Genomic DNA, 57,671 nt, shown 5'->3' with positions numbered 1-57,671 from the left:
GAAAGCCGCATAAATTGCGGCTTTTTTTTATGAAAGCAGAACTACTCATCACACGAAATGATCGTATTTAGTTAGAATTAGGCTTGATCCAAGATAGCCAGTGGCCCGGTAGAGGGTCATGAAAGTTTTGTGCCTTAATCTTCAGCTGATTGCTTTTGCTTGACAGTTCGGTTGCAATGTGGCTATTATAGACACATGATATCTATGATTGGTGGCGAAAAAGATGAAATTTTCCAAAGCGACGAACTATGCGCTTCATACGATGTTATATTTGATGGCTTTTGCGCCGGATAAGCCCGTAGGCGTGCTGCAGTTGGCTGATGCGCAGAGCGTATCCCCGACGTATTTGTCAAAAATACTGACGAAGCTTGTGAAGGCGGGACTCATTGAGTCTGCATCCGGTGCTAACGGGGGATATCGGTTGAAGGGTAAGAAAGAGGACATTTCCTTTCTGGACATCATTCATGCGGTGGAAGGCACTGTTTCGCTATTCGAATGCTGTGGCAGCGAAGATTCCCAGTGCCTGATACATCAGACGATGCTGGCGGCCGAGGTAGCCATGGAGCAGCATCTAAAGAAGACCAAGATGACGGATATAGCCGTTCAAGCAGCGAAAAGTTCAAATTTTGCAAAGTGACTATGATGAAGTAGGCTTTGCTTCTTTTTTGTAACTATTATGGATATCATGAGTCTTTAATATCTCAGTTAAGTTCAGTTGAAGGGATGGATGTTATGATTTACGATTGTGCAATTATAGGTGGCGGGCCAGCGGGGTTAAATGCAGCATTGGTGCTTGGCAGAGCGCGAAGGAGCGTAGTGCTGCTGGATAACGGTGTGCCGAGGAACGGTGTGACACATGCATCGCATGGTTTTATTACGCGAGACGGCATTGAGCCTGGGGAATTTCGCCGCATTGCCATCGAGGAGGTGCTGAAATACCCTGGCGTCGAGCATCGGCAAACGAAGGTGACCGATGTTCGCAAGGACGATCAAGGGTTCATCGTCAGCACCTCGTCGGGTGTGCAAGTGCAGGCTAGTAAGCTGATATTGGCTGCAGGACTGAGGGAGGAGCTTCCTGAGATTGAGGGCATTCGTGAGTTTTATGGGATAAGTTTGTTTCAGTGCCCGTTTTGCGACGGTTGGGAGCTGCGTGACCAAAAGTTAGTCATCGTATCGGATGAACCGACTGTCTTTCATAAGGCTAAACTGCTAATCAATTGGAGCCGCGATTTGATCGTCTGTACGAATGGCCGAGATATTCTTACGTCGGAGCAGCGGGAGCAGCTGGTTTCGCGATCGATCCGGATCGTGGATGTGCCTATTGCGTCTTTTACCGGGCAGAATGGCATGCTGGAACGCGTGAATTTCGCGGATGGCACACAGATCGAGTGCAGCGGCGGTTTTGTAGATGCCGTTCTGCTGCCCAATGCCAAATTCGAAGCAGCGCTTGGCTATGAAACGGCCATGAACGGCGGGATTGTTACCGATGAGATGGGCCGAACTACCGCTGCCGGCGTTTATGCGGCAGGGGATTCGGCCTATGTGATGCCATCGCAATTAATTTATGCCGCCGCCTCGGGCAGCAAGGCGGCGATGGCCGTTATGGCAGACCTGACGGAAGAAAATTGGCAGGCACATGAATGAGCGGGCAAAAAGCCCCGCTCGCCGCTCTGCCCGCCCATTAACAGAACGAATGTTCTGTTAATCCTCCTGCGTGGCGCGTGCACCTAACGACACAACCAAGTGATCCTCAGTCGTCGTCATCACAATCTGGCCATCATGGATAAAGAGGCTGGAAATCGGCTCCGCCATTTTCGCCAGCAGCTTGCCCGATGGATCCAAAATGATCAATCCCTCATATCGACCGTTCGCAGGCGTGCAGATCAGCCAATTATTTATGGCCTCAACACTTTGCAGTGCATCGGGCAAAATCTGCTTATCGTCACCGTCGGCCATTGCCTTGAACAAATGATTGGCCCCTTGCTCATCAAGGGATAAGTAGTAGAGATTGCCTTCGGCGCTAATATACCAACTGGTCGCTTTACGAGCCGACCGCTTGCTCTCGTTCGTTCCATCCAGATTGAAACTGTATATATAACTGTCATCCTGCTTGATGTAGTAAAGCTCGTTTCCGCGCACCGCAAATTGGCTAACGGCGTCTCGGACCACTTTGACGGTTTGATTCGTCGTTACATTCACCTTATAAATATAGTTCATCATGTTGTTGGCATAACCGGTTTCGGAAGCCAACACATAAACATCGTTCCCCCTTACTGCCGAGGATGTGCCTCTTGCAAAGCTTGTTGCGCCACCGTCTGGGGTATGCCATCCATACAAAAAATTCGGATTCCCGATCGATTTGGCTTCATGAGTACCTGCATGATCTTGAGGTATTAGCCATAAATTATTGCTGCTCGGCGGTACGGAATAATCCACGATAACAGTGCCAATGGCTGCATCCTCAAAATTCAAATAACCACGGTGCTCGATTGACCCGTGGCCGTTCGGAGCAATTTTGCCGTATTCATCATGCCCCATAATGCCGCCGCCTAGATGAAAGTTGAACCATAGTTCATCATCATTTCTGAGCTCAAAGCCCATCATCTTTTGTAAGCCATAAGCGGTTTCGATATCATACGTGTAGACGAGTTCACGGGCATGTAAATCGTTAACAGGTGCTCGATAAATTTCATTCTTGCTGCCATTTGTCAGCGTATAGTAGTAATAGCCTTTATACAGAGCGACGCTGTTCGCTCCAGCTTCTGCCGGCAACCCGATTTGCTCAAGCTGCGGATTATCGGAATCAATGGTCAGTCCCTCAGCAGCATCCCACGTATAGTTCCAACCGAATTGGTCATGGGCGTACGCCCAGGTTAAAGGGAAATAAGTTACATCCTTATAGGTCAATAACGGGTATTCCTGCTTCGCGTTATTAACAGGATGACCATTGACTGTAATGTCGAAAGAGGCAATGGAAGCTCTATTGCTTACCGCATTCTTTTTATCCGACTCGTATGTATGATACGCAGCGGTCACCTGATCTTTTTGAATCGCCAACCCGTTCTCCGCAGACCATGTGGACACTAAACCGAGCATTCGGCTATCAAAATAAGTCATCGGGAAATAAGTAATGTCTTTGTATACCAGCAGGGGATACTGCCGATATGGATTGTCTACGACATGTCCGTTAAGCTTAACTTGAAAATTGGGCAAGGTCACTTTCACACTTGACTCTGCAGCATGGCCTCCGGCGGGAAGCATCATCCAGCATGCGCCAATGACTAGGCTAAGCAGGCTAATCTTTTTCCGATTGCTCACTAAATCAGCTCCTAACGATTCCATTTGGAAAATAAATCCATATCCCTCGCATAAGTAGACGCAGTGGAAGTGCAAAAGTTGCTGAGATCCTTTCGTCCACATGCAGGAAATGAGTCCCTTTAAATCGAAGTGAGCATACATGGCGCTTGGAGAGCGCTTCCAAAGAAAAATACCGCACAGGTTGATAAACGTGGAGGGATGAACTTGTTTAGGAGTATCCAGGGGAATGCCAGAGGCTGTTTGCTGTACGAACCGCTGTTTATTTTGCCTTACAGCATGATTACGACGTATGTGTCGGTATATATGTATGAACTGGGTGTCAATGAATGGCAGATCGGTTTCATAACGTCGCTGGGGCTTATTTTGCAAATTTTCACATCGTTTATTAGTGGGTATTTGACGGACCGGTTGGGCAGACGCAAGGCGCTGCTTTATTACGATCTTCTAAGCTGGAGTATCCCGACACTCATTTGGGCGCTATCGCAAAATTTCTGGTACTTTCTGATTGCGGCCGTGTTCAATAGCTTTCTTCGTGTTCCCAACACGGCTTGGTATTGTCTATTAGTCGAGGACACGGAGCCGAAGGATCGCTCGATTATTTTTCGCATTCTGCAAATCATTGGCGTGATTGGCGGTTTATTTGCGCCGCTCGCCGGGCTGTTAGTGCATCATTTTACACTGGTCCCTGCCGTGCGTATTCTTTATATCGTTTTTTGCATAAGCGTCACCGTGATGTTCATTGCCCGTAACTATGCGACCCATGAAACGGAGATCGGGCTGCGGAAAATGAAAGAAAATACGACCGTGAGGCTAAGGGACAGCTTAAGCGAGTATATCGATGTGATGAAGACTGTCTTGTCCAACCGTACGTTAATGACGGTTTTCGGTGTATATATTTGTTTCAACTTTCAAATTACGTTGCAAAATACGTATCTATCACTTTACCTGGTGGAAGCTTTGAAAATCAGCGATGCCTTGATCGGGATCTTTCCGGCGATTTCTTCCGCAGCGATGCTCGCTTTGATTTTCCTGATCATTCCGCGCTTTCAAGAGAAAAAAGCCCGCCAGTATATGATTATGGGCTTTGCGCTGGCGATTGCTTCCAAATGCCTGCTGATTGCGGCGCTGCCAGGGCAGATCGTTCCGGTCATTCTCAGCACGATGTTGGCAGCCTCGGGGAGCATTATTGCGAGCCCATATCTGGAAGCCGTCGTGGCGAATGCCATCGATGATGAACACCGGGCGAAAATGTTTTCCATTTTGCAAGTGCTTGTGCTGCTGTTTATTTCGCCTTCAGGCGTCATAGGGGGATGGGCTTACGCCTTGGATCCACGCTTGCCTTTTATGTTGATTATCCTCGCCTTTGCCGCAAGTATTGCGCTGATCATTAGTTTGATCCGCAAAGAAAAGAATCCGGTCGTTGAAGCTTAAGCCTGCACATGCCTGACCACGATGCCGGCTTGCCGGTTGCGAAAGACGATGGACGCATCATAGTAGCCCCGGATGAAGCCGGTCTCATCCGTTGGGCATTTGTAGGCGCCCGAGCAGCCGCAGACGTAATACTGAGTAAATGGGAATCCCGGATAAATATGTTCCTGCTTAGCACAAAACAAATGCGCGTGATGCGTAAAAATAGCAAGCACTTTATTACGGACATGAGGTGGAATCGCTTCGAAAAAGCGGTCTGTCTCCTGCTGCGAGATCATTTGCGAGGAATCAATGCTGATACCGTTAACGCGTAACGGCCAATGGCAGTTGATAATATAGTAAGAGTTGGCATCCAGTCCTTTGAGTAAACTTAAACTCGCCTGACTAAATCTCCCAATTGCGTTATCCAGCCATACATATTTGACCCGCCCCTGTGTTCCGGGAAACGTCATGATGCCATAGACGTCGCCAAGATATCTGCGGAACAAACCTCTCGTATTTGTCTCCCAGTTGCCGATCGACGCTTTGTATCTGATTTTTCTCGGGCCCAGCACTTCAGTAACGGTTTCTTTGAACGCCAAATAATCCGCCTCGGCCGACGCCCCTGAAGAGCCATGCTTATTATCGCCTCCGAAAATAACAAACCTTTTATTGCCGGTTCGCACAGCTTCCATGAGTATGTGTTTAAACGTGGGCAGACTTGTCGGATACCCGATATGACTGTCGCCGATAACCGCGAAACGGACAATCCGCGCACCCGATAGACCTCTCATTGAACATCACCTGCTAGTAACTTATTTCGATATGATATATATATTCAATAGAGGCCAAGCTTCTATGGGTAAACTAGCAATCATCAATAAAAAAGGCATTATGGCAACAGCTATTGAGTAGAGACCCATTTTACGGTACGATGCATGAAGAACAACTTTGGAGATGATGATGTGGAGATCAGAAATATTGAGAAAGAACTCGCTTGGCAGCTGCGCCATGAAGTCATGTGGCCGGAGAAGGATGCCGATTATGTCAAACTGCCAGATGATGACAAAGGGCGGCATTATGGGCTTTTTGCGGAAAATCAGCTGATATCGGTCGTTTCTCTCTTTATAGATGGATCCGACGGCCAATTTCGCAAATTTGCGACACGTGTCTCCGAGCAAAATAAAGGTTATGGCAGCATACTGCTGAACCATCTGCTTGTTGAAGCGCAGCAAGCCGGCATCAAGCGCATCTTTTGTAATGCCAGGCGGGAAAAATCGCGTTTCTATGAAAAGTTCGGCCTTGCCGCCACTGAAGAAATGTTCACCAAAGACGGCAAAGAATATATCATCATGGAACGGGTGTTCGCGTAACCTGCAGCCTGTTCATAGAAAGGATTTTGGATATGACGAAAAAGCTATATTATGAGTCTGCCTATACAACAGAGTGGCAAACGAGAATTACAAAGTCGCTGGAGCGGGAAGACGGATACTATGTCATCCTGGAGGAGACGGCGTTTTACCCGACCGGAGGCGGACAACCCTTTGATACAGGAGAGATCAATGGAATTCCAGTGCTGGATGTGATGGCGGAAGAGGACGAAGTGCTGCACAAAGTCGAGCGATTGCCGCAGGAGCAGCAAGTGAGCTGCCGCATCGACTGGACGCGCAGGTTCGATCATATGCAGCAGCATAGCGGACAGCATCTGCTTTCAGCCGTCTGCCGCGATCTGTACGACGCGATGACGGTCAGTTTTCATATGGGCAGCGATCACGCGTCCATTGATGTTGAACGGCCGGAGCTGAGCCACGAACAGTTGACGGCGATCGAGCGCGAGGTAAACCGGCGCATCTACCAGAATTTAAGCGTGGTCAGCTATTTTGTGACGCCGGAGCAAATGGCCCAGCTGACGCTGGTCAAGCCACCGAAGGTGACGGAAGACATTCGGATTGTTGAGATCAAAGGCGTGGAGTATAACGCGTGCGGAGGTACGCATGTCTCGTCAACAGGCGAGATCGGCATTATTAAACTGCTCAAAGCGGAGAAACAGAAGGGCAATACGCGCATTTACTTTTTGTGCGGGTACCGTGCGCTGAACGAATTTAATGACAACCAGCGAATTCTCGGCGCGCTTTCGAATAAGTTTAAAACGGCCAAAGAGGACATCATGGAGCGGATTGAGAAATGGGAGCAGGAGCAGCGTCAATTGCAGCAAGAGATTGATGAGCTAAAAGCGAAGAATGATGCCTATGTCGCACAAGAGCTCTTAGCAAGTCGTGAGGGAACATGGGTGGCACATGTGTTTGCGGACAAGCCATTGAAAGATTTGCAAAACTTGGCCGCCAAACTGGCCACAGACAGCGATCTTCCTGTGCTGCTCGCCACATCCAGCGAGAACAAAGTCGTGCTTGCGAATAGCGGACGTGTAGAGCTCTCCTGCGGGGCGTTCTTTAAAGCGCATTTGAGCGAGTTCCAGGGTAAAGGCGGGGGCAGCGATAAAAGCGCTCAAGCCGGCTTCCCGTCCTGGGAAGATGCGCTGGCGTTTTTTGAATATACGAAGCGTCATTTAGCAGAGAAAGCCTGAGTTATCAGGCTTTTTTTTGTTTTTTCAGCAGACCAGGAGATAATTGTGATAAATGACGTTACTGGCAATGGGACAGAACAAACGTTCCACTCTACGGTTGCAACCGGCAACAACGCACTTTCCACCCTGATTAATCGTTAAGCGCCAACAGTATAAGCCAGGCGCAACATCAATGGAGCAAAGGCGATGCAGACAAAGCGGTCAAACATATAGAGGATTTCCTCAATCACATTAAGTGTCATCATCTGCCTTCATCCTGCCTGATCTTTCAGGCGGGGCGATAGTGTTTGTAGCGAGATTTACATATTTTGCTAAGCGCAGGGGCATACCAACTTGAGGATTTCGCAATCCGTTAATGAAGCGAAGAAGGAATAGGTGATTCTTTATGAACATGCAAACGCTACAAAAGCCCCGGATCCTGCTGCCGGATCTTCAAGATAAAGTTGCCCTAGTCACTGGAGCGGGATCAGGGATCGGCCGGGCAGCCGCAAGGATGTTGGCGCAGCAGGGGATGAAAGTGTGCCTGGTTGATTTAAAAAATGAGCGGACGGAGATGACTTATCAAGAAATTATGGATGCCGGAGGCCAGTCCATAATAGCGGATACGGATGTCTCTGATGCTCAGCGCGTTGCCCAGGCGTTCGAACAGGCGGTAAAAGCCTGGGGGCGATTGGACGTCGTTTTTGCCAATGCAGGCATTAACGGGGTACTCGCACCTATTGAAGATATGAAAGAGGAAGACTGGGATCAAACGCTTGCGGTGAATATGAAAGGCACGTTTCTATGTGTCAAAAACGCCATTCCGCATATGAAAGAACGCGGTGGCAGTATTATTGTGACAAGCTCGATCAATGGCAGCCGTAAATTTTCTAATTTTGGGATGTCTGCTTATAGCACGTCCAAGGCGGGCCAAGTGGCTTTCACGAAGATGGCTGCTTTGGAGCTTGCTCAGTACAAGATACGCGTCAATGCCATCTGCCCAGGAGCGATTCAGACGAATATAGGGGAAAATACCCTGCATACGCCAGAACTTGATAAAATCAAAATCCCGGTCAAGTATCCGCAGGGCAGCCAACCGCTGGAACATGCGCCAGGACAGCCGGAGCAAGTTGCCGATCTGGTAGCGTTCCTGGCTTCAGAGGCTTCCAGTCATATCACGGGGACGCAAGTGTTCATTGATGGCGCGGAATCGCTGTTGTAAGTGGATTACGACTGCTCGTTTTAGGGGCAGTCTTTTTTTATCGCATTACCCGAGACCCAGTATCTGCAAGCCAAGCTTAACGCTAGGGTGATCACGATGTTCCGTTAAATAGAGTGCATAGGCTTGGGTGACTGGGAATGAATGTTCGCATCGGAGTGCAAAGAGTCTCAGCTCGTCCAAATAAGGCTGCGCGATAGAACGCGGCAAAAATCCGAAGCCGGCGCCTTGCAGCAGTAGTGTCAGTTGAATTGACGAGTGGTCTAATTCAAGCGCAGGAATGAAGCCACCACCGACCCAATTCGAGAACCAGTCGGAGAAGGGATGTCCCCAATCCACATGACAATACGCTCGCGAATGGAAGTCCGACTTCGTGACAGGTTGCTCGGTTTGGCTGGCAGAGACGAGGATAATTTCGTCTTCGTAGAGTGCTATTTTTGTGATATTAGGACGCTCCATAGGTTCGTAGCGAATGGCAACATGGACGATTCCATCGAGTAAAAGATCGCGGATCATATAGCTGGAGTCGATATAGCTAAGAAATTTGATCGCTGCGTTGGGGTGATTGTCCCGGAGAGCGAGAATGTTAGGTAAGTAACGGTAATGCCAGACTGATCCTGGACCGCTCATGACGATATAATTTTCTAAGCTTTCGGATACGGTAAGTTTGCTTTCTTCATAGAGCAGCAGCATTCGTTCAGCGTAAGGTTGAAAATGAAGACCTGCTTGTGTGAGGCTGACGTTACGATTATCTCGCATAAATAGCGGCTTGCCCAGCGACTGCTCAAGGGCCTTAATTCTGGCGGTAACTGCAGATTGGGAGATATGTAAATATTCAGCCGCTCGTGTAAAGTTGCGGCAATGACTTACTGCGAGAAATGCTTCGAGCTGTGATAGTTCCATTTTGTTTTGTCCCTCGAATAATTTGATTTGTTCATTATTATAATTAAAATCATTCGTTATACAAATGAAAATTTATGAATTAGGATTGGGTTATGACGAAGCAAAGGAAGTGGGTATTCAGATGTTGGCTAAACCTATAACGTTGAAGCGAATCGATTCGGTTCATGATCATTTAGAAGAATTGGCAGAGCTTTTGGTTCGCGTCGTGGAAGATGGGGCATCGATTGGTTATTTACCGCCGTTAGAACAAGAGGAAGCTCGTATGTATTGGACAAATGTGCTTGCACCGGAAGTGATTTTACTCGTTGCCAGCTACCAGAGCAAGATAGTCGGAACGGTACAGCTGCATTTATGTACAAAACCAAACGGTACACATCGAGCCGAAATCGCCAAGCTTATGACGCACCCGCAATATCGGCAACAAGGGATCGGTCGCGCGTTGATGAGGAAGGCGGAGGAACTTGCTGGGCAAGAACTTCGATCGTTAATCGTGTTGGATACAAGGGAAGGTGACCCGTCGAACTATCTATATGCTACACTTGGGTATCAAGAAGCGGGTCGAATCCCCGATTATGCCAAATCCGCGAACGGTAACTTAGACGCAACTGTGATTTATTATAAGAGGGTGGGGATTTAAAGGTAACGTAACTTTTATTATGTAAACAAAATAAAAGGCAGAGACTCCCCCACCAGGGGGCTTTTCTAATTTAAGATTAAATGAATATTTTTCTAAAATAGCTTTCTATATGTTATGATAGATCTAAAACTGACTGGTCAGTCGACTTTACATTACTGCACTACCGGCTGTATATCAATGTAACGGAAAGGAGACAGCGCTATGTCACCTAAAGTTTCAGAAGCTTATAAGGCGGAGAAAAAAGCCGCCATCCTCGAAGCAGCGCTGCATTGTTTTACGGAAAAAGGCTTTCAAGCCACCACCGTCGATGATATCGTCCGGCATTTAGGGATGAGCAAGGGTGTCATTTACAGTTATTTTTCGAGCAAAGAAGAAATGTATATCCAAATGGCGGACGACAGAATGAATGCCATGGTGAGCAGCTTAAGCGAGCAGTTCAAAAGCATTCCGAACGCATCCGATCAAATCCATCATATGTTTGAGCGCTTTCGCCGGCAATCTTTGAAAGATCTGCGCAAATGGCTTGCCTTTCATCTTGAATTTATGCTTTATGCCGCCCGGCAGCCGGAACTAATTGAGCGCTGGAAACAATATGCGGACAAAGCGCTGGTATTTATTCAAGAGATTATCGAAGCCGGGATACGATCTGGCGAGTTTAGATCCGATCTCGATAAGGAAACCGTTGCTTGCCTGTTCTGGTCGGTCCGAGATGGATTAGCTTTGCAGTACATGCTTACTGGCGAAGAAACGGACTATGAGAGAACGATTCAGGATATGGAGCAAATGGTTTTTCGCTTCATTAAGGCTTGATAGTAGGAGGGATGGAGTTGGAGCAAGCGGTAAACACACTTTTTGGCATGCATATTTTGAATGAAGCTGCAGATCGATTTAGCTTGACGAAGGGGAGCTACAAGAAGCTTGGGGATTTTGAGAATTATGTGTACGAAGTAGAGCGCGAAGGCCAATCTTATGTGATGAGATTCACGCATAGCAGCCATCGCTCGGAACTCGACGTATTGGCGGAGCTGGATTGGATCTCTTATCTGGTGCAGGTTGGCGTTGATATTCCGCAAGTTTATACTTCTCGGCTTGGCAAAATGACGGAAGTCATCCATGCGGGCGATTCTTATTTCACAGCGTCACTCTTTCAAAAAGCTGAAGGTCACATGCCGGATTATGCGAATCCTGCGGAATGGAACGAGCATTTGTTCGCGTCGTGGGGCGAGATCACAGGCCGCATGCATAAAGCCACGCAATCTTACACGCCGTCCATTCATCACAAGAGAATGACCTGGGAGGACGACGAGCTTTTGGTGAATGCGAAATCGTATGTTTTGCCTGGCGATGAATATGTGCTGGAGCGTTTAAATGAAGTTATGACCCATTTGCACAGCTTGCCCCAAGGTCAGGACGTGTACGGACTAATTCATACCGATATTCATTCGCGGAACTTTTTCGTTGATAATGGTCGGATTTCTGTCTTTGATTTTGACGATTGTGCCTACAACTGGTTTATTCATGATATCGCCATCCCGCTATATTATGCGTTATCTTGGGGTGTTCCTGAACGCTATGCAGGCAACCGGGAAGCCTTTGCGGCTGATTTCGTTCAAGCATTCTGGTCCGGATACGAGAAAGTGATGCCGCTTTCAAGGCAATGGCTCCAGGAGCTCTCCACCTTTTTAAAACTGCGTGATATTACGCTTTATCTGGTTATCCATAAAAAAGAAGACCTTCAGCTGGCAACACCTCGCTTGATCCAATGGGTGAATGACATTAAAGAACGAATTAGGCAAAATATCGCGATCGTTGAGATCGATTTTGACTTATGCAGATTTGATAGCAGCGCAGGATAATGTGGCCCCGGACGAGAATAAGTTAGGTGTTAATTCCTTTAGGAGGTGTGCTTATGAAAGCGCTATTTATTGGAGGAACCGGAACGATTAGCTCGGCAATTACCAGACAGTTATCGGAACAAGGATGCGAGCTGTATCTCTTGAATCGTGGCAGCCGATCGGAGAGCCTTCCGGCGAATGTGAACATCATCCAGGCCGACATTAATGACGAAGACAAAGTTGGACAGCTGATTCAAGACATGACATTCGATGTCGTTGCGGATTTCATTGCTTTTCATCCTGCCCACTTGGAAAGAGATTATCGTTTATTTGCGGGGAAAACGAAACAATTCATGTTCATCAGCTCCGCTTCAGCGTACCAAAAGCCGTTGTCGGATTATCGAATTACCGAAGGTACACCGCTGGCGAATCCGTATTGGGAATATTCTCGCAATAAGATCGCTTGTGAGGATTATTTACTGAAACAGTATCGTGATAACGGATTTCCGATAACGATTGTGCGGCCAAGCCACACGTATGATGAGCGCTCCATTCCGCTTGGCGTGCATGGCAGCAATGGCAGTTGGCAGGTTGCGAAGCGAATGCTGGAAAATAAACCTGTCATCATTCATGGCGATGGCACTTCCTTATGGACGATGACCCATAACAGCGATTTTGCCAAAGGTTTTATCGGTTTGATGGGCAATGTTCATGCGATAGGCGAATCCGTCCAGATTACGTCCGACGAATCTCTGACCTGGAATCAAATTTATGAAGCGATTGCGGATGCATTAGGTGTCCAATTACGAGCGGTTCATGTCTCATCACAGTTTTTGGCGGCTTGCAGCAAGCAGGATCATCGTGGGGGATTGATCGGCGATAAAGCGAATACTGTCGTATTTGATAATTCGAAGCTGAAAAGGCTTGTCCCTGGTTTTACCGCTTCTGTCCGGTTCGATCAAGGGATTAAACAGACGATTGCCAACATTTTGGCCAATCCAGCGCTGCAAAAAGAGGATCCCGAGTTCGACGTGTGGTGCGATAAGGTGATTCATGCCTTGGATACAGCGTTAGCTTCTATCATCGAATAAAAAAAATTGTACAAGGAGAAGCAGCGGTATCGTTGCTTACTCCTTGTTTTCATTTTATTCCAGCAGCGAGAGGACCGTTGTCAACAGCACATTGACGCCTTTTTCGCAGTCTTCATAGGGGGTGAATTCTTCTTCACAGTGGCTCTTTCCTTGAACACTTGGAACGAAAATCATGGCGGATGGAAGGAAGCTGGCAACAAATTGCGCGTCATGTCCAGCACCGCTGACCATTCTTAGATTCGAATAATTCAAGCTTTGTGCGGCTTGTTCGATTCGATCGCAAATGGAAGCGTCGAACCATACGGTATCTCGGTCCCATAATTTACAGATTTGCACATCGCAACCACGGATTGAACGATCCAATCCTTGAATCAAGCGTTCCACATCCTGGATGATTTCTCCGTCCTTATGTCTGGCCTCAATTGTAAATATCGCCTTATTAGGAATGACCGTATGGATATTTGGCAAGACATTGAATCTTCCCATCGTATAGACCAGATCTTTGTGACCTAGGGCATCCAGCTTATGGCGAAGATCGATTACAAGATCGTTGGCTGTAAAAAAGGCATCTTTTCTAAAATCCATTGGTGTCGTACCAGCATGATTGGATTCCCCTGTGACCTCAATTTCATAACAGATCATGCCGACCACACAGTCCACAACCCCGATGGACTTGTTTTCTTTTTCCATAATAGGACCTTGTTCGATATGCAGCTCTAAATAGGCGGTCGCTTCCGCAATGCGGTTGTTCGCATCCCCATTGAACCCACTGGTTTTTAGCGCCTCTTCGAAGGTGATACCCGCAGAATCTCGTTTGCTAAGCATCGCTGCCTTATCGAACTTGCCGGATAGTACACCTGAAGCCATCATAGAGGGCTCGAATCGGGCGCCTTCTTCATTCGTAAAATTCACAATCGTGATGGGGATCTTAGGTGTGATTTGATGGTCAATGAGCGTTCTAACGACTTCAAGGCCGGCGATGACGCCAAGCACACCGTCGAATCTGCCGCCTTTTCGCACAGTGTCCAGGTGAGAGCCGATGACGATGGCTGGTTTCTTTTCCAAGCCTTCCAACGTGGCATACATGCAGCCCATATCATCAACTGTAACGACTAAGCCTAATTCCTCGCAGCACGCTTTGAAGTAGTTGCGGACCTGCACATCCATTTCCGTAAGTGATAATCGAGTAACACCGTTATTAGCCGTCCGTCCGAAATCTGCAAACGTTTCAATCGTTTCCTGCAGTCTTTTTCCATTGATTAATAGATTGTGCTGCTGCATCAACATCACCTCGATAAAGAATATGAGGCGGTGCGGCTGTCTATGATGGACTTAATATTAACAGTTTAAATAATACATTCTAGTAAACGCTCGCAGAATAAGAAAGGAACAGCGACTGAACAGTTGGAAATTATTCTATTCGTGGATGTTCTATATAATCGCGTTAATTTTAGCTCGATTCGTAGTAGAAAAGATAAGAGGGACTGAAAGATAACTGATGAACTACGGATACAAAGTCATCAATTGTCCGGCGACACAAACATAATTGCCTATACTGTGACTAATCTTTATGTTAATCGCTTGGAAGGAACTAGCAATTCTTGAATCGAATAAATATGAAGATAATCAGGTAGTAAAATTGTCACGTAAGGAGATAAAATTATGGTAGAAAACAAATTACTAAGAATGGACAATGTTGGCATTGTTGTAGAATCCCTTGATAACGCAATCTCTTTCTTCGAGGAGATTGGTTTGAAGCTCGAAGGGCGAGCTACTGTCGAAGGTGAATGGGCTGGTCGCGTAACCGGGCTGGGTTCACAGTGTGTAGAGATTGCTATGATGGTTACCCCAGATGGTCACAGCCGACTTGAACTTTCGCGATTTCTCACCCCACCTACTATATCAGATCACCGAACTGCTCCTGTAAATGCCCTCGGTTATCTACGCGTCATGTTCACCGTTGAAGACATTGACGAAATGGTTTCCAGACTCACGAAGTATGGTGCTCAGCTCGTTGGCGAAGTGGTTCAGTATGAGGACTCGTATCGGCTCTGCTACATTCGTGGAAATGAAGGACTTCTAATCGGTTTGGCGGAACAACTCGGTAATAAATAAGTAACGTTTAAAAGAAGACTTAACTGAAATATGCATATAGATTTCTAGAGTAAAAATAGAAACAGAAAAGCAGTGTGAGTAGTATCTCGAAGAAATCGGGTGCATCATATAAGAACTTTAACGGTTAGGTATGGATTGGTACAGCTTATATTGGCGAGGAAGAAGTTGAGGGTGTCGAATATTTCTATTTTCGTGTTATGACTACGGATAGATTCCTTTCCATGCTTGTTGAAGAGCAAATAATTGATGGCCGAGCGACATTTATAATGCATACATTTGATCAAATGTGTAAATGGGGAGCTTAATAGGCAGCACGGTTGTGCCTATTCGTTTTGTTAGCGAGGCCTTACAAGCATCTGTGAAATGGGAGGCAGAAACCCAATCTGTCATAATTTACGAAGATAATAAATAGCCTGTTAAAACCATCCCTTACGGGATGGTTTTTTCTTATCCATGTAAGAGAAGGTAGCGATGTCAAATAGACGTCTACCACTCAGATGTATACCAACTGCTCGGCGAACGCCGGCAAGAAATTATCGCTGGTATTTTTAGCTTCTGTAACGTATGCAATAATAAATCTATCGTTGAGGTTTTATGTTGGCTGACTGGAATTTTCGATGTGGCGTAAGTTATTTTCTCCTACAGCTTGGATTCTTCATGTAAGATAACCAATAACTACCTTTGTTATCCAGAATATTATGAATTAATGAGACGAACCATTTCGGAGTCTCAAGTCAATGCGATTATGAATAAATTATGATATAGTTTTTTCCTACGATAATAAATATCGAGACATTGACGTTATTCTAACGGACCGCTATAGTAAAATGCTCCTCTTGTAGATAAACGAAATATTTACGGGAAATAATATTTAAAGATTGGGTCGAGCACTTTTTTTTCAGAACTGTGAATTCTTATGAAAATAAAAAATACTTAAGTTGATCACATAACATCTAGCGGAAGTTAGCAGCTAACGCCCAATTACCCATCGTCAAATTAATGGAGCTGTTTTTTGTCGAACATTATCTCGCCGCCGTCTACGATTACACCTCTAGTCAGTGGATTCGAAAGCGGTAATACCTGAATACGCCTCCAGTAAACAACGCTAATTACAGATTAAAGTACACGGCGAGCAACGATAAATGTTTTATCCCAACTGCTGCCCGAAAATTTAGAAGTCGTTACACCGATACCTTTTCGGTACGTGTGAAGCAACGTGTCATTGCCGATATAGATGGAGACGTGGGATACATGCCCTTCATGCGTTGGGTCGGAGAATACCAGATCGCCCGGCATTAACTGCGACTTGTCCACTACAACGCCGTCATTTGCGGCTTGTGTACTTGAACTTCCGTGCAAATGATAGCCCAACTGTCCAAATACAAATTTTGTCCAACCAGAGCAGTCACCTTGGATATACTGACCATTAACAACTTGTGTGCCAGCGAATACATACGGAGCACCATGATACTGATCGCCCAATGCTATGATCTTATCAATTGCTGATTGATTAACTAATGGAACAACAGGAGATGGAACTGGTGTCGGTACTGGTGTTTGTACTGGTTTAACAGTTAGTTGAGCGTATGCACCAGTTACCAGGTCAGCGCGAGTTGCGTTCACCGAACCGTCAGTAGCTTGCGGCAGCATGTTTAGAGCAACTGCTTTTGTGATAGCGTCCTTGTACCAAGGAGTGCCAGTTACATCAACTTTCTTGCCAAGGCTTTTAACGAGCGCTGTAGCGAATTGACCAAGCGTCAGGTTGTCGCCTGGGTTGAAAGTTGTGTCGGAAGTTCCGTCAACCAGACCCGCTTTTTTAGCAGCCTCGATGTAAGGAATTGACCAACCGTTAGCTATGTCGTCAGCTTTAACGTCTGTGAACGAGGAAGTCGTTAAAGTCGTGTCAACTTTCACACCGTTAATCAGAACAAGAACTTTCGCGAATTGAGCGCGAGTCATGTTCTCCTTGATGCCGAAGGTGTTGTCGGAAGTACCTTCGAATACGCCTTTAGCAAGCAGGGCGTCGATCTTAGCTTTCAAGCCAGCGTCAACACTTGCCAGGTCGGTGAAATCTGCGGAAGTTTTTGTTGTTGTTGTTGTTGCTAACGAACCGAGTGGAGATAACCCGAGTGTCAACGTTGTAGCGGCTACTACTAGCAACTTTTTCATGATACATTCCTCCATAGTATGAATTTTATTCCAAACGTTAGTGGCTTCTTGCAGTAAATAGTAACGCTTAGTATTCAGTGTACCTGTAAATTATGAGAAGGAAATGAATGTGAGAGAAATCCTTAACCTTATGGTAGATTTATGCATAATAGAGTTGAGAATCCAACAAAAAAGGTCGACTAGTAAGATCTGGTGACCGTAGGGAGAAATACTTTTTTCGATCATGCCCAAAGAAAAGCGCCCAATCTTTTATGTCCGCATATTTGTGTCGTTACAACAGGTAGCGTATATTCTATATTCGTATATTGTTTTTATAAATTTATGAAAGACCGTATGCTAGCAAGAATTTCAAAATGTGCGTTTTTAAATACAAGAACACCTCTAATGATAATTAGAGGTGTTCTTCTTTATGATGGTAAAACAATCTGGAGTTCAATATCAATTCTCTTCGTCAGTACGTACGTTTTGTTTTCTCTATCAATACAAGAACTTCGCCACGATTATTTAATTGGTTATAGGGCCTTCAGATTCTTCTTCAAAACGTCACCTCGGGTGACAAGAATATTACTCTTTGAGTGCCGCGTGAATCGTGGATATTTGATTAATGGGAATTTTGTATGCCGATGGCTGATGGGATTTTCTGTTTATGGAAGAAAAGTTGTTATTCTATTTTACGAAAGCCTCATTATTATGTTATGTTATGTGATAATATGTAATTATCAATAAATTTTATATGTTGAGGTGTTCGATTGTGTTGCCGATCCAAAGAAGGCAAGTGCTACAGGATTATTTGGCTCGTCACGGAGGATGTACAATAAAAGAATTGAGCGTTCATTTTGGTGTTTCCGAAATGACAATTAGACGTGATCTGGAGTTTTTGGGTAAACAAGGCAGTATTGCACGTGCTCACGGAGGAGCTATACATGTAGATAAGCTTTATGGAGAACCTGCACTGCCGGACAAGCAGGCTAGAAACCCCGAAGTAAAAGAGAAGCTGGCTGCGTATGCCGTGCAGCGGTTTGTTTCAGACGGCGATGTCCTTATTCTGGAGGGAGGAACAACCGTAACGAGAATGGCCTCCTATTTCACGCAGTCCCAACTGACGCTGATGACGAACGGCATGGATGCCCTTCAGCAGCTGAGGTCATTGGCAGGCCGGCATACGGTACTATGCTGTGGGGGAATGCTGCGAGAGCCGTCAGGTACATTCGTCGGTCCGGAGGCAGAAGCTTATTTCGCTCGGTATCATGCCCGAACGGCCTTTCTCTCTTCACTGAGCTTTACACTGGAGGCTGGCTTTACGGATCCGAATCTAATGGATACCCAAGTTAAAAAAGCGATGATCCAGTCGGCCGAGCGAACGATTATGCTGCTGGATTCCTCCAAAATCGGAAGCCGCTCGTTCGCTACCGTTGCGCGGCTGGACGAAATATCGGCGCTGGTGACGGACAGTGGAGTGCCTGAGCACGTTCGGGAGGCGTGCGAGCTCATGAATTGCGAGCTGCATGTGGTGGAGTAACTTTAGATCTCTTCGTGATGAATTATAGCGAAGAGATTTTTTTATGGTCTAAAATGTTCGCATGTGTTATATTGTGTTATATATTGTGAAAATATGTGGGAGGCAATGATAACGATGACGACTATGTATAACAAAGAGCCATCCATTTTCGTTAATAGTAAGGATCGAGAGGCATACCGCGGATATGAGGATATCGGAACGTTATTGCAGAATCAATTGCAAAACAAGCGTAAATCCATTCTGGTCATCGAATGCTATCCTGGGGTCCGGCAGCAGGAGATCATCGATGGACTCAGTCCTTATCTTCATTCTCCAGCTATCATCGATGCAGAAACGGCCGTATTGGAGAACGCTGAGATTGAAAGCATGGTGCAGCGATATTTAACGGATGACCGTGTATTTGGATACATGTCCCCGTTTCAAATAGAAGAGATGTATCACAAGCAAAAACTGGCGAAGCTTCGAGAGCAAGTGGAGTCCATTCACGAAGGGACGGTCGTCATTATCGGTTTTGGTGCGTCGCTTGTGACTTCCGGAGATTTGCTTGTATACGCGGATCTGGCTCGCTGGGAAATACAGCTTCGCTTCCGCTCGAAGGAGCTTGGTAATTGGCAGGCGCACAATAAAGACGAAGATTTGCTGCGTAAATACAAGCGGAGCTATTTCCATGAATGGCGTATGGCGGATCGTCTGAAACGGACACTGTTTCCGCAAATCGACTATTATCTCGATACCAATAAGCGAAGTGATCCCAAACTGGTATCGTGGAATGCATTGCAGGATGGGATGAAGCAAATCGCGCGGCAGCCTTTTCGGTTGGTACCCTATTTTGATCCTGGTGTCTGGGGTGGGACTTGGCTTGAAGAGAAGCTGGCACTGCCTGGCAAAGAGCATCCGTACGCATGGGGGTTCGACGGTGTTCCGGAGGAGAATAGCTTATACTTAGACTTCGGCTCGGTTCGAGTGGAAGTACCGGCGATTAATCTTGTATTCCTTCAGCCTAAGGAACTTCTGGGAGAGCGGGTTTACGCTCGATTCGGCGCGGAGTTCCCGATCCGATTCGATTTCTTGGATACAATAGGTGGACAGAACTTAAGTCTTCAAGTTCACCCGACCGCGGATTATATTCATCATCGCTTCGGTATGCACTATACGCAGGATGAGAGTTACTATATCCTCGATGCAAAGCCTGGAGCCCAAGTCTATTTAGGCCTTAGAGAAGAGGTTCAGCCCGAAGCGATGCTGGAGGACTTGCAGAAGGCAGAGCAGGGAGACGGCTCGTTCCCGGCTGAACAGTACGTGAACATCTTCCCTGCTTCCAAGCATGATCACTTCTTAATCCCTGCAGGAACGGTTCATTGTTCGGGTAACGATTGCATGGTGCTTGAAATTAGTGCGACGCCGTACATTTTTACCTTCAAGCTGTGGGATTGGGATCGACTGGGGCTGGATGGCAAGCCGCGTCCGGTTCATCTTGAGCACGGTTCCAAAGTCATTCAATGGGACCGGACGACATCATGGGTCGAACAAGAATTGGTCGGCAGAGTCGAACAGATAGCTGAGGGAATCGGCTGGCGCGAGGAGCGGACCGGTCTGCATGAATATCAATTTATTGAAACACGGCGTCATTGGTTCTCCGAACCAGTGCTGCACACAGGCAACGATAGTGTACAAATGCTGAACTTAGTCGAAGGAGAAGAAGCTGTCGTGGAAAGCCCTACAGGCGAATTCGCGCCATTCATTGTGCACTATGCAGAGACATTTATCATTCCTGCGTCGATTGAGAGCTTCATCATCAAGCCGAGCGGACCGAGTATCGGCAAAACCATTGTGACCATTAAGGCATATGTCAAGGCGTGAGATAGACAAACGGAGGTAAAATTCATGAAGAAAGGAATCTACTTAACGTTCGATGTTGGAGGCACGTCGATCAAAGCCGGGGTTGTCGATGGATCGGGTGAGGTGCTCACACATACGCTGTCGCAATATGAATCCAAGGCCAATGGCACCGCAACTGAAATTATAGATCATTTCATTCACATGGCCGTCGACCTGCTTGACAAAGCCGATATTGACAAACAACAACGGATTGCAGGGATTGGTTACGCATTCCCCGGACCGTTCGATTATGAACAGGGGATTAGCTATATTCAAGGCTTGGACAAATTCGAGGGCTTGTACGGGCTACGATTCGGCGATTTATTGCGGAAAGGGATCGAGGAGAACGGCCAGATTGCGGCAAGAATGGATCGAGAGAGTATACTACGTTTCGAGAACGATGCGGCTCTCTTCGCATTGGGTGAAGCCTATTTCGGACAGGCTGCAACCTTCCGGAAAGCCGTCTGCTTCACGCTTGGAACGGGAGTAGGGTCTGGCTTTATGGAATCCGGTCACTTAATTAAGCAGCGTGAGGACATTCCAGCTAATGGCTGGGTGTATCATCTACCGTATCGCTCTGGGATTGCCGATGATTATATCTCCCGAAGGGGGCTGCTCGAACTGGCTCGTGATTTTGGGCTAAACCGTTCGGGACAAGATGTGAAAGAGCTAGCTGATGCGGCTCGTCGCGGGGAAGAGGCTGCACTGCAATTGTTTAATGCCTTCGGTAGACAGATGGGAGAAGCACTCGCGTCAGCGCTGAAGACGTTTGCCCCGGACATCATCGTGCTGGGAGGACAAATCTCTAAGAGTGGAGAACTGTTCGTGCCAAGCTTCAGTCGAGAACTCAGTCATAGAGGTGTTATAACCTCGGTTGCCATTAGTACGGACTCGTTACGAAGCACACTACTAGGTATATATCAAATGCTGCAAGCTCATAGGGGCTGATGCGAATGATCTCTGGTAAAAAATCACAATATATCGTAAAAGAGCTGTCAAAAATTGTTGGCCATAACATCAACTTCATGAACGATGAGGGCATAGTGATCGCCAGTACGGATCAGTCGAGAATCGGTGTTGTTCATGAAGGAGCCTTGATCGTTCTTAAGACGAAAAAGAAGCTCGAAGTCAAAGAGAATGAGTATGCAGGAACGAAGGCCGGCATTAATTTGCCCGTCTATTTCGAGAATCGCATCATCGGCGTTATCGGCATCACATCAACGGAACCAGAAGTGATGAAAATGGCGGAAATTATCCGCAAAATGACGGAAATTTTGATTAAAGAACAGCTAATCGATGAGCGGGAAGAAATCGTAAATCAGTCCAGGGAAGTGTTTATCCGAGATTGGCTGGAAGGCAGATGGAAGGAAGAAAAAGTGCTTTCTTCGCGGGGCTGGATGCTGGGGCTGAACGTAAATCTGCCTCGGGTGGCGGTAACGATCCACATTCAGCATGAGGATGATAAGCTGCACAAAAACCCGTCCTTCGACCTACAGAAAGAGCATAATCGATATTTCGGCTATTTACGCGAGGCGGTCAAGTTTAACGAACAAGATTTAATCGTTCCACTCGGTCTAATGAAATTTGTCATCCTCCTTACAAGTCAGGGGTCTAGTGCAGAAAAGAATATAGAATTCGTTTCGCATAAAATTCATTATATCCTCCGGCAGCTGCCGAAATCCGAACATTTCTCTATCATCGTAGGCGTCGGCGGCCACTACGATTTCATCCGCGGCGTATCGGCTTCCTATTTGGAAGCGGAAAAAGCTGCATCGTTGGCTAAGCCAACCGGAGACGTGAGCATCGTCTTTTACGACGACTTGCGGTTGGAAATCCTGCTAGAAAGTGTCCCGGAGGAAAATCGGCAACCCTTCGTTCGGAAAATTTTGAATCTGGAAAGCTTCTCCGACCCTGAAGAAATCACGGAAACGTTAAGCTTGTTCTTTGCCTGCAACCAATCCATTAATAAAACGGCAGAGCAGCTTTACATCCATAAAAATACGCTTCAATACCGATTGATCAAAATTAAGGAAACAACCGGCTACGACCCAAGAGTATTCGATGAGGCGGTGCTGCTCTACCTGGCACTATACTTCAAGCCGGAACATGCGGGAGTGCCGTTCGTTACAAAGAACAATAAATGATAACTATCTAAGGTTCAGGATTGGTATCCGTACCATGTTATACGCTTTCAAAACCTGTTACGCTTGATGCACAACAAATGATAAAGGTGGTTTTGACAGCTATGGCAATTCAGAAATCTAGCGATACATTATTAATGAAGCTTAATTTTATATACGGAACAGAGAAGGCCGCGACTCTATTTCTAGAAATTAATCGACTGCTGGTCACATATTCGGAAGCATCGAAGGCAGATCGTAAACGCTGGGTATCAGAAAAGGACATCATGCTGATCACCTACGGTGATTCGATTCTCAGCGAAGGCGAAAAGCCGCTTCAAACGCTTAGAAAGTTCTTATTAAACAATTGCAAGGACATGCTGTCATCGGTTCATATCCTGCCATTCTATCCTTATTCCTCCGACGATGGCTTTTCAGTCATTGATTATCGAGAGGTCAACCCGGAATTGGGGGATTGGGACGATGTCACCGAGCTGTCACGCGACTTTGAGTTGATGTTTGACGGCGTCATCAATCATATTTCACAGCATAGCGACTGGTTTCAACGGTATTTGTCGGGTGATGAAAAGTTTGCTGATTACTTTGTCGAAGCCGATCCGAACGTTGACTATAGCAGCGTTACCCGCCCGCGTGCTTTACCTCTGCTGACCAAGTTTCAGACGTCTAGGGGTGAGAAGAGCATATGGACAACGTTCAGTGATGATCAAATTGATTTGAACTTTGCCAATGAGAAGGTGCTTTTAGAAATTTTGGAAATCCTTCTCATGTATATTGCGCGCGGAGCTCGGTACATTCGTTTGGATGCGATTGGGTTTATGTGGAAAGAGCTTGGAACGACGTGTATGCATTTGGAAGAAACTCATGCGATTGTCCAAGTGATCCGAGAAGTGATGGAGGCTGCGGCGCCGGAAACGGTGATTATTACAGAGACCAATGTTCCTCATAAGGATAATATCAGCTATTTTGGGAATGGCTCCAACGAAGCTCATATGGTATATCAATTTCCGCTTCCGCCGCTCACATTGCATACACTGCAAACGGGAAATAGCCGCAAGCTTCTAGAATGGGCCGATTCGCTTGAACCGACGACACAAGAGAGTGCTTTCTTCAATTTCCTTTCGTCACACGACGGTATAGGTGTCCGCCCAGTCGAAGGCATTTTGACGAAGGATGAAGTGAATGCAATGGCGTTAAAGGTGCAGGAGCATGGTGGATTCATTTCCTACAAGGACAACGGTGACGGGACGAAAAGCCCTTATGAATTAAATATCAACTATTTGAATGCGTTATCACACCCTGAGGAAGCGGACCAACTGAAGGTCAAGCGATTTAACGCCGCACATGCCATTCTCCTATCGTTTATGGGAATGCCGGCCATTTACGTTCATAGCCTGCTCGGATCTCAAAACGATCTGGAGGGTGTAAAGAAAACCGGCCGATACCGTTCCATTAACAGAGAACAGTTGCAGTACGATCAGGTGCAGCTTGAACTGGGGACGAAGGGTTCGCTGCGGGAGCAAGTATTCCACTCCCTCCGTAAGCTTATCGAGGCAAGATCAGCTGAGCCTTGCTTCCATCCCAATGCATCACAACGTGTCCTGAAATGCGACGACCGGCTATTCACCTTGGTTCGTACGTCATCTCAGGGTGAGGAGGTACTGGTTGTCGTGAACATCACTAATGATCTGATACAAGTCCCTCTTCAGACGAGCTGGGCGTATGGAGATCGCGTGGTAGACTTGATCTCTGGCCAAACCTTGGAGATCGAGGACGTTCTTCAGCTCCACCTTGAGCCTTACCAAGTGATGTGGATCAAACGGCTAAAAGGGGAGAATGAAAAGTGAAAGTTGTCATTTCTCCGGATTCCTTTAAAGGGTCCATGTCTACGATGAGCGCAGCCGAACAAATCGAAGCAGGCATACTCGCCGTATTTCCTACAGCACAAACCGTCATGATCCCGATGGCAGACGGAGGTGAAGGTACAGCAGAAACGTACCGGATGATTGCTGGAGGCGAAATGATTTGGCATGAGGTGAAAGATCCTGGTAATCGGGACATCCTCGCCAGCTATTGCTGGATCGAAAAAGAGCGGACGGCGGTCATCGAGACAGCGGCTGCCTCAGGGCTCACCCTTCTGAAAGAAGCTGAGCGCAAGCCGGATGGGCTTTCGACATTCGGGACGGGACAGCTCATTCGCTTGGCCCTTGATCGCGGTGCAAAGAGAATCATCATCGGTTTAGGCGGTAGCGCAACCATCGATGCGGGGCTGGGATGCTTACAGGCATTAGGCTTGCAATGCTTCGATCGAGATGGAAAGGGACTGAACGGCGGGGTTATTGAGCTAGGGGCCATCGCTAGCATGGACGCCAGTCCTTTGGATCCACGGCTCAGCCAAATCGAGCTAATCATCGCTTCCGATGTGAAGAATCCTTTGCTTGGATCGGAAGGGGCCGTTCACATTTTCGGGCCGCAAAAAGGCTTGAAGCCAGACGAAACCGACAACTTCGAGCGACAAATGAGCCGTATTGCTGAACTTGTGGTTCAAGAGTCCGGGCAAGACATGCGGACAAGTCCCGGCGCTGGTGCTGCGGGCGGACTCGGATTTGCGCTGCAATCCTTCTTCCCGAATCTGAGCCTCATGAGCGGCTTTGAGCTGATTGCCCAGCTGAGCGGCTTGGAACAACAGATAGCAGCTGCTGATCTGGTCATTACAGGCGAAGGGAAGTTTGACGGCCAGTCCATGTATGGTAAAGCGCCCATCGGTATTTCAAGATTAGCCAAGCAGCATGATGTCCCGGTTGTAGTCTTTACTGGACGATTCGAGGGTACCGAGCAGTCGATCCGCCAGGAGGGTGTTCATGCAGTCGTCCCCATCGTCGATAAGATTATGGCGCTGGACGAATCCATGGATCAAGGAGAGGTGCTGCTTAAGCAGGCCGTCATCCGTTTCTTTGAAACGATGCGCCTCGCAGGGCATCTCACCGCGAGAGGGGTGAAACTTTGAACATCGCGCTCGCCCACTTCAGAGTTGGAGAAACAGATGGCGTTTCCTTGGAAATGGAAAAGTGGAGAGAGGCTCTGATCCGCATGGGCCATCAAGTCCTGTTTCTAGCTGGAAGTGAAGGACAAGCAAGCGCTCATGTCATCCCTGAGCTTCATTACAAGCACCCGATGAATGAGAAGTTTACTTTTAATGCATTCGATAAACAAATAGACTACGAATCCGAGCAGGAATTTGCGGACGACGTCATGTTTTTTGCTAAACGAATGGAAGACCAATTGATCGATTTTATCGAAATGGAACAAATCGAATTGCTCATCGCCTTCAATTTGTTGTCGTTAGGCTGGAGCTTACCGGCTGGGATCGCTCTCACAACGGCTTTGGAGAAAACCGGCATTCCTTGCGCAGCATTTCATAACAATTTTTTTTGGCAGCGCGATAATTATTCGCGGCCTACCTGTAGCATTGTTAACGACTGGTTAGAACGTTTTTTTCCGCCGGATTTGTCCAATGTAGTTCATATCGTTTCGAACAGTCTTTATCAGAAGGAATTAAAGGAACGCCGTCATCTGAATGCTGTCGTTATACCAAATGTGTTCGATTTTGACGGTGAGTCTTGGACAGGCGATTCCTATAACGCAACTTTACGTCAGGATATTGGTGTGAATGAGGATGACATTGTTATTTTGCAAGCAACCCGGGTTACAGAACGCAAAACGATCGAGCTCGGAATCGATGTCGTGGCTCAGCTACAGTTGAGGGTCGAAGCGCTTAAACGCCGTAAGGCAACTCTATATAACGGGAAGCAGTTATCCGAGAGAAGTCGAGTCGTCTATGTTTTGGCGGGCATGCCTGAATCCAGTTACGAATATACCGAGAAGTTACGGATCAAAGCCGAACATCTTGGAATCGATATGAGGTATATTAGCTCCAAAATTAGCCACTCCAGGACCTACTCCGATGGGGGTAAGAAATATTCGCTTTGGGACGCCTACGTCATTTCTGATTTCGTCACGTTTCCAAGTGTAGTCGAAGGCTGGGGGAATCAACTGCTTGAAGCGGTTTATGCCCGAAAACCACTATTGATTTATGAATACCCCGTATACAAAGAGGACATACGAAATTACGGATTCCATTTTGTCTCCCTTGGGAGCAGCCATCGATGGATGGAAGATGGACTGGCAAGTGTAGACTCGCCAATCGTTGAAGCTGCCGCTCAGCAGATGGCAGAGCTTCTTGCAGGTGCCAATCAGTACATGCGTACTGTACAGCATAATTTCCAAATTGGAAAAACTAGTTTTTCGTTTGACTCGCTTCATCAGCTATTAAAGCCATTAATTGAGGAGGTCGAAAAAAATGATTAAAAAGTTAGGGTTAGCTTCAATGGTGGGACTTATGGGGATCATGTCGGCTTGCGGAGGCGCAGCGACAGACAATGCACCTGCTGCAGGATCGACTACACCAGCTAAAGATGCCGCACAAAGCAACGGCAAGGTAACGGAAATCAGCATGCAGATTGCATGGGCAAGTGACTCAGGCCGAGGCAAAGCGATCCAAGAAATGATCGACCAGTTCCAGAAAGAAAATCCGAATGTAAAGGTCAACTTGCTCGGAGGCGTACAAACCGGACAAAAGCTTCTTACCCAAATCTTAAGCGGAAAATCGCCTGAAGTACTTCAAATTTCTTACGGCGACGCCAAGCCGCTAGCGGCCCAAGGAGCGTTCGTGGATTTGATGAAGGACTTTGGCGCTGAAAAAACGAACTATATGCCGCAAATTTGGACTTTGGCTGAAGATAATGGCAAGCTGATGGGGATGCCTTGGCTTGGTCACACGATCGAAGTCATTTACAACAAAACCTTATTTGAAAAAGCCGGAATTAAAGATACGCCTAAAACGTGGGATGAATTTTACGCGGTTGCCAAAAAATTGACGGTAGATACGAACGGGGACGGGAAGCCGGATCAATTCGGGATCGGATTAGCTGGTAAGCAAAGCGGCGACCTGGCATGGATGTATGATTTGTTTGCAGGTCAGGCCGGTGCCAAGCTAGTCACGCAAAACAATGGGCAGTCAGAAGTGGCTATCAATTCCCCAGAAGGGATTAAGGCGCTGGATTTTTATACGAAGCTGCTGAAAGAAACATCTCCTCCAGATTCATTGACGAAAGATGGGGGAGCTATTCAGACTGACTTTGCAAATCAAGTCGTAGCGATGGAATTATCCGGCCCATGGGGCGTGGGAACCGCTTGGAAAACGAACGGCAAATTTGAGGGTGGGGTATTCGAAGTTCCAACCGGGCCGGCTGGCAAAGCCACGGAGGTGACCACATACCTCCTGTCCGTTCCTACCGGAGTAACGGGCGACAAGCTGGCCGCTTCTGAAAAGCTGATCAAGTTCTTGTGCTCCAAGCAGGGACAAGAAATGGTAATGAATGGTGAAAAGGGAGACGACGGGAAATACTATCCATATCGTATGCCGATTCGTAAAGATATGGAGGACACTAAATTTTATAATGATCATCCTGAATTCAAAGTGTTTATGAAGGGTATAGAGTATCCAATGACCTTGTTCCCGATTCCGCAATGGGCTCAAATTAGTGACGAAGTTTACACGAGTGCATTAAATCAGGCCGTGTCTGGAAAAATTTCTTCAGCGGATGCTTTGAAAATGGTACAAGAGAAAGGCAATGCAATCATTAAAAATTCCAAGTAAACAAGAGGGGAGCACCTGTAGGCCCGGGTGCTCCTTATTTCGTAAGGGGGAGCTACCATGAAGGCTTTAAAAAGTAAGCTTGGGGACCTTAACGCCTATCTATTTTTATTACCCTCGCTCATCGTTTTAGGTCTCTTTTTAATTTATCCCATCATTTGGTCCATCATTGTCAGCTTTAAGGATATAAAGCCGATCACGCTTAAAACCGCCGGACTATTCCAAATCCCCGGTTCCTTCGTTGGCTTTGACAATTATTCAGCGGCACTTCATAATCCGTTGTTCTTCAAAGCGGTTTTTAATACCACCTATTTTGGTTTACTTTATATCCCGCTTTCCTTGGTTGGCTCCGTCTTTTTGGCTGTACTTGTGAACCAAAAGCTGAAAGGCGTAAATTTTGTTAGATCCATTTTTTTTATCCCCTACATTATTTCGATTGTCAGCGGTAGCTTGATCTTCATGTTCTTATTCAATGGGGACAAGGGACTGATCAATGCATTACTGCAAAAGTTCGGAATGAATGGGCCCAACTGGCTGGCCAATGCGGTCTGGGCGATGCCGGTTATCGTGCTCATGTCTTGCTGGCGAAATATCGGGTACTACATGCTAATTTATTTGTCAGGTTTGCAGAACATCCCGAAGGATCTATATGAAGTAGCTGATGTAGAAGGTGCTAACAAATTGCAAAAATTCCGGTATATCACCTGGCCCATGCTAGGTCGAATATCGTTAGTAATATTGATTTTGCTCTTGATTCATTCGCTCAATGTATTTCAGGAAATCTTTATCATGACAGGCGGCGGTCCTGGGGATTCGACGATTACGGTTCCATTCCTTATCTATAATCGAGCCTTCAGATATTATGAGTTTGGTCCTGCTGCAGCGATGTCTTACTTATTGTTCATCTTTGTCGTAGGGATCACGATTATTCAGCGGAAATTTGTTGATCGAAGATTAAGCTAGGGGGTCAGTAAAATGAAAAATAAGAGCTTACTGCCCACAATTGTTCTTTGGGCTATTGGCATTGTATTCCTGATTCCGATCTATTGGGTGCTGGTATCCAGTTTTAAAGGAGATGCGGAAATTACAAGATTTCCACCAACCTTCTTCCCTGAAACGTTGGTTTGGCAGAACTACCCTGATATATGGAACAAGCTCAAAATCGGTATAACGTTTACAAATTCGTTTTTAGTAGCGGTTCCTACCGTTGCCCTTACGGTGCTGTTCTCGAGCATGGCCGGGTATGCATTTTCCAAAAAGCGGTTTTTAGGAAGAAATGTGCTGTTCTCAGGTTTGATCGCGACGATGATCGTGCCACCGACTGTCCTTCTGCTGCCGCTGTATTTCATTATTACAAAGCTGGGTATGTTTGACTCGCTGCTCGGTCTCATTATTCCTTTCTCCGTTACGGTCTTTGCCATCTTTTTCACCAAACAGTACATCGACGATATTCCGGACGAAATGCTGGAGGCGGCCAAAATCGACGGTTCAGGCGATTTCCATACGTTTACCCGCATTATCATTCCATTGATCCGTCCTGCTATTACGACACTAGTCATTATCGATTTCGTTCAAAACTGGAATTCGTTCACCATGCCGCTCGTCCTGCTGCAGAGCGAATCGAACTACACGCTGCCGCTCAAGCTCGCCATGATGCTCCAAAATTCGGATAACGTTTCGTGGTCCAAAATTTTAGCTGCCAACGTCGTGTCCTTGGTGCCGGCGCTAACCGTATTCCTTTTGCTTCAAAAGCAATTTGTCAATGGCTTGATGGCTGGGGCCGTAAAAGGGTAAAGGAGGCTCAGACATGAAACGCAAATATAAAATCGCTTGTCTCGGCGATTCGATGACGGCTTTTTGGGGAACCGAGATGCCTGAGCTGAGAGATGCGTTAGCAAAGCACTTTCCAGAACAGCCTTTTGAATTGTTTAACTATGGGGTAAGCGGTACCCGGGCGGAGTATGGCATTTATCGGATCACCCACGATTTCCCGAATCCGTTCGGAGCAGGGTCGCAAAAATGCTTATCGGCTGTTAGCCCGGACCTGGTCGTAGTCGAATCGTTCGCCTATAACCATCGCTTGGATGGCAAGCATCGCATCGATAACTACAATGACGTGCTGCGCCGAATGTTTGATGTGCTGAGAGCTACAACGCCCGCCAAGCTGCTTTTTCTCATTACGATCCCGCCAGATCGAGAAAACTTCCTAGATCATGTCCCAACGTATCGTGAAGTAGCGAAAGACATGAGGCAGGAATGGGCTGCTTACAGCGAGATGTACCTGGAGGCCGCGGTTCAATTTGCAGAAATGGAACATCTGCCTTGTATAAACATCTACGAGCGCGTCAAAGAGAAAGTGAAATCGGGGGTTCCGATCTCTTGGTTCATAGACCAAAATGACCATATCCATCCTAGTCGTTACGCTTATGAGCTGATTGGGGAAGAGATTGCAGAAGCGATCCACCGGTTAGATTGTATACAATAAACTTTTTTCATTGGTGGGGGGAGATCACCTTATGACTAATAACCAAGTTCAACAAGAGCAGCAAAGAAGAGGACTATTTTTCAATAAGAAGACATATGCGGATACGTCACTTTTGACATTTGAGGAAGCTCGCAGCCTACTCCCTGAACCTATTTTTGAAAGCCGTCAAGATTATATCGATTGCTACTGGCGGACGTGGGAGATCGCTTACCGCAACACACATGTACCAACGCCGCAAAGCGGCTTTGTCAGCAATTTCACCGACGCGGCGTTCAGCAACAATATCTTTTTGTGGGATACAGCGTTTATTACGATGTTTTGTAACCTTGCACACCCGTATATCCCGGGCATCCGTTCGCTCGATAACTTCTACTGTAAGCAGATGGACGACGGAGAAATTTCTCGGCAATATTTCAGAGAAACCGGTGAAGATTTTCCAAAGTGGGTGAACGTCGAGCGAAAGCCGCTGCACTCCTTTTTTCATAATCACTACAAGCATAGAGGGCTCGCGGAAATCAACGATCTTGAATTTGAAGTGATGTATAAGCCGGATCTGGGCCGAACGGTGGAGAACCCTCCTTATTATAGGCTGGATACTTTAAATCACCCGATTGCAGCTTGGGCGGAGCTGGAGAGCTTCAAGCATACGGGGGACCTGAATCGGCTTGAACTTATATGGGAGCCTCTGGTACGATATTACGATGCGCTGCGTTATCATTTGTATAATCAGTATGGATTGTTTGTCACCGATTGGGCCAGCATGGATAACTCGCCTCGCAACAAATATTTAGGAAGCGGACTTGATATTAGCTGTGAGATGGTGCTGTTCGCTCGGAATCTAATCGAAATCGGCGGATACCTGGTCGCCAAGTACATGGAAGTAGGGGCAACCGAAGAAGCGAAACAACTTACCGCCACGATCGAACGCCTTGATCAAGATACAAAATTATTCGCCGATGCCATCAACATTCTGATGTGGGATCCCCAAACTGGATTTTATTATGACCTTAAGAATGACGGGCAGCGAGCTCCCGTGAAAACGATCGCCGCTTATTGGGCGCTGATCGCCGGAATTGCCGACGAAGAGCAGGCTGTCAAGTTGACCGAATGGCTGAACGATCCCAACACCTTCAACCGTGCACACCGTGTACCGGTATGCGCAGCCGATGAACCGGGCTATGATCCTCGGGGCGGATATTGGAGAGGTTCAGTTTGGGCGCCGACAAATACCATGGTCATTCGCGGTTTGGAGAAGTACGGGTACAACGAATTAGCCAAGGAAATTGCACTCAATCACCTAGATAATGTCGTGAAGGTGTTTCAAGATACGGGAACGATTTGGGAAAACTATCCTCCGGATTCCATTGATTCTGGTAATGCGGATAAGAAGGATTTTGTCGGCTGGTCCGGCATTGCTTCGACGCTCTACTTGCTGGAGCATGCCATCGGCCTTAAAGGCAATGCTATTCACAACGAATTGACATGGAGGCTCGAGCCTGGCAAGGGATCTGTTGGCTGCAGACGATACTGGTTTGCGGGGAAAACGGTGGATCTTGTTGCCACTGAGCAGGAGGATGGCTCTTATCTGATTGCGGTTTCAAGTGATGCTCCATTCAAGCTTAAAGTTCAATTCGGTGCTAAGGAGACGATGACGGAGATTAGCGACTCCGCTCAAATCCGAATTTCCTCTTAATTGCACAAAGGAGTCTCTCAACCTAAAAATATACAGTGAATAATTGGAAAAAGAGTTGTGAACGCGTTTTCCTTTGGTTGATACAAAAAAACATCGCAAATTAGGCGATGTTTTTTTGTTTGGCAGCAGTTTTACACGAGCGATCAGCGAATCTCGCCATTATAACAAAAATATCAGACGTACTTGAAGAAATGATTAGTGCTGGTGTAAAGTCAGAATCTATCGGAATGTTGGCATATTGGACTTCGAGAATGACATTGAACAGCGTATTGTAGAGAATAGACGACCCCGCAGGTGCGGATTATGATTTAGAAAATGAAGGTGAAGATCTCCCGAGATGGGTCCTGCTAGAACAAATAATATCAAAAGAACAAAATAAAATTGATTCTAAGCTACCTGGCAGGATGCTAGCGGGAATGTATGAGGTATTCCCATTTAAGAATCCTAATGAATAGAAATTCACACCCAAGGTTGACCAGAGGGAAAAAGCTTGAGAAATCAAGCTTTTATTTTTTTATGTAGGGAAATTTGTGTCATAGAAAAATGCACAAAATTTCCCTACATTTAGACAAACGAAGATTAGCTTCTGCAGCCACTTGAAAAAAAGTGGATTTTTTATTTTGCACGAGTATTCAAACAGAGGTTCGTAAACAAATTTCTTCGGCAATTGAATGAGCTTCAAATTCAAGCCGGTCATCCAGCGGAAGCAAGTCTTTCTTGCCATATTTCCTATCAAGCGCTGCGCCAATGATGCGATCGGCCAGTAAAGGGTTTTTAGGTAAAAGAGGGCCGTGAAGGTAAGACCCGATCAAATTTTTATAGCAGAGGCCTTCCCATCCATCCTCCCCGTTATTGCCATATCCTTTGATCACTTTTCCTAATGGTTCATAGCGATGGAACGTACGGCCGGAATGGTTTTCGAAACCTACAAGTTGTCCGGAGTCCGGTGTATAGATGACAACGTTACCTACCATACGATTTTTTTGCGCTTCCGAGTAAAAATCACAAACATCCAGTCCCATGATGGGCGTACCGTCTGAGGTCACGTAATAATTGCCAAGCAGCTGATAGCCTCCGCATATGGCGAGGCAGCCTACACCGTCGTCGATGCAGGCTTTAAATTCATGTTTAATTTTGAGCAGCTCTTTCGTCACTAAACCTTGCTCACGGTCACTTCCCCCGCCAATGAAAATGAGATCCACGCGGGAGAAGTCAAGGCAGTCCGGCGATTTAATATCGACAACTTCGAGCTGAATGCCTCTCCATTCACAGCGTTTTTGGAGAACGATCACGTTGCCCCTGTCACCATACAGGTTTAATCGATCGGGGAACAAATTATAAAGAACTAGCTTCATAGGCTTGGTTTACACTCCTGTTTAATTCATTTTTCACCTGTTCAAGAGCTGTGTAGGTGGGAAGCAGATAGGTAGGCATTGGGAACTTGCATGCAGTTTGTATAGCGGCTTGGATAGCAGGTTCAATGATAATCCTGCTCTCATCGATACCGGCATATTTTAGCCGCAGGGCGATATCGGCAGCTCTGCTTCCCGAACAAATAATTCGTGTCATATCTACCCTTTGCAAACATTCGAAATCAACATCCCAGATCCACGACACATCGAGGCCGTCTGCGATAAAATCATTAATCACGAACACAATCTGTTTCTGGTAATCCGTCAAAAGGATTTCCGTCAGGGCAGCATTTGTTCCTGAGGGATTTTTATTCAAATTTAGGATGTATGGGTACCCCTTATGATAAAACAATTGCATACGACCATTTTCTGTATGATAACTTTGTAATGATTCCCGGATGTAAGCTGGCTCCACACCCAATTCTTTCGCACATGCGATCGCGGCTAAGGCATTATACGCGTTATAAGCGCCTGTCATTTTGGTATGATAGGTTTCATTTTGGAGTGTGAACGTTAAAGGTGTGCTATGTATGCTTTCGATTTCATAATGCGGGGTAGGGCGTTTAAATCCGCAGGCACAATGATATATTCCAAGCTGATTAAAATGGATGTGGTCGTACTGAATCTCATCTCCGCATAAAGAGCAGTATTTGGATTCGCTTGTCCCATAATTTCCAAAGGGATAGGCCCCTTTATGGAGGCCATAAAAAGTTTTGCTTTTATCTAAGGCATTCAGGCGGAAAACGAAGGGATCATCGGCGTTTAAAATTAATTTCGTATCCATCGGATGAATGGATTTCTCAAGGTCTTTAATAAGCATATCAATCTCGCCATACCGGTCTAATTGGTCACGGAAGAAATTGGTGACGATAATCATTTTTGGACTCACTTGCTTCAGGATGACAGGCATGGTAGCCTCATCCACTTCAAGAACGGCATAGTCATATTTCAGTTTTCCAAAAAGCGGCGCCTGATTAATGAAACATGCCGTTATTCCGGTAATCATATTGGCCCCTTCAGCGTTATTTATAATTTTCAATCCAGCTGATCTCAATAAGTGAGTGAGTAAATTGGACGTTGTCGTTTTACCGTTTGTACCCGTGATGAATATGAATTGGGTGATTTGTTTAGCAAATTTTTGCAAAATGCGCGGATCCATTTTAAGAGCTACCACGCCAGGCAAAGTTGTACCCTGATGGCCGAGCATCCGGCTTAATTTACCCAATGTTTTACCGCTGAACATGGCCAACTGTTTTTTCAACAACTCATTTCCCCCTATTATCAAACTGATGCGTAATCAAATCTAAATTAATATTCCCGCTGGTTATTAGAAAATACTTGTCGGGCGTGTAAGCGAATGGGCTCTTATCCAATCCTGCTGGATGAAAGGGTGCCTGAGCCACTGAAAAAGTACTGACGGCGTTTTTCAAGAATACAAAAAAATCCTTTTTAGTCTGTGAGATGGCTTTAAACGCTCTATTTGTTGTTTTTCTTTAGCATCCAACTAAAAAATCAATACATTAGGGAAAAAGTAAGGAGCTAAAAAGCATATTTGAGTAATGCTCTTGTTCATACAAATGAGCCTCCGTGTGTACTGAACACAACTAAATAATTAGGAATCCACCCCAGCGCTACTGAAGCAGGATTTCTTTATGGAAAAAGATTTGGTAGATTTGTGTCATTTGATAGGTGTATTTATTGTTTCCAATTCTATTAATTCTTCATAGATTAAAGTAATCACTTGCAAAGGGGGGAACTATGTCATTGAAATTAATACTTTTGTCAGGAGGCTCAGGTAAGAGGTTATGGCCTTTATCCAATGGCAGTCGATCCAAACAGTTTTTGAAGCTTTTGAAAGACCCTGATGGCAGAATGGAATCCATGGTCCAAAGAGTATGGCGGCAGCTTCAATCTGTAGGTTTAACCAAACATGCCTTTATTGCCACCTGCGAAGAACAGGTCGATTTGATTATGAACCAATTAGGTGATGATGTTCCTATCATCGTTGAACCATCAAGAAGGGACACGTTTCCGGCTATTGCTTTAGCAACAACCTATTTGCATTCGGTAGAAAAAATTGATATCGAGGAAGTCGTTTGTGTACTGCCTGTCGATCCATATGTTGAGGAATCTTTTTTTTACGCTATAGAAAAGCTCGAAGAAATTATTACTAGTTCTCCTATTGATTTGGCACTATTAGGTGTTAATCCAACTCATCCATCTGAGAAGTACGGCTACATTCTTCCATCTTTAACTCCCAATCCTTCAGGGTTTCATTTTCAACTTGTTGATCATTTTATTGAAAAACCAGATGAAAAATTAGCTGAACAATTAATCGCCAGTCATGCGCTCTGGAACTGTGGAGTCTTCGCTTTTAAGGCTAAGTTTCTCCTTAACATCCTCACTGATAAAAAACTGCCTGTAAATTACGAAGAGCTGCAGAATTCATATCAAGAGCTTCCCCAAATTAGTTTTGATTATGAAGTAGTTGAAAAAACAAGAGAAATTGCAGTGAAAATATACAATCATGATTGGAAAGATCTCGGTACATGGAACACGTTTACAGAGGAAATGGCAACTAATCAGATCGGCGATGGAATTATCAGTGAGGATTCAAGAAACTCGTACCTTATTAATGAGTTAAATGTGCCTATAGTTATTCAAGGATTATCGGATATTGTTGTCGCTGCCAGTCCGGATGGCGTGCTGGTTACTGAAAAGTGTAACAGTGAAAAAATTAAGAGTCTGATAAGTGGGATGAACAATCGACCCATGTTTGAAGAACGGCGGTGGGGGACTTATCGTATACTAGATTTCAGTAGCTGTGGCGAAAAGCAAGTATTGACCAAGCGGCTCACAATTTACGCAGGAAAACATACGAGCTACAAAACTCAAAAACAACGGAGTAAAATATGGACTATAGTCATAGGTGAGGGATTATTTGCCTTTGATGGTCATATCTACAAAATTGAATGCGGAAGAGTTCTAACTATACCAGTGGGCACGATGCATGGAATTAAAGCCATTTCGGACTTGCAGATTATTGAAATCCAAACAGGAACGAACTTACATGAAGAGGAGAACGCCGAGATATTTATGAGTTGGAAAGAAATCGAAGAGCGTTGTAAGTATTCGGATAATTGGAATGAAATAGTGAAGTCAGGTGAACATGTCAAAGAGTGCGCTGATAACTAATTATCGGACAAAATTCACTTAGGCTCGCTGTAACATATTATTAATTATTCCGTTCCTGCAACATTTTGGATTGCGGTTTGAGGTGAGATCGGCCTCACTTAAGGTTCGGATGGCCGACCGGTTAAGCTTACGGAATAAATGCTAAATGCCTCCAGAACCCTCCGGAGGCTTTTTTATGTTTGCTTTAGTTTGTACGAAGTCGAACCCAATCCCCGTTTGACTACGGTACATAAAGGCATCGACATTTGTCGTAAGAACAGGACTTTCTAGACACAGCCATAAAGCAATTAGGCAGTACTTATTTGATCAGATGCACTTTAAGAACCGAGGCAGGGTCGGGCATGAAGGCGTGTATTTGACGAGTAAAAGCTCTCCGTGTTCAAACTTTCATCCTATAGAGCCGCTGAGGTCGGCCGATTGTACCGTATTGTAAATATTCTTCAACAATATGTTCTTCTAAGAGATAAGTCATATAATTCCGAACGGTGGATCGGCTTACGCCGGCCCTCTGGGCGATTTGATCTACATTTTGATAATCCTTGATTTCTTCTAGATACTGTTTGATACGCTCAAGCGTCCTAATGTCAATTCCTTTCTGGAAAGGATTGGGTGTGATCGTACTAGTGCTGGAGTCTGGTGCGCGAAGCTTTTTTAGATTGTCAAGAGATTCCTGATTCAAAGGGTCGGAAGAAGATAACCGGGATTTAAATTGGATGTATTTAATAAGCGTGTTTCGCAGATGCTCCAAATCAAATGGTTTAAATAAATAATCAAAAATGCCTAACCGAAATCCTTCTTCGACAATTTCACGTTCTTTTGCCGCGGTTATCAGGATAATATCGCATGGGAGGTTCTGACTGCGGATTGTTCGAACAAGTTCAATGCCTGATTGATCGGGCAAATACACATCAAGCATTATCAAATCCGGCTTCATTGTGATTGTCGTGGACAGAGCTTGTTCGTAATTGTGAGCGGTACCTACCAATTCATAACCTTCTTGAGAGCTAATGAACTTACCATGCATTCTTGCAATCATAAAATCATCATCAACAACTACTACACGAATAGGGGAATTACTCATGTACCGTTCCTCCTTTTTTAGGTAAACTTGCTACTAAAGTCGAGCCCAAAGATGAACTGTTTATCGAGAGTTTACCACCAACATTTGTAATTAATCGAGCCAGCAGGGCAAGACCAAATCCACGTCCGCTTCCTTTGGTTGACACCCCGTCCTTGAACACATCTTCTCCAAGTAAAGGATCAATCCCCGGACCGGTATCTTGCACAGAAATGGTTAGTAGGTCCCTTACATCCTCGAAACGGACGATGATTGTAGCCGGGCCTCCTTTAGAAGGGGCGCCCACCATGGCTTCCAGGGAGTTTTCGATGGCATTCCCCAGCAGCGTAATCACGATATCCCGATGAGGACAGGGGTCAGGCAGTACCGATTCGGAGTCAACAATTAGCTGAATACCAAGTTCTTTAGCCCTGTGCAGCTTGCCGATCAGCACGCCGATCACAGCTGAGTCATGAATTTTGGACAAGAAAAAGCTCAATAAATACTGTTGTTCCTCATTAATTTCTTCGATCAATTCGTTCACCATCTCATATTCTTTCATAGTAATCAGCCCTGAAATCAGATGAAGTTTATTCATAAACTCATGGCGCTGACTTCGCAAAGAATCGGCGTATTGGCCGATATCGGCAAGACGCTGATCGATTTGGTCGAGCTGGAGTTTATCCCGGAAAGTAGCTACGGCTCCTATGACTTTTCCTTTGGCACGAACAGGTACGCGATTAGTAATTACTAGCGTATTTCCTATAATCATAGGCTCATCCTGATGGAGGTTCCCTTCTTCAAGAACTTCCAACAATCGCGATGTCGGGAGAATCGAATTTATATCTCGGCCGTTGACATCCGTGTTTTCCATTTCCAATATTTTTTTTGCCTCGCGATTACAGGTTGTTATTTTTCCGTCGCTATTGATGGCGATAATACCTTCCCGTATGGAATTCAGGATCGCTGCCTGTTCTTGCGTGATGAAGGCAATTTCATTAGGTTCCATATTGAAAATTTGTTTTTTGATGTGTCCGGATAACAAATACGCTCCAAAAAGACCGAAGAGCAGGGCAATGATACCCGAGATCACGATTTTTAAAAGGATGCTGTATATGTCTTTCCAAATATCTTGAACAAGAAAACCAACAGATACCACTCCAATCTGATGATGATTGGTGTCAAATATTGGCGTTTTCCCGCGGATTGAAAGTCCGAGACTGCCTCCAGATGTGGATTGAACCTCCTGTCCGTGAAGTACTTGTTGATCTAGATCGACATCTTCCCCATCGAGCGGCAATCCAATTTTCATTGGATTCGGGTGGCTGAAGCGGATTAAATCCATATTAGTGACAACAATAAATTCTGCTTTCGTCTTGATCCTCAGGTCTTCAGCCAGCGGTTGTATGACAGAAGAGGGATTCGACTCCTGCAGCGCTTGAACCACTTGGGGCAGTCCGGCGATCGTTCTGGCTAAAAAAATAGCACGCTCGCCTGTTTCCTTATACTTCCTGTCGATCGTTATGTAAGACAATGCAGATAGTACCAAGATCAAAACAAACAAAATATTTAACAGCACCAGGAGATTGATTTTCGATCTTAAAGTCAACGACCGAGTAGGTTTCATCGAATGCAACTCCATTTCAATTCCGTTGGATTTATTGTAAAAACCTTTTTTATTGGAAATAATGAATTTTTCAGCACAATGTATACGCTTTCTTTATGTTCCACTATACTCAAAATTGTAAACGCTATCAATCAAAAAATGCAAGACAGGAGGCAACAAGAAATGAATACAGAGTCGGAACACGTTCGATATGAAGCTAAAGCCAATGTTAAGCCTATGATCGAATTAATAGGAGTTTCCAAAGAATTTTTGAAACCGTCCGGCGAAGTCCATACGGTGCTCCGCGACATCAACTTAACCGTAGGAAAAGGCGAATTTGTTTCCATTGTAGGCCCGACAGGCTGCGGGAAGTCGACAACGTTAAGTTTAATCGCAGGATTTGAATCGCCAACGAAAGGTACGATCCGGATTCAAAATGAACTGCTAGATAGGATCAATCGATTAGCCGCTTGCGTTTTCCAAACTGAAAATGCGTTCCCCTGGAAAACGGTGATTGAAAATGTATCCTTAGGCTTAAGGTTAAGAGGTACGGATAAGCGCAAAGCCTATGATGAAGCAAGAAAATGGATTGAGATTGTAGGGTTGAAAGGATTTGAGGGCCACTATCCTCATCAATTGTCCGGCGGAATGAGAAAACGCGTCGCTTTAGCTCAAACGCTCATCGTGCAGCCGCAAATATTGCTGATGGACGAATCGTTCTCCGCGCTCGATGTGCATACACGCCATTTGATGGAAAATGAGCTTCTCAAGATATGGGAAGAGACCTCAGCTTCGGTCTTCTTTATTACCCATGATCTGGAAGAGGCCATTGCGCTCAGCGACCGTGTCGTTGTTTTGAGTGCAGGTCCTGCGGCGACCGTGAAGGGCGATTATCGTATCGATCTGCCGCGGCCGCGCAATGTGGCAGAAATTCGGTTTGATCCGGCGTTTATGAGACTTCATGAGCAAATTTGGAATGATTTAAGGGATGAGGTGATGATCAGCTATGCACACAGTGTCGGCCATAAATAACAACACGAAGGAAGAAATCGACTCAAGGAAGAGAGAAATGCGTAAAAAGGTATTAAAGATCAGAGCGCGCAACCTAACTCTTCAAATAATTCTGGCCATCATTATTTTTGGACTGTGGGAGTTTCTAGCAGATAGACAAATCATCGATAAATTTTTCTTCTCTAGCCCATCGGAAATACTACTGCACATCGCAGATTGGTTTCAGAATGGCACGAGCCAGGGTCCTTTATATGTCCATTTCATTGTAACCTTTGAGGAAACGATACTTTCGTTTGTCATAGGGGTTGCCTTAGGCGTAATCGGAGGCTATTTGCTCGGGAGGAATGAAATTTTATCCGTTGTTTTCGGTCCTTACATCCAAATGTTGAATGCGCTTCCACGTGTGGTTCTTGCTCCCATTTTTATTCTGTGGCTTGGATTGGGAATGCCGTCCAAAGTTGCTCTTGGTGTCACATTAACTTTCTTCGTTGTCTTTTTCAATGCTTTCCAGGGTGTACGCGAAGTCGATAAGAACTTAGTTAACAATGCACGGCTGTTGGGCGCCAACAATAGACAGCTTGCGAGACATGTTATTATTCCTTCTGCATTAACGTGGATATTATCCAGTCTGCATTCCAGCTTCGGCTTTGCTCTCGTTGGTGCTGTTGTTGGCGAGTTCATCGGCGCTACCAAAGGTCTTGGGTTTTTGATCTCGCAAGCCCAGGGTGCCTTCGACACTGCAGGTGTTTTTGCTGGTATGGTATTGCTTTCAATTACCGCATTAGCCGCGAATTGGGCAGTTGGCAAGTTGGAAAAAAGGTTTATTGCTTGGCGCTTTGTCCGCCAATAAATAATAAAATCTCATATGAAAAGGGGTAAGAACGATGAGAAAAAGCCAAAAGATTGTAGTTGGGATGTCCAGCGTCGCTATTCTAGCCATGATTGCAACAGGATGTGGGGCTGCTCAGCAGGCTGCTGCGCCAAGTAAAGAACCTGTTAAGCCTGCGGATTCGGCCAAACCCGCTGAAACGAGTGCGTCCACACCGGCAGCAGCTCCAATGCCGAAAGTAACGATCATGGTCGGAGGCTTGGAAAAGGTTATCTATCTGCCGTATAAACTCACGGAAAGTTTGGGTTATTTCAAAGATGAGGGACTTACTGTAGAATTAGTGAATGAAGCCGCTGGACAATCTGCGGAGGAATCTCTGATTGCCGGAGAAGTGCAAGGGGTAGGCGGATTCTATGACCATACGATCGACATGCAATCCAAAGGAAAGATTCTTGAATCCGTCGTACAAATGGCAGGGATTCCAGGAGAGCGGCTTATGGTATCCAATAAATTAAAAGATCAAATCAAAGGCCTGGCTGATTTAAAAGGTCATACGATCGGGGTTACCGGGCTCGGTTCTTCAACGAACTTCCTTGCAAACTACCTGGTAACTAAAGGCGGGAATACAACCAAAGATTATACACCGGTACCTGTTGGGGCAGGGCAAACCTTAATTGCAGCAATGCAGCAGGGGAAAATTGACTTGGCTGTAACGACTGAACCGACGGTATCCCTGCTCGTCTCCAAAAATATTGCCTCCGTTCTCGTCGATATGAACACGGTGGAGGGGACGAAGCAAGCGTTAGGCGGTAACTATCCGGCTACTTCACTATACATGCAAGCTTCATACGTAAAAGCTCATCCTGATGTTACGCAGCATTTGGCGAATGCCTTTGTAAAGACAATGAAATGGATTAATACGCATACGCCTGAGGAAATCGCCGATAAACTGCCGAAAGAATATTATGCAGGCGATAAGGACATGTATTTGACTGCATTGAAAGGCACTTTACCGATGTTTACACCGGACGGAAAAATGCCTTCCGACGCTCCTGAAAAAGTGCTTGAGGTACTCAGTGCATTTAATCCTAAACTGAAGGATGCTGGCATTAAGCTCGATCAAACGTATACAACTGAATTCGTTGATAAAGCGTTGAATGCCAAATAAGGTTAAAAATGGAAAAGAGCTCTTACCGGGGCTCTTTCCGTTTTTAATCTTATTTGGTTTGACTGCGAAGCATTATTCCCCTAAAAGAGGCGTTCTTAATTAGGATAATGACTTCGATTTCTTTCGAAATTCCATGATCAAACTGAGAAGTAAGGTAGCTACGATGAGAAGCAAGAGCATCCATCCCGCATATTGAAGGTTCATTCCATTTCTGATGGCAAAGTAAGAAAGAGCAATCGATACCAATAAACCAATGCCTAGCCACCAATCATCGAAAATAAGACCAATTACCATTTGGAGTGCTGCCTTCATGCACGTTCACCTATCGCTTTCTTAGAAATATGTTTTCCTTTGTGTTTGCGGGACAAAAAGTTAACAGATAGGAAGGAAATAACAAGCAGCACCAAAGTGATGACCAAGATGGATACATCCGCATGCCACCAATTAACGCCAATACCCTCACCAACCCAGAAAATTCCAAATCCACTCAACATAAGACCAACAATGAATTTCATGGTATTTTCAGGGATCATAGCTAACGGCTTACGCAGTAGAACGCCTGCGATTACAACGACTAGCAACCCAATCAAGCTGCCCGCTATGGCTGAAGAGAGGGAGTTCGCCGCTAAACCGAAGGTAATCACGATAAAAACGGCCTCTATGCCTTCCAAAAGCACAATATTAAAAGAAGTGGCAAAACCGAACCAATCCATTTGGCCCGCCGAGACGTTACTGCTACTCTGCCGTTCCAACTCTTCTTGATAAGCTTTATCTTCAAGATGCAGTGCTTTTAATCCGGAATATCGCAGAATTGCTTTGCGGAGCCAACGCATGCCGAAGAGCAGCATAAGAATCCCGATAACCAGTTGAAAGGCTTCCAACCTTACTACTTGCATTAATGGCAAGCCAAACAACGCAACTAAAGCAACCAAAAGCGCGACAGCAACTACCATTCCTGATAATGAGCTCTTCCAGCCCCTGACGACTCCAACAGCTAGCACGATAGTTAAAGCCTCGACAAACTCAACAGTAGTGCCGAGAAAACTTGCAATTATAACGTAACTGTTCATATGATTGTAAATTCCTTTCTATTAAAAAATCAGAAATCACTTTTTGGGACCTACCTCAACCAGGACAAAACTGATGGAATTCCAATGATAATATGTATGTCTATCAGTAAATACCTTATGACAAAGGATGTGTAGATTAATGTTAGATATTATATAAGCCTAAAACGATTCTCAAATTCGCAATAACTACTCTTTGGGGGCTATAAAAAATAAATTCATCTTGGGTTTTCTTGAGCATTGTTTTTACCCATATGATTACTCCCATTATAACTAGTGTTATTAAATCAATGGCAGAAGATGCTGGGGCATCGCCGCATGATAGCGGCTCCAGGCGATTTTTATGTGGAATATATAGGAAGCGGGACGAGTAGGTTTATCACTCAGCTATTGTGCTTCGCACTCAAATTGTGATTCTAATTGACCGTTTACTGCCAGCAAAAGGGCTTTAAACGGTTATTTATTGTGGAAAATCTTGTTTTTGGGAAATAATAAACAGATCGGTTATGAGGAGGGATGTTAAGTGGAAGATCATAATGATTTAGGCTCCAACGTAAACCAATCGCAACAATATGTTGGAAATGTGCCGCGATGGTCGTTCTTCATTGCAATTTTTATCATTGGGGGACTTCTCAGCGTACTTTCAGAAAGAATTACAATCGGTCCAAGTTGGCTTATACCTGTGATCACATTGGTTTTATTGATTCCGATGTTGATTTCTATTAAAAAATCTCATCAAAAAATGACTCGTGTTATTGCGTTAATTATAACCGGTATGGTTACGATTGGATTGATAAGCAGTGTAGGTTTTTTAGTTTATGGCTTATTTACACATACCAATGAAAGTGCGATGAATTTGCTGATGGATGCAGCCATTTTATGGGTAACCAATGTCTCTGTATTTGGGGCATGGTATTGGGAGATTGATCAAGGCGGACCTTATTTAAGACATGTGAGCAAGACACAACCAATTGACTTTCTTTACCCTCAAATGATGTTCGAATCAGATTTGTGGGCGAATTGGAAACCCACATTATTGGATTATTTATTCCTAGCATTTAATACGAGTGCAGCATTAGGACCAACAGATACACTGGTCTTGTCTAGGCGAGCAAAACTTCTAATGAACACACAATCCTCGATTTCTCTTATCATCGTAGCCGTACTTGCTGCACATGCAATCGGTGCATTGTAACACTTTCGGAAGGAGTCATGATAGAATGCGGGTGTTCAGCTTGAAGCTCAAGATAAGGGTTGGTGTTGCTTATGGTGTAGGTTATTACATAATCGAGCTGAAAACGGCATCTGTTTTCAGACGACCGTTGTTCATTCTATTGATTTGCTTTAAAGCAAAGAAACGTAGGTTTGGAGACGGCCGTCTCGAAGTATAAACTGTAAAAACAACAAACACCGGATCGGCAATTGATTGGATCCATGTGTTCGGGTGCTTGGCTGGACAAGAGTTGTCCGCTTAGGTAATTGATTCTTTGATGGGAATGAAATAACCCAGCGCGTTCTGGAGACGGTTCAGCCTGTCGGCCAGGGGCTTGAGATTGTTATGTAATTGTGAAATAACGGGAATAACCGCCTATTGGTGTTGCTGTCTTTTTAAGGATTTAAGTAGGAACCTGTAGGATTTGCTGCAGCTGATTGAAATCATCCCTAAACAAGAGACATAAAGCGAAGCTGAATTAAGCCACATTCAGCTTCGCTTTTCTTTTGCCGCGGATCAAGTAGAGAATAAACAGCAACGGGATGTAAGCGTACACAAAATAAAATCCCGCCTGGAAAAACCCGCATCACGGATACCGACAATTGATTAACAGGATAGCATTTGTTTGGTAGTGCTTCCTTCATGAATCACTAACGATTTCTGTACAGGCAGTGTTATTTTATTAATAATAATAATTGCCGACGCTAGGAAAGCCCAGGTACATTGGTGCATTAAAATAATACGGAAGATGGTGGTAACTGTGTACAGGTCCGTAGAAGTGTACTCCCGAAGGAAGACTCCCGTAGATCTTCACACCGGTAAACCCGGGCGGCCAAACAGATCCCACATTTCCAACGGCTTCAGGCTGCCGCCATTTGCTTACCAACATGCATCTCATCCTTGCATTATCGTTTTTGTGGCTTGATGTCATGATATGAGGTATTTGACTGCTCTGTTACAGTTTCAGAACTTTCGCGGAGGATGGCCATTGAAGTAACTGACAGTTAATTTGAAGTGCCACCATCTTCAAACGCCGCTAATTGAGTGCTCCCGTTTCTAACATGACTTATTACAGTCTCAGCCAAAATGAGATCGTCATTCACCTGCCAAATATCTTCTCTTGTCTTAATTGTCATATAACTCATCACCCGATTCACCATTTGGAATTGTGTAATCTTTATTTTTTATGCCACAGGAACCTTGACGAACAGATACGAAATGTTTATAGTATGTTTATACCCCAACGGGTATGGGTATATTAATGACTTTGTATGTGTACATTAAAAGGAGGCGGTATCGGCTATTAATTTTAATAATAATAATTTAGCATGGGACTGTTGAAAAATCTCAAAAGAAGTATTACTAATAATACTTCGAAGTATACCCAGAAATTAAAAGATATCTGCACAATGAAAATGGAAATTTTTTTTGGTCTAAAATATACCCCATAGGGTATTATTGATGTGGTTTATAGCATGATAAAAATATTGATATTAGAAAGGCAGGAGGTAAATGGAATTGGCATGGATTTTGACCATTTTCGCGATCGGCTTCCTGGGTTCATTTATCTCGGGGATGGTGGGAATCGGTGGGTCGATTATTAACTATCCGATGCTCTTGTTTATCCCGCCGCTTCTCGGCTTTGCAGCCTTTTCAGCCCAGGAAGTTTCAGCGATTAGTGCGGTTCAGGTTTTTTTTGCGACAATGATGGGAATGTTGGTTTTTCGCAAGGGAGGACTTCTTCATAAGCAACTTGTTCTCTATATGGGCATTTCCATCATTGCTGGCAGTTTTTTGGGTAGCTTTATATCCAATTCGCTTCCAAGCTCAGCGATCAATATGGTATATGCGGTTCTCGCACTCATTGCAGCTGTCATGATGTTTTTGCCCAAGAAGGGACTGGAAGGTCAAGATGTCAGTCAGGTTACATTCAACAAACCATTGGCCGTTATTCTCGCTTTAATCATCGGTGCGGTATCGGGAATTGTCGGCGCCGCCGGTGCTTTTATCACCGTACCGGTCATGCTCGTTGTTTTGAAGATACCGACTAGAATTGCGATTGCATCGTCACTGGCTATTACATTTATTTCCTCTATCGGTTCGACGGCAGGTAAGTTGATGGGCGGGCATATGCTGCTGATTCCGTCGGTTGCCCTTGTGGCAGCAAGTTTAATTGCATCTCCACTAGGAGCAAAGCTAAGCAAAAAAATGAATACGAAAATTCTTCAATGGATTTTGGCAGTGCTAATCACCGCTACTGTAATCAAAATATGGATGTCGATTCTATTCTAAGGGGGCAATCAAATTGACAAATCAAGTTCAACTTCAAGGAATGACCGCGGCGCAGCTGACAAAAAAAGTGCTGAATCACGAGCCGCTTTTTATCTTGGATGTGCGTAATGAGAGTGACTTTAACGATTGGAAAATCGAAGGCAATCAGGTAAAGGTCATCAACAAACCGTATTTTGATTTGATTGACGGAGTTGAAGCGGTTCTACACCTGATTCAGGACAATCAAGAAGTGCTAGTCGTATGTGCCAAAGAAGGTTCTTCAAAATTCGTCGCTGAACAGTTGGTTGAAGCAGGGAAGCAACATGTTTCCTATTTGGTAGGAGGGATGAAATCGTGGAGTGAGCATTTGGAGCCTGTTAAGATAGGTGATTTGAAGAGCGGCGGTGAAATCGTCCAATTTGTCCGCATCGGAAAAGGTTGCCTCTCTTATATGGTGATTTCTAACGGAGAAGCGGCAGTTATTGATGCAGTTCGTATGACAGATGTTTTTGTGGATTATGCCCAAAAGAACAATTTGAAAATCAAGCATACCATTGACACGCATCTTCATGCTGATCACATTTCCGGAGGGCGGCAATTAGCCGAACAATCAGGTGGAACGTACTGGCTGCCGCCAAAAGATGCTGATGAAGTGGTTTTCGACTATGAAAAGCTCGAGGAAAGCAAATCCATCGTGGTAGGCAATACACAAATCAAGATTCAACCGGTATACTCACCAGGTCATACGATTGGGAGTACATCCTTAATTGTGGACGATCGGTATCTGCTGTCCGGTGATATTTTGTTCGTGAAATCTATTGGGCGACCCGATCTAGCCGGCAAGGCAGAGGACTGGGTAACGGATCTAAGAACAACGCTATATGAGCGCTATAAGCAGCTGTCTGAAGAACTTGTTGTACTTCCCGCCCATTTCGGTAAATTCACGGAACTAGGTGAAGGGGGGAAGGTATCAGCACGTCTTGGCGACCTATATAAGGAAAATCCAGGATTGAATATTCAAGACACTTCCACATTCCGCAGAACGGTTACCGAGAATTTGCCACCGCAGCCGAATGCTTATCAAGAAATTCGTCAAACAAACATGGGGAAGATCACTCCATCGGAAGAGGAGCAACGGGAAATGGAGATTGGACCGAATCGCTGCGCGGTTCATGACGCATGAATCAAATTATCAGATTTCAGAAGGAGGAGAAACAAAATGTACAAAGAGCAATTGCCGGAAGAAGTTCTGGAGCGAATGAAAAGAAAAGAGAATGTCGTAATTCTAGATGTTCGCGAGCCTGAAGAATGGGAATCCGGACACATCCCGGGAGCCAAGCATATTCCGCTCGGACAAATCGCAAGGGCGTTAAATGAAATGGATCCGAGGCAGGAAACTATCGTCGTCTGCCGCAGCGGTAATCGAAGCGGTCAAGCCTGCGCTTTCCTTTCTTCGATGGGGTATAACGTGATCAACATGCCAGGCGGCATGTCGAAGTGGTCTGGAGATATCGTTTACGGGGTCTAAGCATTTTAAAAAATGGGAGGTTTATCATGACAACATTGCAGGTAGATCGCACTTTGGAATGTGAAGGGCTAGCTTGTCCACTGCCAGTAGTTAGAACCAAGAAAGCCGTCGATGAAATGAAACCCGGCGAAGTATTGGAAGTCCGAGCAACAGATAAAGGATCAGTCGCAGATCTAAAGGGCTGGGCAAGTCGTACCGGGCATCAATATTTAGGCTTAAAAGAAGAAGATGGCGTATTTCGCCACTTTATTCGCAAAGCCGAAGCTGCCGATACGAAAGCGGAGAAAAAACACCCGCATACAACAACGAATGAAGAGATTTATTCCAAAATTTCATCAGGAATCAAGCTGAACATCATCGATGTTCGGGAACCTGCGGAATATGCATTCGGACGCATCCCGGGTGCGATCTCGATCCCCATGGGCCAGCTAGAAGAGCAGCTTGCGTCGCTGGATCCAAATAAGGAATACTACGTCGTGTGCCGTTCTGGAAACCGAAGCGATATGGTTTGCCAGGTTCTGACTGAAAATGGGTTTTCCCAAATCAAAAATGTAATTCCCGGCATGTCTGAGTGGACGCACGAACTAGAGATAGATTAAATCAAATTTATTTAATTAAAGGAGACTGAATATCATGGCAAACAAAAAAGTAGCTCTTATTGCATCTTCCGGTGGTCTGGAGACCGCTTATAAGGTTCTGAATATTGCCACAGCCGCGGCGGCGCTCGATGCCGAAGTCGCAATCTTTTTCACCTTTGAAGGGCTCTCCATTATACACAAACAATCGGAGCAATTGCTTCAACTGAAGCCTGGCAACGAAGGTTTAGCTGAAGGCTTCAAGAAAGCGAATGTTCCATCGATCGGTGAGCTTATGGAAATCGCAAAAGAATCCGGAGTGCGCCTCATTGGCTGCCAAATGACGATAGACGTCATGGGACTGCAGCCGGAACATTTTATTGACGGGATCGATCTGGGCGGCGCAGCGACATTCCTGGATTTTGCCTTTGATGCGCAAGTGAGCTTGAACTTTTAATGTGAACATTCGAAAGAGTGAGTATGTCTAATGCTTCTTGATCACTGCGAGCAGCTGTTAGCTAAGATGAACGTTGGTAGTATTGTGTTTATTCTGAAGATGCGCAATAACAAGGAATTTGAAAGATGGAGAATCGAGTGATTGCGGGTCGAGTTGATGAATGTTTCTGGCCCGAATCGCTGCGCTGTTCATCATCAATATATAAGGAGAGATACACATATGGCAAACTTGGTTGTAGACGCAAAAGGACTCGCATGTCCGATGCCAATTGTAAAGGCAAAGAAGGGAATCGACACGCTCGAACCCGGACAAACCATGGAGCTGCAAACGACTGACAAGGGCTCTATGAAGGATTTCCAGGCATGGGTCAATCAAACCAATCATGAACTGCTGAAATCACGAGAGGACAACGGTATATTTACCTTTGTTGTAAAGAAAGGCTCCTGAAAATAAATTGGCTGCCACGATAGTGGCGGCTTTTTTAAAAGATAAATGAAGTCATGCACACGAGCGCTTGAACATTTCATCAAAAGATGAGGTTTATATTCTCTTTGATTTTGATGAAGCGAGAACGTAGGGGAAGCCTAATAGATACTAAAAAAGTTATTGCCTTGCGCGATGTTTGGTGTCAGCCACCCGTTTTTATATATATCGATGGCACCGAAAGAAGACGTTCAATTAGCCTTCTCCAGAAGGGGAGTAAATATTCTGGATCATCTTTATACTTCCTCCAATACTGCCACTAATTGCTGATTGAGTGTATACCCATCGGGGTATATAATTCTCTTGTATAAAGGATAAGGAGGGAGATTACTATTTTCACATTTATCCTCATGCTGATCTTCGTGATCTATGGTATTCAACGAATCAGGCCTATACAAGGTCTTACAAAGATAGATGCCGCTGCATTGGCTGCTCTGAACAAGGAAAATCATGCAAAGATAAAAATACTTGATGTCCGAGATCAGAATGATTATTATTCCGGCCACATAAAAGGGTCAATTTCTATTTCGTTAGGGAGATTGCCCTATGTTAAAAAAACAGGATTGTATGTTGAAGATAAAATTGTCATTATAGCAGACTCAAAGTACCAATGTCGAAAAGCGGCAAGACTACTGCAAAAAGAAGGCTATCATCATCTCTTCTATCTAGAAAACGGTATGGATGCATATCGAAATTTTGAGGAAATGCCACAAAGTCTTTGTTTTCTTCGGTCATGTAAGTAGGAATATTTTTTTATCCCGATTTTATACCCATACATGTATATGTAAAAGAGAAAGGATTGATATTTAAATGAATAAAGAAAAATCAACGATTGTCTTATTTAGTGGGGAATTGGATAAAGCAATAGCTGCGTTCATTATTGCCAATGGAGCTGCTGCTTACGATCATGAGGTGACCATTTTCTTCACGTTTTGGGGCCTGAATGCGCTCCGTAAGGATGAGTCTGTACTCGTGAAGAAAGGCTGGCTGGAGAGAATGTTTGCGAAAATGATGCCCCGCGGAGCGGACAAGCTGGGTCTGTCCAGAATGAACTTTGGCGGACTTGGTCCCAAAATGATTAAGCACGTTATAAAAAAGCACAACGCTATGACGCTGCCACAGCTCATCGAATTAGCTCAGGAACAAGGAGTTAAATTGGTTGCTTGCACCATGACGATGGACCTGCTTGGCTTGCAGAATGAAGAGCTTCTGGACGGTATTGAATATGCAGGCGTTGCCGCATACTTGGGTGACGCTGCAGATGCCAAAGTCAATTTGTTTATTTAACGAGGCGGAGAGCAGCATTGTTTTTACGAAACCGTTCGGTAATAATGTACCTATACCGGTATAAAGGAAAGGTGGTCATAATATGCAATATGATGAGGACGTTAAAAAGAGATTAAAGCGGGTAGAAGGACAAATTCGTGGTGTGCTGAAGATGATGGAGGAAGAGCAGCCTTGCAAAGATGTTGTCGCCCAATTGTCTGCCGTAAGGAGTGCTGCGGATAAAGCCATCGCCTACATCGTTGCAGTCAATCTTGAGCAATGTATTTTGGAAGAGAAGGAAGCTGGAGGAGATACAAGCAAAGTTGTTCAGCAGGCGATCGAATTGCTGGTGAAAAGCCGATAAGCAATAGGAAAGGAGGTAATATCGGTGGATGTAAATCTGATAGTTCGAATTATGGTCATCGCACTCCTCGCTTGGTTTATTTATTCACGATTCGCCGGGGTGAAAGGACTTAAGAACTTAAGTGCGGATCAATTCCAGGAAGAAATGAAAACAAACCATAATAAAGTGCTGGTTGATGTTCGGGAACCGGGTGAAGTCAAGCGAGGGTATATTGCCGGAGCTGTTAATATTCCGTTATCTCAAATCAAGCAACGAATCAGCGAAATCCCGGCGGGGAAAAGTATCTATTTATATTGTCAAAGCGGTATGAGAAGCAAACAGGCGGCGAGAATACTGCAAAAGAACGGCTTCCGTGAGCTCACCCATCTGCAAGGTGGCATCATGACATGGAACGGAAAACTATCGAAATGAAGCAAAAATCATTAGCTCACACGTGAGAGCTAATGATTTTTTTACATTTACATAAGTATGAAGTATTTGCAAATACTTATTTTGTCGGCGTACTGTAATGCTCCACATAGCCTTCTAGGGATGGGATGAATTCCTTTTCGTAATGGTTTTTTGGACAAGTTTTTATAATATGTGACAGTAACACATTAGATTTGTTTGTGATCAACGTTTCATGGCAAACAGGGCATTTTTCTTGTGTAATGAGTTTTATAAAGGTCAATATGATTCCTCCTAATTCCGATTTGTATACTACGAATTATAAGGTGAAGAAAACATGATTGTAAATAAGAAATTGTTGAAAGAGAGGTTAGAGACGGATGTTCCATTATACGATTGAAACTGATCTTACAATTGTTCAAACTATAGAGAAATTGGAACGGCATTTAAAGAAAGAAAAGTTCGGTGTGCTATGGCATTTGGATATGCAGGAGAAGTTAAGGGAGAAGGGAGTAGAACTTGAGCAGAACTATCACATACTCGAGGTATGTAATCCTGTCGAAGCAAAACGTGTACTTAGTGAAAATGCTCTTATAGGATATTTCCTACCTTGTAAAATCACCGTTTATGAGGAATTGGGAAAAACGAAAATCGGTCTGCCCAAACCAACGGCTTTAATTGGATTGGTGGATAATGGCGTACTCAAAGGCATTGCAGAGGATGTAGAAAAAAGATTGATCTCTTGTATAGATAAAGCAGCAATGTCTTAACGGAAAGAGACCGGATACGCATCGGTCTCTTTTTTGTTTTTTGTTCTGTTATTTACGAAATATTGTATGGAATAAGTCTTGTAACCGTCCGATAAATTTTTCGCTTTATAACCTTTTTGAGCCAAGATCCAGAAAGCTGTAAGTCCACGCAGCCCTATCTGGCAGAACACCTACATATCATGCTACTTCAGGCTCATTTAATCTGCCGCGCGGACCGTCATTCGTCATTTTGAACGCTTTGTCTATCGAGCCTTGATCATATTCGGCAGGTGTTCTAACGTCAACCACAGCCCTTGCGTACGATCAAATCCCCCGCTGAAAACGGTGATGAATCAACATTCACATTATTTTAATAGAATTTTAAGATTATTTTGGTATAACAGTAAATAACTTTTGAATGAAGAGAGGGAGAGAAAAGCATGAGTTATCTGATTCGAAATGCACATTTTTTAGTGATTCACATCCCGATCGCCATGCTCTTGTTCAGTTTTGTCTTTGATCTGCTAGCCATGATTTTAAAGAAAAAGGATTGGCATACCGCGGGTATTCTTTGTCTTATTGTGGGAACATTGGGGGCTATTGTTGCGGTCATCACAGGACCTGAAGGTGAGCGAAATCCACTCTTTCCTCAGCACGAACTGTATGGAAAGATAACCATGATGCTCTCCATCTTAATAACGTTAGTTCGTCTAGGAATACTTTGGAGAAAAAAAGTGGATATCGGTAAGAATCTTTTGTATCTGTTTATCATGTTAATTGGTGTTGGTCTTGTTTCGTACACAGGTGATTTAGGCGGCAAGATGGTGCATCCCGACCGCAGCCAAATGCATAAAGGTCCAGGACAGCAGCAAGGCGGTCTAGACCTGGGAAAAGCTAACCGATCAACCAATGATATTAAATCAAATAATGAATGAAGTCAATGATCTTCATAAACAGAAGTCTTTAGCTCCTATGTTACGGGTTCTAAGGCTTCTTTTTGTTATTATTCAATGAGTCGACAATCCAAGGGAGTAATTTCGAACGGATTTTTCTTCAACGAAATAGCCCGACTTGGCGAATGTCAAGCGTTTTTGAGGCGACGGAAGCTTCGAAGTCACTGTTCGTGAATTTTATCCGAGGCATGGATGCAAAAGTCACGCTTCAGTTCACGGCGTCCTTTGGTCGGAACGGTAGGAATGGTACGTCAGATGGGCTTTAGAAGTGACTATCGATCCATAGCCCACATAAGTTTCATATATATACAAATACTTATTGTAAGATTACATAATTAACCCACTCAAACACATCATTAAGTTCTAATAAATAAAAGGAGTGATGTCAATATGGAATATACAGCATACAAACAGCACAAGGAACAACATTTTGCTGCTCCTGATTTTATTCGGGATATTGTGATCGGCATGTCTGATGGGCTAACGGTTCCTTTTGCGCTAGCCGCAGGGTTGTCTGGGGCTGTCTCGGGAACTAATGTTGTTGTCATAGCTGGGCTTGCCGAAATTGCTGCAGGTTCAATCGCAATGGGGCTCGGTGGATACCTGGCCGCACGAACGGACCAAGAACACTATGCAAACGAGTTGGAAAGAGAGCGCAGAGAAGTCAGTGAGGTTCCTGACAAGGAAAAAGAAGAGGTAGCTGACGTTCTAAGAAGCTGGGGTCTTGGAGACACTGATGTCAATTCAGCTGTAGAAGCGATTAGCAAAGATCCGGAAAAATGGGTTGATTTTATGATGAAACATGAACTTGGACTGGAAGAACCAGAACCCAAAAGGGCCAGAAATAGCTCATTAACCATCGGTCTCTCGTACATCATTGGCGGACTCATCCCATTGTCACCTTACATTTTCATCCATAATGCATTCTCAGCTCTGCTGATATCTGTTATTGCTACACTAGTTGCATTATTTATATTTGGCTACATCAAAGGTAGATTTACGGGCTCCAAACCATTTAAAAGTGCATGGCAAACAACATTGGTCGGTGGTTTGGCAGCGGGAATTGCTTTTCTTGTCGCCAAATGGATTTCTTAATTTATATCCATTAACTGACACGTTCGTTTAAAACAGGGAGCAGATTGCATCGAAGCAAATATGGAGGGACTTTGTTGTGTATATACGAAACGACGAATGTATGCGTGTAATTGGGGAGGCCTAAGTTGTAGAAAGATATTGGAATAAACTTGTAAACGATTGCATAGGGCGTGATTGTGAGAAAAAATTAATGTATAGATAGCCATCGTGCTGCTGCTCGGGATGATCGTTCCCCAACTTCTAGTTCTTTTAATGGCATCGGCTGCCGGCAATACGGCGGTTTTGTACCAAAGCTTTGGAGTCGGCCAAACTGACGATTGGGTTAAAGTATCCTGGCTGGGAGACGGAACCATTGCCGACATCCAGCACGCTAACCGTTGTCGGAAATTTGTGATCGCCATGCTGCAGCAGATCAGCCTGTCCGATTTTTGATGTCTTCATGTGATCGTATCGAAAGGCGACTAGTGTACCTACGATTGTTGCCTTCATAGGCTATGTAGCGACTCCGACTCCAAGACAGGGGAGAGCTTCCCAAACACAAATCTCCATACTTTTTCACAAAACCCGTATTTTATACATATGTCTATAAAGTGAGTAAAACCCTTGTTATTGTGCCCTACTTGTCTGTCGGTTGACAAGAACTTGATGTCATAAATGACAAGAACTTTATCCCATTCCCGACAAAAAACCATCGCCATTATTTTGACGATGGTTTTGGTTTTTGTGGCTTTTTTAAATAGTTAATTTTCTAACATATTTATCAACGTAATCTCGAATTGATTTATTTTCTTCACTTGGATTATTGAAAATTAGCATGGATACTCTCAATGGATTAAATGACTTCATTTGAAGTATACTCTTTCTTATTTTCATCGAACTTAGAGAACATTTTAAACTTTTTAAATTTAGCCTCCTATTACATTGGAGAATTACTTCAATCGACTGTTTTTGGCTAACATCCCCTAGATGTTTGTAAATAATTTTGGGTATACTCCTTTCCGTCATTTTTCTAATATAATCCCAATTAGGTGTTTCTATTTTTTCAGATCCTTCCTGGGCGATCTCGAGCCATTCATAGAAATAATTAATAAACATTTCTGATGATACTCTATTTAAAATCCATTTAAACATCTCTCTATTATCTACTTGATAGAGATTTGTATTATTAAACAATCTTCGCTTAAATTCAAGAATTGTTTCTTGAAATAACTGAGTTGCTATTTCTAAACCCCCATTCAATAACAAGAAATTGCATCTTCTTTACTTTTTTCGATTAAGAGATACTTTATCGTCACATTCACCAGTTTCCTATAATTGTTAAAATCACTTCTATTTATGAACCCTCTTGCCATATATTCATCTATTAAGCTCAGGTCTATTTTCCCAAACTTTGTGAATCTTTCTGGTCCTAATGCTCGAAATAAAGCAATGCATTTCCGTGTACAAAGCCACTTAAATCCCCTGCTTCACCAAGAATACCTGCAAGTGAAATCGCGTTAATCCCTTTAACAGCAAGCATTGATTTAGCAAAAGGAATGCGGTCTAAAACAGTAATAATCTCTGCCTCTACTATTTTAAGCTGCTCGCACGCAAGATCGTATTCGGCCAGAAGCTGCTTTAAATGAAGCTTGTACGCATATGTAGCTTGTTTAGAACCAACAGAATGACTAGCAAGAGCAATTAGTGCTAGAGCCTTTCTTTCGCCAGGCTGACGTTTCATTAGGGACTTCCATCCATATACCACATCTTGAGGCTCTAATTTCTTCATTTCTTCAGGTGTTGAAAAAAGTCGTAATGTGGCCAATGAGCCTTTGCACATAAGGTCTTTAAAGACTTGCCGCAACTCGGGAAACACAACGTCAACCCAACGATGGATTTGGTTTTTAGCACTAACGAGTCTCGTCACGACAGAGTCCCTGTTTGAGAGAAAGACTCGAAGTTCTTCAAAGGCTTCAGGAGTGTTGCGAGTGAATGAGTAGTAGCCGTTCTTAACCATGTCAGCGATGACCAGAGCATCCTTTTTGTCGCTCTTTGATGGCGTATTGTCGCGGTTTTCTTTATTCTTTTTTACAAGATGAGGATTAACGAGAACAACTTCATATTCACGCTCGGAGAGCCATTTAGAGACGTTTAGCCAGTAATGACCGGTAGGTTCCATGCCAACAATAGCCGAACTAAGGCTATGAGCTGCTTGCAGTGAATGAATCCATCGAAGAAGATTTTGAAATCCTTCTTCATCATTCGTAAAGGATATTGGATTACCGACCACGATTCCACGAAAATTAACTGCACGTGCGAC

Annotated in this window: 57 protein-coding genes and 2 pseudogenes; 43 read left to right on the top strand and 16 right to left on the bottom strand. The window is 44.7% G+C overall.

Going from position 1 to position 57,671, the window contains the following annotated elements; all coding sequences use genetic code 11:
• The first annotated feature begins 223 nt into the window (after positions 1-223).
• Together O9139_RS08855 and O9139_RS08850 are read left to right on the top strand one after the other, a co-directional pair.
• On the top strand, positions 224-637 hold the full coding sequence (locus O9139_RS08855; RefSeq protein ID WP_270879100.1) for an RrF2 family transcriptional regulator: 414 nt from the start codon (positions 224-226) through the stop codon (positions 635-637).
• Positions 638-732: 95 nt separating this feature from the next.
• The gene (locus tag O9139_RS08850; RefSeq protein ID WP_270879099.1) at positions 733-1,644 is read left to right on the top strand and encodes an NAD(P)/FAD-dependent oxidoreductase; all 912 of its coding nucleotides are present in this window, start codon (positions 733-735) and stop codon (positions 1,642-1,644) included.
• Between the two features lie 57 nt (positions 1,645-1,701).
• Here O9139_RS08850 and O9139_RS08845 read toward each other — a convergent pair whose 3' ends face one another.
• A complete protein-coding gene (locus tag O9139_RS08845; protein ID WP_270879098.1) occupies positions 1,702-3,318 on the bottom strand; it encodes a DUF5050 domain-containing protein in 1,617 nt (538 codons plus the stop codon).
• A gap of 198 nt (positions 3,319-3,516) precedes the next feature.
• Between O9139_RS08845 and O9139_RS08840 the strand changes: the two genes are divergently transcribed.
• Positions 3,517-4,749 (top strand): MFS transporter, encoded by a 1,233-nt coding sequence (locus tag O9139_RS08840; RefSeq protein WP_377526974.1) that lies wholly within the window; start codon positions 3,517-3,519, stop codon positions 4,747-4,749.
• On the opposite strand, the gene O9139_RS08835 is transcribed toward O9139_RS08840, so the two are convergent.
• Positions 4,746-5,519 (bottom strand): metallophosphoesterase family protein, encoded by a 774-nt coding sequence (locus O9139_RS08835; RefSeq protein WP_270879096.1) that lies wholly within the window; start codon positions 5,517-5,519, stop codon positions 4,746-4,748. The two genes, O9139_RS08840 and O9139_RS08835, sit on opposite strands and share 4 nt — an antisense overlap.
• Positions 5,520-5,690: 171 nt before the next feature.
• On the opposite strand from O9139_RS08835, the gene O9139_RS08830 reads away from it, so the two are divergent.
• From O9139_RS08830 to O9139_RS08820, 4 genes are all read left to right on the top strand, one after another.
• The gene (locus tag O9139_RS08830) at positions 5,691-6,098 is read left to right on the top strand and encodes a GNAT family N-acetyltransferase (protein WP_270879095.1); all 408 of its coding nucleotides are present in this window, start codon (positions 5,691-5,693) and stop codon (positions 6,096-6,098) included.
• 32 nt (positions 6,099-6,130) lie between these two features.
• Positions 6,131-7,309 carry an alanyl-tRNA editing protein gene (locus tag O9139_RS08825; protein WP_270879094.1) on the top strand — a complete coding sequence of 393 codons (1,179 nt, stop codon included), beginning with the start codon at positions 6,131-6,133 and terminating at the stop codon, positions 7,307-7,309.
• Between the two features lie 152 nt (positions 7,310-7,461).
• Complete coding sequence (locus O9139_RS33300; RefSeq protein WP_377527154.1) at positions 7,462-7,593, top strand: FIMAH domain-containing protein; 132 nt, start codon at positions 7,462-7,464, stop codon at positions 7,591-7,593.
• A gap of 101 nt (positions 7,594-7,694) precedes the next feature.
• Positions 7,695-8,510, top strand: a complete 816-nt coding sequence (locus tag O9139_RS08820) for an SDR family oxidoreductase (protein WP_270879093.1) — start codon at positions 7,695-7,697, stop codon at positions 8,508-8,510.
• 45 nt (positions 8,511-8,555) lie between these two features.
• On the opposite strand, the gene O9139_RS08815 is transcribed toward O9139_RS08820, so the two are convergent.
• Entirely contained in the window at positions 8,556-9,410 is an 855-nt protein-coding gene (locus tag O9139_RS08815; RefSeq protein ID WP_270879092.1) for a LysR family transcriptional regulator, read from the bottom strand.
• A 121-nt stretch (positions 9,411-9,531) separates the two neighbouring features.
• On the opposite strand from O9139_RS08815, the gene O9139_RS08810 reads away from it, so the two are divergent.
• From O9139_RS08810 to O9139_RS08795, 4 genes are all read left to right on the top strand, one after another.
• On the top strand, positions 9,532-10,047 hold the full coding sequence (locus O9139_RS08810) for a GNAT family N-acetyltransferase (RefSeq protein ID WP_270879091.1): 516 nt from the start codon (positions 9,532-9,534) through the stop codon (positions 10,045-10,047).
• A gap of 201 nt (positions 10,048-10,248) precedes the next feature.
• Positions 10,249-10,857, top strand: coding sequence for a TetR/AcrR family transcriptional regulator (locus O9139_RS08805; protein WP_270879090.1), 609 nt, complete (start codon positions 10,249-10,251; stop codon positions 10,855-10,857).
• 17 nt (positions 10,858-10,874) lie between these two features.
• On the top strand, positions 10,875-11,903 hold the full coding sequence (locus O9139_RS08800) for a phosphotransferase enzyme family protein (RefSeq protein WP_270879089.1): 1,029 nt from the start codon (positions 10,875-10,877) through the stop codon (positions 11,901-11,903).
• A 53-nt stretch (positions 11,904-11,956) separates the two neighbouring features.
• Positions 11,957-12,973 (top strand): SDR family oxidoreductase, encoded by a 1,017-nt coding sequence (locus O9139_RS08795; protein ID WP_270879088.1) that lies wholly within the window; start codon positions 11,957-11,959, stop codon positions 12,971-12,973.
• Between the two features lie 54 nt (positions 12,974-13,027).
• Here O9139_RS08795 and O9139_RS08790 read toward each other — a convergent pair whose 3' ends face one another.
• Positions 13,028-14,254 carry a Zn-dependent hydrolase gene (locus O9139_RS08790; protein WP_270879087.1) on the bottom strand — a complete coding sequence of 409 codons (1,227 nt, stop codon included), beginning with the start codon at positions 14,252-14,254 and terminating at the stop codon, positions 13,028-13,030.
• Positions 14,255-14,635: 381 nt separating this feature from the next.
• Here O9139_RS08790 and O9139_RS08785 point away from each other — a divergent pair, with 381 nt between their 5' ends.
• Positions 14,636-15,088, top strand: coding sequence for a VOC family protein (locus O9139_RS08785; RefSeq protein WP_270879086.1), 453 nt, complete (start codon positions 14,636-14,638; stop codon positions 15,086-15,088).
• A gap of 307 nt (positions 15,089-15,395) precedes the next feature.
• Positions 15,396-15,500: pseudogene (locus O9139_RS08780) on the top strand (stalk domain-containing protein); the annotation flags it as partial.
• A gap of 704 nt (positions 15,501-16,204) precedes the next feature.
• Here the strand turns inward: O9139_RS08780 and O9139_RS08775 are convergent.
• Positions 16,205-17,257 carry an S-layer homology domain-containing protein gene (locus O9139_RS08775; RefSeq protein WP_270879085.1) on the bottom strand — a complete coding sequence of 351 codons (1,053 nt, stop codon included), beginning with the start codon at positions 17,255-17,257 and terminating at the stop codon, positions 16,205-16,207.
• A gap of 733 nt (positions 17,258-17,990) precedes the next feature.
• Here O9139_RS08775 and O9139_RS08770 point away from each other — a divergent pair.
• The 12 genes from O9139_RS08770 (at position 17,991) to O9139_RS08715 (ending at position 32,686) form a co-directional block, all read left to right on the top strand.
• A complete protein-coding gene (locus O9139_RS08770) occupies positions 17,991-18,776 on the top strand; it encodes a DeoR/GlpR family DNA-binding transcription regulator (RefSeq protein WP_270879084.1) in 786 nt (261 codons plus the stop codon).
• A gap of 114 nt (positions 18,777-18,890) precedes the next feature.
• Positions 18,891-20,636, top strand: coding sequence for a class I mannose-6-phosphate isomerase (locus tag O9139_RS08765; RefSeq protein WP_270879083.1), 1,746 nt, complete (start codon positions 18,891-18,893; stop codon positions 20,634-20,636).
• A 24-nt stretch (positions 20,637-20,660) separates the two neighbouring features.
• Positions 20,661-21,602, top strand: a complete 942-nt coding sequence (locus tag O9139_RS08760) for an ROK family protein (protein WP_270879082.1) — start codon at positions 20,661-20,663, stop codon at positions 21,600-21,602.
• A gap of 5 nt (positions 21,603-21,607) precedes the next feature.
• Complete coding sequence (locus O9139_RS08755; RefSeq protein WP_270879081.1) at positions 21,608-22,798, top strand: CdaR family transcriptional regulator; 1,191 nt, start codon at positions 21,608-21,610, stop codon at positions 22,796-22,798.
• A 101-nt stretch (positions 22,799-22,899) separates the two neighbouring features.
• On the top strand, positions 22,900-24,639 hold the full coding sequence (locus O9139_RS08750; RefSeq protein WP_270879080.1) for an alpha-amylase family glycosyl hydrolase: 1,740 nt from the start codon (positions 22,900-22,902) through the stop codon (positions 24,637-24,639).
• On the top strand, positions 24,636-25,799 hold the full coding sequence (locus O9139_RS08745) for a glycerate kinase (RefSeq protein ID WP_270879079.1): 1,164 nt from the start codon (positions 24,636-24,638) through the stop codon (positions 25,797-25,799). Before O9139_RS08750 ends, O9139_RS08745 begins: the two co-directional genes overlap by 4 nt.
• On the top strand, positions 25,796-27,160 hold the full coding sequence (locus tag O9139_RS08740; protein WP_270879078.1) for a glycosyltransferase family 4 protein: 1,365 nt from the start codon (positions 25,796-25,798) through the stop codon (positions 27,158-27,160). Before O9139_RS08745 ends, O9139_RS08740 begins: the two co-directional genes overlap by 4 nt.
• Positions 27,153-28,511, top strand: coding sequence for an extracellular solute-binding protein (locus O9139_RS08735; RefSeq protein ID WP_270879077.1), 1,359 nt, complete (start codon positions 27,153-27,155; stop codon positions 28,509-28,511). Before O9139_RS08740 ends, O9139_RS08735 begins: the two co-directional genes overlap by 8 nt.
• A gap of 57 nt (positions 28,512-28,568) precedes the next feature.
• Positions 28,569-29,471, top strand: coding sequence for a carbohydrate ABC transporter permease (locus O9139_RS08730; protein WP_270879076.1), 903 nt, complete (start codon positions 28,569-28,571; stop codon positions 29,469-29,471).
• Between the two features lie 12 nt (positions 29,472-29,483).
• Positions 29,484-30,302 (top strand): carbohydrate ABC transporter permease, encoded by an 819-nt coding sequence (locus O9139_RS08725; RefSeq protein WP_270879075.1) that lies wholly within the window; start codon positions 29,484-29,486, stop codon positions 30,300-30,302.
• Positions 30,303-30,315: 13 nt separating this feature from the next.
• Entirely contained in the window at positions 30,316-30,993 is a 678-nt protein-coding gene (locus O9139_RS08720) for an SGNH/GDSL hydrolase family protein (protein WP_270879074.1), read from the top strand.
• A 31-nt stretch (positions 30,994-31,024) separates the two neighbouring features.
• Positions 31,025-32,686, top strand: a complete 1,662-nt coding sequence (locus tag O9139_RS08715) for an MGH1-like glycoside hydrolase domain-containing protein (RefSeq protein WP_270879073.1) — start codon at positions 31,025-31,027, stop codon at positions 32,684-32,686.
• Between the two features lie 632 nt (positions 32,687-33,318).
• Here the strand turns inward: O9139_RS08715 and O9139_RS08710 are convergent.
• A complete protein-coding gene (locus O9139_RS08710; protein ID WP_270879072.1) occupies positions 33,319-34,041 on the bottom strand; it encodes a type 1 glutamine amidotransferase in 723 nt (240 codons plus the stop codon).
• Entirely contained in the window at positions 34,022-35,359 is a 1,338-nt protein-coding gene (locus O9139_RS08705) for a MurT ligase domain-containing protein (RefSeq protein ID WP_270879071.1), read from the bottom strand. Before O9139_RS08705 ends, O9139_RS08710 begins: the two co-directional genes overlap by 20 nt.
• A 497-nt stretch (positions 35,360-35,856) precedes the next feature.
• Between O9139_RS08705 and O9139_RS08700 the strand changes: the two genes are divergently transcribed.
• A complete protein-coding gene (locus O9139_RS08700) occupies positions 35,857-37,293 on the top strand; it encodes a sugar phosphate nucleotidyltransferase (protein ID WP_333742519.1) in 1,437 nt (478 codons plus the stop codon).
• 379 nt (positions 37,294-37,672) lie between these two features.
• Here O9139_RS08700 and O9139_RS08695 read toward each other — a convergent pair whose 3' ends face one another.
• Together O9139_RS08695 and O9139_RS08690 are read right to left on the bottom strand one after the other, a co-directional pair.
• Positions 37,673-38,374 (bottom strand): response regulator, encoded by a 702-nt coding sequence (locus O9139_RS08695; RefSeq protein ID WP_270879070.1) that lies wholly within the window; start codon positions 38,372-38,374, stop codon positions 37,673-37,675.
• On the bottom strand, positions 38,367-39,977 hold the full coding sequence (locus O9139_RS08690) for an ATP-binding protein (RefSeq protein WP_270879069.1): 1,611 nt from the start codon (positions 39,975-39,977) through the stop codon (positions 38,367-38,369). The genes O9139_RS08695 and O9139_RS08690 overlap by 8 nt, the downstream gene beginning before the upstream one ends.
• A 162-nt stretch (positions 39,978-40,139) precedes the next feature.
• On the opposite strand from O9139_RS08690, the gene O9139_RS08685 reads away from it, so the two are divergent.
• The 3 genes from O9139_RS08685 to O9139_RS08675 are packed head-to-tail and all read left to right on the top strand — an operon-like array spanning position 40,140 to position 42,964.
• Positions 40,140-40,988 carry an ABC transporter ATP-binding protein gene (locus O9139_RS08685; protein ID WP_270879068.1) on the top strand — a complete coding sequence of 283 codons (849 nt, stop codon included), beginning with the start codon at positions 40,140-40,142 and terminating at the stop codon, positions 40,986-40,988.
• A gap of 37 nt (positions 40,989-41,025) precedes the next feature.
• Positions 41,026-41,817, top strand: coding sequence for an ABC transporter permease (locus O9139_RS08680; RefSeq protein WP_270879067.1), 792 nt, complete (start codon positions 41,026-41,028; stop codon positions 41,815-41,817).
• Positions 41,818-41,851: 34 nt separating this feature from the next.
• Positions 41,852-42,964 carry an ABC transporter substrate-binding protein gene (locus tag O9139_RS08675; RefSeq protein ID WP_270879066.1) on the top strand — a complete coding sequence of 371 codons (1,113 nt, stop codon included), beginning with the start codon at positions 41,852-41,854 and terminating at the stop codon, positions 42,962-42,964.
• A gap of 99 nt (positions 42,965-43,063) precedes the next feature.
• On the opposite strand, the gene O9139_RS08670 is transcribed toward O9139_RS08675, so the two are convergent.
• Both O9139_RS08670 and O9139_RS08665 read right to left on the bottom strand, forming a co-directional pair.
• Positions 43,064-43,276 carry a hypothetical protein gene (locus tag O9139_RS08670; protein WP_270879065.1) on the bottom strand — a complete coding sequence of 71 codons (213 nt, stop codon included), beginning with the start codon at positions 43,274-43,276 and terminating at the stop codon, positions 43,064-43,066.
• On the bottom strand, positions 43,273-44,034 hold the full coding sequence (locus O9139_RS08665; RefSeq protein WP_270879064.1) for a COG4280 domain-containing protein: 762 nt from the start codon (positions 44,032-44,034) through the stop codon (positions 43,273-43,275). Before O9139_RS08665 ends, O9139_RS08670 begins: the two co-directional genes overlap by 4 nt.
• Before the next feature lie 520 nt (positions 44,035-44,554).
• Here O9139_RS08665 and O9139_RS08660 point away from each other — a divergent pair.
• Positions 44,555-45,226, top strand: a complete 672-nt coding sequence (locus tag O9139_RS08660) for a DUF1345 domain-containing protein (RefSeq protein WP_270879063.1) — start codon at positions 44,555-44,557, stop codon at positions 45,224-45,226.
• Positions 45,227-45,926: 700 nt separating this feature from the next.
• On the opposite strand, the gene O9139_RS08655 is transcribed toward O9139_RS08660, so the two are convergent.
• Complete coding sequence (locus O9139_RS08655) at positions 45,927-46,133, bottom strand: hypothetical protein (RefSeq protein WP_270879062.1); 207 nt, start codon at positions 46,131-46,133, stop codon at positions 45,927-45,929.
• A 115-nt stretch (positions 46,134-46,248) separates the two neighbouring features.
• Positions 46,249-46,380 (bottom strand): hypothetical protein, encoded by a 132-nt coding sequence (locus tag O9139_RS08650; RefSeq protein ID WP_270879469.1) that lies wholly within the window; start codon positions 46,378-46,380, stop codon positions 46,249-46,251.
• A gap of 376 nt (positions 46,381-46,756) precedes the next feature.
• Between O9139_RS08650 and O9139_RS08645 the strand changes: the two genes are divergently transcribed.
• The 13 genes from O9139_RS08645 (at position 46,757) to O9139_RS08580 (ending at position 55,372) form a co-directional block, all read left to right on the top strand.
• Positions 46,757-47,536, top strand: a complete 780-nt coding sequence (locus tag O9139_RS08645; protein ID WP_270879061.1) for a sulfite exporter TauE/SafE family protein — start codon at positions 46,757-46,759, stop codon at positions 47,534-47,536.
• Between the two features lie 40 nt (positions 47,537-47,576).
• The gene (locus O9139_RS08640; protein ID WP_270879452.1) at positions 47,577-48,698 is read left to right on the top strand and encodes an MBL fold metallo-hydrolase; all 1,122 of its coding nucleotides are present in this window, start codon (positions 47,577-47,579) and stop codon (positions 48,696-48,698) included.
• 36 nt (positions 48,699-48,734) lie between these two features.
• Positions 48,735-49,043 (top strand): rhodanese-like domain-containing protein, encoded by a 309-nt coding sequence (locus tag O9139_RS08635; protein ID WP_270879060.1) that lies wholly within the window; start codon positions 48,735-48,737, stop codon positions 49,041-49,043.
• 26 nt (positions 49,044-49,069) lie between these two features.
• Complete coding sequence (locus O9139_RS08630) at positions 49,070-49,642, top strand: sulfurtransferase TusA family protein (RefSeq protein ID WP_270879059.1); 573 nt, start codon at positions 49,070-49,072, stop codon at positions 49,640-49,642.
• Positions 49,643-49,676: 34 nt separating this feature from the next.
• Positions 49,677-50,075, top strand: coding sequence for a DsrE/DsrF/DrsH-like family protein (locus tag O9139_RS08625; protein ID WP_270879058.1), 399 nt, complete (start codon positions 49,677-49,679; stop codon positions 50,073-50,075).
• A 219-nt stretch (positions 50,076-50,294) separates the two neighbouring features.
• The gene (locus O9139_RS08620) at positions 50,295-50,522 is read left to right on the top strand and encodes a sulfurtransferase TusA family protein (RefSeq protein ID WP_270879057.1); all 228 of its coding nucleotides are present in this window, start codon (positions 50,295-50,297) and stop codon (positions 50,520-50,522) included.
• A gap of 398 nt (positions 50,523-50,920) precedes the next feature.
• Positions 50,921-51,301 (top strand): rhodanese-like domain-containing protein, encoded by a 381-nt coding sequence (locus tag O9139_RS08615; RefSeq protein WP_270879056.1) that lies wholly within the window; start codon positions 50,921-50,923, stop codon positions 51,299-51,301.
• A gap of 67 nt (positions 51,302-51,368) precedes the next feature.
• Positions 51,369-51,845 carry a DsrE/DsrF/DrsH-like family protein gene (locus O9139_RS08610; protein WP_270879055.1) on the top strand — a complete coding sequence of 159 codons (477 nt, stop codon included), beginning with the start codon at positions 51,369-51,371 and terminating at the stop codon, positions 51,843-51,845.
• A gap of 82 nt (positions 51,846-51,927) precedes the next feature.
• Positions 51,928-52,188, top strand: a complete 261-nt coding sequence (locus tag O9139_RS08605) for a metal-sensitive transcriptional regulator (protein WP_270879054.1) — start codon at positions 51,928-51,930, stop codon at positions 52,186-52,188.
• A gap of 24 nt (positions 52,189-52,212) precedes the next feature.
• Complete coding sequence (locus O9139_RS08600; RefSeq protein ID WP_270879053.1) at positions 52,213-52,599, top strand: rhodanese-like domain-containing protein; 387 nt, start codon at positions 52,213-52,215, stop codon at positions 52,597-52,599.
• A 356-nt stretch (positions 52,600-52,955) separates the two neighbouring features.
• Positions 52,956-53,345 (top strand): DUF302 domain-containing protein, encoded by a 390-nt coding sequence (locus O9139_RS08590; RefSeq protein WP_270879051.1) that lies wholly within the window; start codon positions 52,956-52,958, stop codon positions 53,343-53,345.
• 419 nt (positions 53,346-53,764) lie between these two features.
• Complete coding sequence (locus O9139_RS08585; RefSeq protein ID WP_270879050.1) at positions 53,765-54,259, top strand: DUF2231 domain-containing protein; 495 nt, start codon at positions 53,765-53,767, stop codon at positions 54,257-54,259.
• A gap of 408 nt (positions 54,260-54,667) precedes the next feature.
• On the top strand, positions 54,668-55,372 hold the full coding sequence (locus tag O9139_RS08580) for a VIT1/CCC1 transporter family protein (protein ID WP_270879049.1): 705 nt from the start codon (positions 54,668-54,670) through the stop codon (positions 55,370-55,372).
• A 249-nt stretch (positions 55,373-55,621) separates the two neighbouring features.
• On the opposite strand, the gene O9139_RS08575 is transcribed toward O9139_RS08580, so the two are convergent.
• The 3 genes and pseudogenes from O9139_RS08575 to O9139_RS08565 all read right to left on the bottom strand — a co-directional run.
• Positions 55,622-55,861, bottom strand: a complete 240-nt coding sequence (locus O9139_RS08575; RefSeq protein ID WP_270879048.1) for a hypothetical protein — start codon at positions 55,859-55,861, stop codon at positions 55,622-55,624.
• Positions 55,862-56,104: 243 nt separating this feature from the next.
• Positions 56,105-56,617 (bottom strand): hypothetical protein, encoded by a 513-nt coding sequence (locus O9139_RS08570; protein ID WP_270879047.1) that lies wholly within the window; start codon positions 56,615-56,617, stop codon positions 56,105-56,107.
• 178 nt (positions 56,618-56,795) lie between these two features.
• Positions 56,796-57,671, bottom strand: a pseudogene (locus tag O9139_RS08565) (IS110 family transposase); the annotation flags it as partial.

This window comes from Paenibacillus aestuarii (assembly GCF_027789125.1).
Classification (GTDB): Bacteria; Bacillota; Bacilli; order Paenibacillales; family NBRC-103111; genus Paenibacillus_E; species Paenibacillus_E aestuarii.
Note: the sequence above shows the minus strand (reverse complement) of the source record. Positions and strands in the feature narration are given on the sequence as shown.

Bases quoted from the DNA above. Each gene is read 5' to 3' on its own strand.
- O9139_RS08770 (WP_270879084.1), top strand. From the start codon at position 17,991: ATGTTGAGGTGTTCGATTGTGTTGCCGATCCAAAGAAGGCAAGTGCTA.
- O9139_RS08620 (WP_270879057.1), top strand. From the start codon at position 50,295: ATGGCAAACTTGGTTGTAGACGCAAAAGGACTCGCATGTCCGATGCCA.
- O9139_RS08735 (WP_270879077.1), top strand. From the start codon at position 27,153: ATGATTAAAAAGTTAGGGTTAGCTTCAATGGTGGGACTTATGGGGATC.
- O9139_RS08795 (WP_270879088.1), top strand. From the start codon at position 11,957: ATGAAAGCGCTATTTATTGGAGGAACCGGAACGATTAGCTCGGCAATT.
- O9139_RS08585 (WP_270879050.1), top strand. From the start codon at position 53,765: ATGAGTTATCTGATTCGAAATGCACATTTTTTAGTGATTCACATCCCG.
- O9139_RS08590 (WP_270879051.1), top strand. From the start codon at position 52,956: ATGTTCCATTATACGATTGAAACTGATCTTACAATTGTTCAAACTATA.
- O9139_RS08610 (WP_270879055.1), top strand. From the start codon at position 51,369: ATGAATAAAGAAAAATCAACGATTGTCTTATTTAGTGGGGAATTGGAT.
- O9139_RS08810 (WP_270879091.1), top strand. From the start codon at position 9,532: ATGTTGGCTAAACCTATAACGTTGAAGCGAATCGATTCGGTTCATGAT.
- O9139_RS08755 (WP_270879081.1), top strand. From the start codon at position 21,608: ATGATCTCTGGTAAAAAATCACAATATATCGTAAAAGAGCTGTCAAAA.
- O9139_RS08635 (WP_270879060.1), top strand. From the start codon at position 48,735: ATGTACAAAGAGCAATTGCCGGAAGAAGTTCTGGAGCGAATGAAAAGA.
- O9139_RS08630 (WP_270879059.1), top strand. From the start codon at position 49,070: ATGACAACATTGCAGGTAGATCGCACTTTGGAATGTGAAGGGCTAGCT.
- O9139_RS08730 (WP_270879076.1), top strand. From the start codon at position 28,569: ATGAAGGCTTTAAAAAGTAAGCTTGGGGACCTTAACGCCTATCTATTT.
- O9139_RS08665 (WP_270879064.1), bottom strand. From the start codon at position 44,034: ATGAACAGTTACGTTATAATTGCAAGTTTTCTCGGCACTACTGTTGAG.
- O9139_RS08675 (WP_270879066.1), top strand. From the start codon at position 41,852: ATGAGAAAAAGCCAAAAGATTGTAGTTGGGATGTCCAGCGTCGCTATT.
- O9139_RS08650 (WP_270879469.1), bottom strand. From the start codon at position 46,380: ATGACAATTAAGACAAGAGAAGATATTTGGCAGGTGAATGACGATCTC.
- O9139_RS08825 (WP_270879094.1), top strand. From the start codon at position 6,131: ATGACGAAAAAGCTATATTATGAGTCTGCCTATACAACAGAGTGGCAA.
- O9139_RS08700 (WP_333742519.1), top strand. From the start codon at position 35,857: ATGTCATTGAAATTAATACTTTTGTCAGGAGGCTCAGGTAAGAGGTTA.
- O9139_RS08710 (WP_270879072.1), bottom strand. From the start codon at position 34,041: ATGAAGCTAGTTCTTTATAATTTGTTCCCCGATCGATTAAACCTGTAT.
- O9139_RS08855 (WP_270879100.1), top strand. From the start codon at position 224: ATGAAATTTTCCAAAGCGACGAACTATGCGCTTCATACGATGTTATAT.
- O9139_RS08765 (WP_270879083.1), top strand. From the start codon at position 18,891: ATGACGACTATGTATAACAAAGAGCCATCCATTTTCGTTAATAGTAAG.
- O9139_RS08715 (WP_270879073.1), top strand. From the start codon at position 31,025: ATGACTAATAACCAAGTTCAACAAGAGCAGCAAAGAAGAGGACTATTT.
- O9139_RS08690 (WP_270879069.1), bottom strand. From the start codon at position 39,977: ATGAAACCTACTCGGTCGTTGACTTTAAGATCGAAAATCAATCTCCTG.
- O9139_RS08680 (WP_270879067.1), top strand. From the start codon at position 41,026: ATGCGTAAAAAGGTATTAAAGATCAGAGCGCGCAACCTAACTCTTCAA.
- O9139_RS08775 (WP_270879085.1), bottom strand. From the start codon at position 17,257: ATGAAAAAGTTGCTAGTAGTAGCCGCTACAACGTTGACACTCGGGTTA.
- O9139_RS08670 (WP_270879065.1), bottom strand. From the start codon at position 43,276: ATGAAGGCAGCACTCCAAATGGTAATTGGTCTTATTTTCGATGATTGG.
- O9139_RS08695 (WP_270879070.1), bottom strand. From the start codon at position 38,374: ATGAGTAATTCCCCTATTCGTGTAGTAGTTGTTGATGATGATTTTATG.
- O9139_RS08750 (WP_270879080.1), top strand. From the start codon at position 22,900: ATGGCAATTCAGAAATCTAGCGATACATTATTAATGAAGCTTAATTTT.
- O9139_RS08785 (WP_270879086.1), top strand. From the start codon at position 14,636: ATGGTAGAAAACAAATTACTAAGAATGGACAATGTTGGCATTGTTGTA.
- O9139_RS08835 (WP_270879096.1), bottom strand. From the start codon at position 5,519: ATGAGAGGTCTATCGGGTGCGCGGATTGTCCGTTTCGCGGTTATCGGC.
- O9139_RS08655 (WP_270879062.1), bottom strand. From the start codon at position 46,133: ATGTTGGTAAGCAAATGGCGGCAGCCTGAAGCCGTTGGAAATGTGGGA.
- O9139_RS08575 (WP_270879048.1), bottom strand. From the start codon at position 55,861: ATGAAGGCAACAATCGTAGGTACACTAGTCGCCTTTCGATACGATCAC.
- O9139_RS08840 (WP_377526974.1), top strand. From the start codon at position 3,517: ATGAACTTGTTTAGGAGTATCCAGGGGAATGCCAGAGGCTGTTTGCTG.
- O9139_RS08815 (WP_270879092.1), bottom strand. From the start codon at position 9,410: ATGGAACTATCACAGCTCGAAGCATTTCTCGCAGTAAGTCATTGCCGC.
- O9139_RS08805 (WP_270879090.1), top strand. From the start codon at position 10,249: ATGTCACCTAAAGTTTCAGAAGCTTATAAGGCGGAGAAAAAAGCCGCC.
- O9139_RS08790 (WP_270879087.1), bottom strand. From the start codon at position 14,254: ATGCAGCAGCACAATCTATTAATCAATGGAAAAAGACTGCAGGAAACG.
- O9139_RS08685 (WP_270879068.1), top strand. From the start codon at position 40,140: ATGAATACAGAGTCGGAACACGTTCGATATGAAGCTAAAGCCAATGTT.
- O9139_RS08580 (WP_270879049.1), top strand. From the start codon at position 54,668: ATGGAATATACAGCATACAAACAGCACAAGGAACAACATTTTGCTGCT.
- O9139_RS08645 (WP_270879061.1), top strand. From the start codon at position 46,757: ATGGAATTGGCATGGATTTTGACCATTTTCGCGATCGGCTTCCTGGGT.
- O9139_RS08720 (WP_270879074.1), top strand. From the start codon at position 30,316: ATGAAACGCAAATATAAAATCGCTTGTCTCGGCGATTCGATGACGGCT.
- O9139_RS08725 (WP_270879075.1), top strand. From the start codon at position 29,484: ATGAAAAATAAGAGCTTACTGCCCACAATTGTTCTTTGGGCTATTGGC.
- O9139_RS08640 (WP_270879452.1), top strand. From the start codon at position 47,577: ATGACCGCGGCGCAGCTGACAAAAAAAGTGCTGAATCACGAGCCGCTT.
- O9139_RS08625 (WP_270879058.1), top strand. From the start codon at position 49,677: ATGGCAAACAAAAAAGTAGCTCTTATTGCATCTTCCGGTGGTCTGGAG.
- O9139_RS08820 (WP_270879093.1), top strand. From the start codon at position 7,695: ATGAACATGCAAACGCTACAAAAGCCCCGGATCCTGCTGCCGGATCTT.
- O9139_RS08850 (WP_270879099.1), top strand. From the start codon at position 733: ATGATTTACGATTGTGCAATTATAGGTGGCGGGCCAGCGGGGTTAAAT.
- O9139_RS08760 (WP_270879082.1), top strand. From the start codon at position 20,661: ATGAAGAAAGGAATCTACTTAACGTTCGATGTTGGAGGCACGTCGATC.
- O9139_RS08605 (WP_270879054.1), top strand. From the start codon at position 51,928: ATGCAATATGATGAGGACGTTAAAAAGAGATTAAAGCGGGTAGAAGGA.